Annotated in this window: 34 protein-coding genes, 2 tRNA genes and 1 other annotated feature (2 of these 37 running past the window's edge); of the genes, 18 read left to right on the top strand and 18 right to left on the bottom strand. The window is 65.0% G+C overall.

Translation table 11 applies throughout. The features are described from left to right. Positions 1-377 carry the beginning of a tyrosine--tRNA ligase gene (gene tyrS, locus BSL82_RS03040; RefSeq protein WP_072595980.1) on the bottom strand. It extends 850 nt beyond the left edge of the window, so 377 of the gene's 1,227 nt are visible here — the first part of the coding sequence; it begins with the start codon at positions 375-377; its stop codon lies beyond the left edge, outside the window. A gap of 32 nt (positions 378-409) precedes the next feature. Between tyrS and BSL82_RS03035 the strand changes: the two genes are divergently transcribed. Together BSL82_RS03035 and BSL82_RS03030 are read left to right on the top strand one after the other, a co-directional pair. Further along, entirely contained in the window at positions 410-1,534 is a 1,125-nt protein-coding gene (locus BSL82_RS03035; RefSeq protein WP_072595979.1) for an anhydro-N-acetylmuramic acid kinase, read from the top strand. Continuing rightward, positions 1,531-1,881 (top strand): hypothetical protein, encoded by a 351-nt coding sequence (locus BSL82_RS03030; RefSeq protein WP_072595978.1) that lies wholly within the window; start codon positions 1,531-1,533, stop codon positions 1,879-1,881. The genes BSL82_RS03035 and BSL82_RS03030 overlap by 4 nt, the downstream gene beginning before the upstream one ends. Here the strand turns inward: BSL82_RS03030 and cobA are convergent. The 5 genes from cobA to BSL82_RS03005 are packed head-to-tail and all read right to left on the bottom strand — an operon-like array spanning position 1,866 to position 9,313. Then, the gene (cobA, locus tag BSL82_RS03025; RefSeq protein WP_072595977.1) at positions 1,866-2,648 is read right to left on the bottom strand and encodes a uroporphyrinogen-III C-methyltransferase; all 783 of its coding nucleotides are present in this window, start codon (positions 2,646-2,648) and stop codon (positions 1,866-1,868) included. The genes BSL82_RS03030 and cobA overlap by 16 nt on opposite strands. Further along, on the bottom strand, positions 2,638-5,241 hold the full coding sequence (locus BSL82_RS03020; protein WP_072595976.1) for a nitrate reductase: 2,604 nt from the start codon (positions 5,239-5,241) through the stop codon (positions 2,638-2,640). Before BSL82_RS03020 ends, cobA begins: the two co-directional genes overlap by 11 nt. Then, positions 5,241-5,582, bottom strand: a complete 342-nt coding sequence (gene nirD / locus BSL82_RS03015; RefSeq protein WP_072595975.1) for a nitrite reductase small subunit NirD — start codon at positions 5,580-5,582, stop codon at positions 5,241-5,243. The genes BSL82_RS03020 and nirD overlap by 1 nt, the downstream gene beginning before the upstream one ends. A 3-nt stretch (positions 5,583-5,585) precedes the next feature. Continuing rightward, on the bottom strand, positions 5,586-8,069 hold the full coding sequence (nirB, locus tag BSL82_RS03010; RefSeq protein ID WP_226998604.1) for a nitrite reductase large subunit NirB: 2,484 nt from the start codon (positions 8,067-8,069) through the stop codon (positions 5,586-5,588). A gap of 35 nt (positions 8,070-8,104) precedes the next feature. Beyond that, positions 8,105-9,313, bottom strand: a complete 1,209-nt coding sequence (locus tag BSL82_RS03005) for a nitrate/nitrite transporter (protein WP_072595973.1) — start codon at positions 9,311-9,313, stop codon at positions 8,105-8,107. A 71-nt stretch (positions 9,314-9,384) separates the two neighbouring features. Between BSL82_RS03005 and BSL82_RS03000 the strand changes: the two genes are divergently transcribed. Next, a complete protein-coding gene (locus BSL82_RS03000; protein ID WP_072595972.1) occupies positions 9,385-11,088 on the top strand; it encodes a bifunctional protein-serine/threonine kinase/phosphatase in 1,704 nt (567 codons plus the stop codon). Positions 11,089-11,394: 306 nt separating this feature from the next. Here BSL82_RS03000 and BSL82_RS02995 read toward each other — a convergent pair whose 3' ends face one another. Both BSL82_RS02995 and BSL82_RS02990 read right to left on the bottom strand, forming a co-directional pair. Continuing rightward, on the bottom strand, positions 11,395-12,618 hold the full coding sequence (locus BSL82_RS02995; RefSeq protein WP_072595971.1) for a CmpA/NrtA family ABC transporter substrate-binding protein: 1,224 nt from the start codon (positions 12,616-12,618) through the stop codon (positions 11,395-11,397). Continuing rightward, complete coding sequence (locus BSL82_RS02990; RefSeq protein ID WP_072598567.1) at positions 12,615-13,196, bottom strand: ANTAR domain-containing response regulator; 582 nt, start codon at positions 13,194-13,196, stop codon at positions 12,615-12,617. Before BSL82_RS02990 ends, BSL82_RS02995 begins: the two co-directional genes overlap by 4 nt. Before the next feature lie 346 nt (positions 13,197-13,542). On the opposite strand from BSL82_RS02990, the gene BSL82_RS02985 reads away from it, so the two are divergent. The 3 genes from BSL82_RS02985 to BSL82_RS02975 all read left to right on the top strand — a co-directional run bounded on the left by BSL82_RS02985 (position 13,543) and on the right by BSL82_RS02975 (position 17,698). Then, positions 13,543-14,415 carry a hypothetical protein gene (locus tag BSL82_RS02985; RefSeq protein WP_158010641.1) on the top strand — a complete coding sequence of 291 codons (873 nt, stop codon included), beginning with the start codon at positions 13,543-13,545 and terminating at the stop codon, positions 14,413-14,415. Next, a complete protein-coding gene (locus BSL82_RS02980) occupies positions 14,412-14,909 on the top strand; it encodes a PAS domain-containing protein (RefSeq protein ID WP_072595969.1) in 498 nt (165 codons plus the stop codon). Before BSL82_RS02985 ends, BSL82_RS02980 begins: the two co-directional genes overlap by 4 nt. 92 nt (positions 14,910-15,001) lie before the next feature. Next, on the top strand, positions 15,002-17,698 hold the full coding sequence (locus tag BSL82_RS02975; protein ID WP_072595968.1) for an EAL domain-containing protein: 2,697 nt from the start codon (positions 15,002-15,004) through the stop codon (positions 17,696-17,698). A gap of 11 nt (positions 17,699-17,709) precedes the next feature. Here the strand turns inward: BSL82_RS02975 and BSL82_RS02970 are convergent, their stop codons facing one another. From BSL82_RS02970 to BSL82_RS02950, 5 genes are all read right to left on the bottom strand, one after another. Next, positions 17,710-20,958: an error-prone DNA polymerase gene (locus tag BSL82_RS02970; RefSeq protein WP_072595967.1), complete on the bottom strand. Its 3,249-nt coding sequence runs from the start codon at positions 20,956-20,958 to the stop codon at positions 17,710-17,712. Next, a complete protein-coding gene (locus tag BSL82_RS02965) occupies positions 20,955-22,481 on the bottom strand; it encodes a Y-family DNA polymerase (protein ID WP_443081401.1) in 1,527 nt (508 codons plus the stop codon). The genes BSL82_RS02970 and BSL82_RS02965 overlap by 4 nt, the downstream gene beginning before the upstream one ends. Then, positions 22,405-23,205, bottom strand: coding sequence for an ImuA family protein (locus BSL82_RS02960; RefSeq protein WP_072595965.1), 801 nt, complete (start codon positions 23,203-23,205; stop codon positions 22,405-22,407). The genes BSL82_RS02965 and BSL82_RS02960 overlap by 77 nt, the downstream gene beginning before the upstream one ends. 82 nt (positions 23,206-23,287) lie before the next feature. After that, complete coding sequence (locus BSL82_RS02955) at positions 23,288-24,616, bottom strand: L,D-transpeptidase scaffold domain-containing protein (protein ID WP_072595964.1); 1,329 nt, start codon at positions 24,614-24,616, stop codon at positions 23,288-23,290. Positions 24,617-24,633: 17 nt separating this feature from the next. Further along, on the bottom strand, positions 24,634-24,894 hold the full coding sequence (locus BSL82_RS02950; RefSeq protein WP_072595963.1) for a hypothetical protein: 261 nt from the start codon (positions 24,892-24,894) through the stop codon (positions 24,634-24,636). 239 nt (positions 24,895-25,133) lie between these two features. Then, positions 25,134-25,186: a sequence feature (sul1 is cis-regulatory element that is thought to sense ions involved in sulfur or methionine metabolism; They are found in Alphaproteobacteria), on the top strand. Positions 25,187-25,214: 28 nt separating this feature from the next. Here BSL82_RS02950 and BSL82_RS20290 point away from each other — a divergent pair. From BSL82_RS20290 to BSL82_RS02935, 4 genes are all read left to right on the top strand, one after another. Beyond that, the gene (locus BSL82_RS20290) at positions 25,215-25,352 is read left to right on the top strand and encodes an adenine nucleotide alpha hydrolase family protein (protein WP_158010640.1); all 138 of its coding nucleotides are present in this window, start codon (positions 25,215-25,217) and stop codon (positions 25,350-25,352) included. Positions 25,353-25,514: 162 nt separating this feature from the next. Continuing rightward, positions 25,515-28,313, top strand: coding sequence for a TonB-dependent receptor (locus BSL82_RS02945; protein ID WP_226998603.1), 2,799 nt, complete (start codon positions 25,515-25,517; stop codon positions 28,311-28,313). Then, positions 28,313-28,909 carry an inorganic diphosphatase gene (locus BSL82_RS02940; RefSeq protein WP_072595961.1) on the top strand — a complete coding sequence of 199 codons (597 nt, stop codon included), beginning with the start codon at positions 28,313-28,315 and terminating at the stop codon, positions 28,907-28,909. The genes BSL82_RS02945 and BSL82_RS02940 overlap by 1 nt, the downstream gene beginning before the upstream one ends. Positions 28,910-28,926: 17 nt before the next feature. After that, positions 28,927-29,991 (top strand): phytase, encoded by a 1,065-nt coding sequence (locus tag BSL82_RS02935; protein ID WP_072595960.1) that lies wholly within the window; start codon positions 28,927-28,929, stop codon positions 29,989-29,991. A 40-nt stretch (positions 29,992-30,031) separates the two neighbouring features. Here BSL82_RS02935 and BSL82_RS02930 read toward each other — a convergent pair. After that, positions 30,032-30,107: transfer RNA gene (locus BSL82_RS02930), tRNA-Ala, on the bottom strand. A gap of 228 nt (positions 30,108-30,335) precedes the next feature. On the opposite strand from BSL82_RS02930, the gene BSL82_RS02925 reads away from it, so the two are divergent. Continuing rightward, the gene (locus BSL82_RS02925) at positions 30,336-31,202 is read left to right on the top strand and encodes a DUF2171 domain-containing protein (protein ID WP_072595959.1); all 867 of its coding nucleotides are present in this window, start codon (positions 30,336-30,338) and stop codon (positions 31,200-31,202) included. A 129-nt stretch (positions 31,203-31,331) separates the two neighbouring features. Further along, positions 31,332-31,520, top strand: a complete 189-nt coding sequence (locus BSL82_RS02920) for a hypothetical protein (RefSeq protein WP_072595958.1) — start codon at positions 31,332-31,334, stop codon at positions 31,518-31,520. A 23-nt stretch (positions 31,521-31,543) separates the two neighbouring features. Here BSL82_RS02920 and BSL82_RS02915 read toward each other — a convergent pair. Further along, positions 31,544-31,617, bottom strand: a tRNA-Gln gene (locus BSL82_RS02915). 175 nt (positions 31,618-31,792) lie between these two features. Here BSL82_RS02915 and BSL82_RS02910 point away from each other — a divergent pair. The 5 genes from BSL82_RS02910 to aguB all read left to right on the top strand — a co-directional run bounded on the left by BSL82_RS02910 (position 31,793) and on the right by aguB (position 37,139). Further along, positions 31,793-32,863 carry a Ppx/GppA phosphatase family protein gene (locus BSL82_RS02910; protein WP_072595957.1) on the top strand — a complete coding sequence of 357 codons (1,071 nt, stop codon included), beginning with the start codon at positions 31,793-31,795 and terminating at the stop codon, positions 32,861-32,863. Continuing rightward, the gene (locus BSL82_RS02905) at positions 32,863-33,540 is read left to right on the top strand and encodes an RlmE family RNA methyltransferase (RefSeq protein ID WP_072595956.1); all 678 of its coding nucleotides are present in this window, start codon (positions 32,863-32,865) and stop codon (positions 33,538-33,540) included. The genes BSL82_RS02910 and BSL82_RS02905 overlap by 1 nt, the downstream gene beginning before the upstream one ends. A 73-nt stretch (positions 33,541-33,613) precedes the next feature. After that, positions 33,614-35,275: a M28 family metallopeptidase gene (locus BSL82_RS02900; protein ID WP_072595955.1), complete on the top strand. Its 1,662-nt coding sequence runs from the start codon at positions 33,614-33,616 to the stop codon at positions 35,273-35,275. 13 nt (positions 35,276-35,288) lie between these two features. After that, positions 35,289-36,278 carry an agmatine deiminase family protein gene (locus tag BSL82_RS02895; protein WP_072598566.1) on the top strand — a complete coding sequence of 330 codons (990 nt, stop codon included), beginning with the start codon at positions 35,289-35,291 and terminating at the stop codon, positions 36,276-36,278. 9 nt (positions 36,279-36,287) lie between these two features. After that, positions 36,288-37,139, top strand: coding sequence for an N-carbamoylputrescine amidase (aguB, locus tag BSL82_RS02890; RefSeq protein WP_072595954.1), 852 nt, complete (start codon positions 36,288-36,290; stop codon positions 37,137-37,139). A 9-nt stretch (positions 37,140-37,148) separates the two neighbouring features. On the opposite strand, the gene BSL82_RS02885 is transcribed toward aguB, so the two are convergent. Continuing rightward, positions 37,149-37,862, bottom strand: coding sequence for a uracil-DNA glycosylase (locus BSL82_RS02885; protein ID WP_083579006.1), 714 nt, complete (start codon positions 37,860-37,862; stop codon positions 37,149-37,151). A gap of 23 nt (positions 37,863-37,885) precedes the next feature. On the opposite strand from BSL82_RS02885, the gene folK reads away from it, so the two are divergent. Further along, a complete protein-coding gene (folK, locus tag BSL82_RS02880; protein WP_072595953.1) occupies positions 37,886-38,392 on the top strand; it encodes a 2-amino-4-hydroxy-6-hydroxymethyldihydropteridine diphosphokinase in 507 nt (168 codons plus the stop codon). A 129-nt stretch (positions 38,393-38,521) separates the two neighbouring features. Here folK and BSL82_RS02875 read toward each other — a convergent pair whose 3' ends face one another. Continuing rightward, positions 38,522-40,294, bottom strand: coding sequence for a SulP family inorganic anion transporter (locus BSL82_RS02875; protein ID WP_072595952.1), 1,773 nt, complete (start codon positions 40,292-40,294; stop codon positions 38,522-38,524). 5 nt (positions 40,295-40,299) lie between these two features. Continuing rightward, positions 40,300-40,532: the end of a bifunctional protein tyrosine phosphatase family protein/NAD(P)/FAD-dependent oxidoreductase gene (locus tag BSL82_RS02870; protein WP_072595951.1), read on the bottom strand. The gene runs 1,345 nt beyond the window's last position; the window shows 233 of its 1,578 coding nt (coding positions 1,346-1,578); its start codon lies beyond the right edge, outside the window; its stop codon occupies positions 40,300-40,302.

The following is a 40,532-nucleotide window of genomic DNA, read 5'->3' as shown; positions in this document are numbered from 1 at the left end:
AGCATCACGGCGTCGGTCGGCCCGTCCCCAAAGCTCAGGAACTGCTCGAATATTCGCTTGATCGAGGCGATGTTGGAGGCGATCACCTCATCGCTCATCAGCCTTCGGGCTTCGTCCTTGAAGCTCGGATCGCCGATCTTGCCGGTGCCGCCGCCCATCAGTACGATCGGCTTGTGCCCGGTTTGCTGAAGCCTGCGCAGCAGCATGATCTGTACCAGGCTGCCGACATGCAGCGAGGGCGCCGTCGGATCGAAGCCGATGTAGCCCGGAACGACGGATCGTTGCGCAAGCGAGTCCAAACCGCTCGCGTCGGTCATCTGATGGATGTAACCTCTCGTGGAGAGCAGGCGCAACAGGTCGGACTTGTATACGGTCATGATGGACGGGCGGTTAGCATGAGGCGGGCGGCATGAACAGCGTGCTTGCTGTGGGCATGATGTCGGGTACGTCGATGGACGGCGTTGACGCAGCGCTTGTCGAGACGGACGGCGCGGATCATGTCCGGCCCATTGATTTCCTGAGCCTGCCCTATGGCGCTGCCGAGCGTGACGCGCTGCGTCTTGCGATGGCGCGCGCGCTCTTGATGGAGGCGCCCACGGCACGGCCTGAAATCGACGAGGCCGCACGCCTGGTCGACCGACTTCATATCGAGGCGGCAACCGCCTTGCTGGAGCGGCACGGCCTGAGCGGCAGGGACGTCCATGTTATCGGCTATCACGGGCAGACGATTGCCCATCGGCCCGATCGGGGCTGGACGTGGCAGATCGGCGACGGGCAGGCGCTCGCCGATGCGCTGGGCGTGGCCGTGGTCGACGATTTCCGCACCGCCGATGTGGCGGCTGGCGGGCAGGGCGCGCCCCTGGTCCCCGTCTATCACGCCGCCCGGCTTGGCGGTGGTTTGCTCCCCGCCGTGGTGCTCAACCTGGGCGGTGTCGGGAACATCACCTTTGTCGGGGAGGATGGCCGTCTGCTGGCCTTCGACACCGGCCCCGGAAATGCGCTGATCGATGACTGGATGCAGACCGGGGCAGGGCTCGCGCACGATATGGGTGGTGCGGTGGCGGCGCAGGGCGAGATTCGCGACGATGTGCTGGGCAAGATGCTGGGCCATCCCTGGTTCGAGGTGGTCCCGCCAAAATCGCTGGACCGCCATGATTTTTCCCTTGATCCGGTGCGCGGGCTGCCGCTTGCCGATGGCGCGGCGACACTTACTGCATTTACCGCCGCCGCCGTGGCGAAGGCGATCGCCCAATGTCCGGCGCGGCCCAATGCCGTGCATGTGGCAGGCGGCGGGCGGCACAATTCCACGCTCATGGCCATGATCGGCGATCGCTGCGGCTTGTCCGTTGCCCCTGTCGAGCAGATCGGATGGAACGGCGATGCAACGGAAGCCGAGGCTTTCGGTTATCTCGCGGTGCGTCATCTCGAAGGTTTGCCGACAAGTTTTCCGGAAACCACAGGCGTTAATGCGCCGGTCAGCGGCGGCCGGGTATCAAGGCCGACTGCTTTTGGAACAAGGGGCGTGTGCGTATGATGAAAGCTCTGATGATCGCCGGTCTGGCGATCGCGGCCTTGCCTGCTGTGGCTGCAACGCCGCAGGCCTATGAGGAGCTGGACCGCACCTCATCGCTCGCCTGCCTTCGCGCGAGCGGCTTTCGGGATGCAGCCTATGCGCCTGAGCCGCTTCGCTTCAGCGACCGCATAGGCGTTGACGCCCGGCTTGTCACGGGCACCTATGCGCAGTCCGACATGAAGGGCAAGCAGGGCATGGTCCTTTGCCTCTATGACCGTAAGTCCAAGCGGGCCGAAGTCGTGGACGCCGCGCCCTGGATGTCACGCAAGCAGGTGTGGCCCGACGACGCCCCTCAAAAAAAGCGCTGAACCGTCTTTTCGGCCAATGCGGGTGAACTGGCGGCGGCAACGGCCTTGCCGATCAGGAGCAGCGCTGGCCCCTTTCCGATCGCGGTCTTCACCGCCAGTCCAAGCAGGTCCAGCCGGGTGGAAAAGCGCCTTTCCTGCGACAGGCTGGCATTTTCCACGACCATGACCGGGGTTGCCGCGTCCAGTCCCGCCTCGATCAACCGCTCAGCGACTTCGGCAGCCGCTGCCCGGCCCATATAGACGACAAGCGTCGCATCGGGGTCGGCCAGCGCCTTCCAGTCCAGATTCAGTTCCTCTCCGGCCCTTGCGTGTGCAGTGACGAACTGAAGCCGCCGCGCCATGCCGCGCAGGGTGAGCGAAATGCCGGCAGACGCCGCCGCAGCGGACGCGGCGGTGATCCCCGGCACGACATGAACCGGGACATGATGGGCGCGCAGATGCTCAATCTCTTCGGCCGATCTGCCGAAGATGGACGGATCGCCGCCTTTCAGCCGAACGACCTTTCTGCCCGCAAGCGCGGCCCCCAGCAGCAGATCGTTGATCGTCGCCTGATCGCGCGAGTGGTGGCCTGACCGCTTGCCCACGGAAACAAGCCTTGCCCCTGGGCCTGCCAGTTCCAGTATGCCCGGCCCAACCAGCGCGTCATGGAAGATGACCTCCGCCTCGCGGACCAGCCGTTCGCCCTTGCGGGTCAGCAGTTCCGGATCGCCCGGACCGGCCCCTACCAGCCAGACTTCCCCCGGTGCGATGATGCTATCAGACGGCATTGCTGATCTCCTCGGACGGTTTCAGCAATCGGGTGATGGCGGGGCGGCACGATCCGCAGTTGGTGCCTGCCTTCAGCGAGACTCCCACCTCCTCCAATGTGGTCAGCGATTCAGATGCGATGGCGGAAATGATCGTTTTCATGCCCACGTCGAAGCAGACGCAGACGATCGGTCCACGATCGGGCGCGGGCTTTGCCGGGCGTCCGGCGAGCAGGGCCAGCGGCGATGTTTCCTCGGCCGCGTCCAGCTGTCCGATCAGCCAGTCGCGCGACGGCAAGCCGCCGGACCGGGAGAGGTAAAGGGCGGCTTTCAGCCTGCCGTCGGCGAGGACTGCGATGCGCGTCTGGCCGCGCGCGGCGTCGTTCACCTCCATCCGCTCGCCTTGGGGCAGGACGGATTCGGCAAGTTTCGCCGTGTCGCCGCTGCCCGCCAGTTCGACCAGCCAACCACCCGATACCCGGGAAGAGGTCGCATAGTCGGCGGCGATGCTTGAAGGCTCGACAGCCGATACCAGAAAGCCGGTCCATTCGGTGACGAGGGGTTCGATCCGGAGCGGGGTCGACTTGAAGCCGGGCTGGCCGGAAAACGGATCGACGAGTGGCCGTGGCAGCCGGCCGGTTCGCCCGCCGGTTGACTGCTGGTCCGTCCAGTGAATGGGGACGAACGCTTCGCCGTGCCGCTGGCCGTCGCTGAGCTGGACCCGAAAGACGCTTTCGCCCTGTGCGGTGATCAGTCGCGCAAAACCGCTGTCGGCAATGCCGAGGTCGGCGGCGTCATCGGGGTGGATTTCGACCAGAGGTTCGCGGCGATGGGCGGACAGGCGGGCGCTCAGGCCAGTGCGGGTCATGGTGTGCCACTGGTCGCGGTATCTGCCGGTGTTGAGGGTGAACGGCCATTGGACGAGGGGGTCGGCAAGCTCCATCTGCCGGACCGAAACCAGTCGCGCCCTGCCGTCCCCGGTCGGGAAGCGGCCGTCGGCAAAGGGCGTGCCGCCCCAGCAGAAAGGCTCCAGCGCGTCATAATCGGGGTTGGAGATCGCGCCGTGATGGCCGATGTCGAACAGCCTCCGGCCATTGTTGCGATAGGTCGATAGCCGGGCGTGCTCGCGATATATGTCCGCCGGACGGTCATAGGCGAAGGGGCTTTTCCACCCCATGCGCCTTGCCACCTCGCTGATGATCCACCAGTCGGGCCTTGCTTCTCCGGGGTTGGCAAAGACCGGACGCTGGCGGCTGATCCGCCGCTCCGAATTGGTGACCGTGCCGTCCTTTTCCCCCCATGCCGAAGCAGGAAGAGCGACATGCGCATAAGCGAGCGTGTCGGTCCTGACCATGCAGTCGGACACCACCACGAACGGGCAGGCCGACAGCGCGTCGCGCACCGCGCCGGCATCGGGCATGCTGACGGCCGGGTTGGTCGCCATGATCCACAGCGCCTTGATCTTGCCCCGGCCGAGTTCGCGGAACAGGTCGACCGCCTTCAGCCCCGGCTTTGCGGCCATTGCCGGTGCGCTCCAGAACTGCCGGACAAGGTCGACATTGCCGGGCGCGAAATCCATGTGCGCGGCAAGGGTGGAGGCAAGCCCGCCCACCTCCCGTCCGCCCATGGCGTTCGGTTGTCCGGTGATGGAAAAGGGTGCTGCCCCCGGCTTGCCGATGCGTCCGGTCGCAAGGTGGACATTGACGATGGCGTTGACCTGATCCGTGCCGCGAATGGATTGGTTGATGCCCTGGCTGAAGAGGGTGATCGTCCGCGGATTGGCGGCAAACAGGTCAAAGAACCGGCGGAGGTCGGCGGGAGCCACGTCGCATGTGCCTGCGGTGGACCATAGATCGCGATCGGCAAGCCCGTCCCAGAACCCGTCCGGCACGCTGACGCTTTGCCCCAGAAATGCCTCGTCGATCAGGCCCTGGTCGCGGCAGTGGGCGAGCAGTCCGTTCATCAGTGCGACGTCCGTACCGGGGCGGATCGCCAGATGCAGGTCGGCATCCTCGCAGGTTTCCGTCCGGCGGGGGTCGACGACGACGAGCTTCGTGCCGCGCTGTCGCCGCGCCGCCTGGATGCGCTGGTAGACGATCGGATGGCACCAGGCGGTGTTCGATCCGACAAGGACGATCAGGTCCGCCTCATCAAGGTCGGCATAGGTAGCGGGCACCACGTCCTCGCCAAAGGCGCGGATGTGTCCTGCGACCGCGCTCGACATGCACAGGCGGGAGTTGGTGTCGATGTTGCCGCTGCCGATGAAGCCCTTCATCAGCTTGTTCGCGACATAATAATCCTCGGTCAGCAACTGGCCCGAGACGTAGAAGGCGACGCTGTCCGGCCCGTGCTCCTTGATCGTCCGGGCAAAGGTGCGGGCGACGAGATCGAGCGCCTTATCCCAGCTTGCCCGCTTGCCGCCGATCGCCGGGTGAAGCAGGCGGCCTTCCAGCCCCACCGTTTCTCCCAGATGCGTGCCCTTGGAGCACAGCCGGCCTTCATTCGCCGGATGTGCGGCATCGCCTTCGATCGTCACGGCCCGGCCGACGCCGGGCGTCGCCTTCACTCCGCAACCGACGCCGCAATAAGGGCATGTGGTGCGGACAGGCTTCATCAGGCGGCGGCCGCTAGCGCGGATGAGCGGCAGATGAGCACGCGGCCCGCGTCCACCCTAACCGGAATGACGCGGGTGCAGCCCTTGTCCTCGCCCAGCGCTTCGCCGGTAATCAGCGAAATGCGCCAGTTGTGGAGCGGGCAGGTGACGGTCGTGTCGTGGACGATGCCCTGGCTCAGCGGGCCATGTTTGTGCGGGCATTTGTCGACCAGGGCGTGAACGTCGCCATTGGCGGTGCGGAAAATCGCGATTTGCTCGCCGCCAAGGACGGGCAGGGTGCGCGCCCCAAGCGGCGGAAGCTGGTCGACCGGGCCGATGTCGAGCCAATGAGCGTTTATCATGGGTCAACGTCCTCCAACGACCGCGAACGGCCGGATTTCAGCGATGTGCTGGTGCAGTTCCTTCTCCGCGCCCGCTGCGCGCTCCGCCCAGGGGTCTTTCTGGAGATAGCTCTGCGCAAGGAGGAAGCGGGCGTGCAGCGCCTCGCGCCCCGACGCATCCTCGACGATGCGCTTCTTGATGTAGTCGAGGCCGACCCTTTCCACCCAGGGGGCGGTGCGGTCCAGATAGCGGGCTTCCTCGCGGTAGAGCTGGATGAAGGCGGCGCAATAATCGAGCGCTTCCTGCTCCGTCTCCACCTTGCACAGCAGGTCGGTGCCGCGCAGGTGGATTCCGCCGTTGCCGCCGATGTGCAGCTCATATCCGGAATCGACGCAGATCACGCCGAAATCCTTGATCGTCGCCTCGGCGCAATTGCGGGGGCAGCCGGACACGGCGATCTTGAACTTGTGCGGCATCCACGAGCCCCAGGTCATCTGCTCGGTCTTGATGCCGAGCCCGGTCGAATCCTGCGTGCCGAAGCGGCACCATTCCGATCCGACACAGGTTTTGACCGTGCGCAGCGCCTTGCCATAGGCATGGCCCGACACCATTCCGGCGGCGTTGAGATCGCCCCAGATCGCGGGCAGGTCTTCCTTCTTGATGCCGAACAGGTCCAGCCGCTGTCCGCCCGTCACCTTCACCATGCGCGCACCATATTTCTCGGCGGCGTCCGCGATGGCGCGCAGTTCCTTCGGAGTCGTCACGCCGCCCCACATGCGCGGCACGACCGAATAGGTGCCGTCCTTCTGGATGTTGGCGTGCATGCGCTCGTTGACAAAGCGGCTCTGCGGGTCTTCGACATGCTCGGCCGGCCAGGCGCAGAGCAGATAATAGTTCAGCGCGGGGCGGCAGGAATGGCAGCCGTCGGGCGTCGACCACGACAGCTCCTGCATCACCTGCGGGATGGACTTCAGCTCCTTTTCAAGGATCAGGCGGCGAACGTCCTCATGGGTGAAGCTGGTGCACTTGCACACCGTCTTTTCCGCCCGTTCGCCCGCATATTCATCGCCCAGCGTGACCGCCAGCAGGTTTTCGACAAGGCCGGTACATGAGCCGCAACTCGCCGATGCCTTGCAGCTCGCGCGAACCGCGTCCAGCGTGACGGCGCCATTCCGGATGCAGGCGACCACGCCACCCTTGGACACGCCGTTGCAGCCACAGATCTCCGCTTCGTCGGAGAGCGCCGCAACGGCCGCTTTAGGGTCCGCGTGCGCCCCTCCACCGGACGCGAAAGCCTGGCCGAAGATCAGTGCGTCGCGGATGTCCGATATGTCCTCGCCTTTTTTCAGCAGGTCGAAATACCAGTTCCCGTCGGCGGTATCGCCATAGAGCACGGCCCCCACCAGCCGGTCGTCCTTCACGACAACGCGCTTGTAGATGCCGCGCGTTGCGTCGCGCAGCACGATGTCCTCAGCACCTTCGCCGCCCGAGAAATCCCCGGCGGAAAAAACGTCGATCCCCGACACCTTCAGCTTGGTGGACGTGACCGAGCCCTGATAACCGCTGGCGGCGCCCGTGGTCAGTCCGTCCGCCAGCGATGCGCACATTTCCCATAAAGGCGCGACGAGGCCGTAGCACAGGCCGCGATGCTCGACGCATTCGCCCACCGCCGTGATCGACGGGTCGGACGTGACCATATGGTCGTCGACATGGATGCCGCGCCCGACGGCAAGGCCCGCTTCCTTGGCGAGCGCGGTGTTGGGGCGGATGCCCACCGCCATCACCACGAGATCGGCCGGGATGAGGCGGCCGTCCTTCAGCCTCACGCCTTCCACCTTGCTTTCCCCCAGGATGCATTCGGTGTCCGCACCCGTCAGGATCGTCTGCCCGCGGCCTTCAAGTGCGGTCTTCAGCAGCCAACCGGCCGCCTCGTCGAGCTGGCGTTCCATCAGCGTCGGCATCAGGTGGATGACGGTCACGTTCATGCCCCTGAGCGACAGGCCGTGCGCGGCCTCAAGGCCCAGCAGTCCGCCCCCGATCACCACCGCGTTCCGGCTCTCGTCGGCTGCGCGAAGCATTGCCGCCACATCGTCCATATCGCGGAAGGTGACGACGCCGGGCAGCTTCGCGCCGGGCACCGGAATGATGAACGGGTCCGATCCGGTCGCCAGCATCAGCCGGTCATAGCTTTCAACGCGGCCGGACCGGGACGTGAGGGTCTTCATCTCGCGGTCGATCGCCGTGACCGGATCACCGGCGATGAGGCGAATGCCGTTTTCCTCATACCAGGCGTGGTCGTTGATGACGATGTCCTCGAACGCCTTCTCGCCCGCCAGCAACGGCGAAAGCATGATGCGGTTGTAGTTCACCCGCGGTTCCGCGCCGAAGATGGTGATGCGGTAGCGGCCGCTGTCGCGCTTCAGCACTTCTTCCACCGCGCGGCAGCCAGCCATGCCGTTGCCGACCACGACCAGATGTTCGCGGGTGTCGATTCCGCCTGAAGCCATGGCGTCACCGCTCGATATTTTAGATTGAATGCCCATCAGATACGCACTCCCTGAACAGCCGCGCCCCAGGTCATCCGCCAACGCTTCTTGATTGCCGAAAGCCCGCCGAGCGCGATCAGCGCCAGACCCGCGAAGATGAGGAACCCCGGCTGGTAGCTGCCGGTCGCCTCCTTGGATAAGCCAAGGCTGGAGGCGAGATAAAAGCCGCCGATGCCGCCCGCCATGCCGACCAGGCCGGTCATCACGCCGATCTCCTGCCGGAAACGCTGCGGCACGAGCTGGAACACCGCGCCATTGCCCATGCCGAACGCGAGCATCGCAACGACGAACAGGCCCAGCGCCGCGACCGCGCTTGCAGGCGCGCTGCTCACCAGCACGAGCGCTATGGCGGCGATCACATACATCACGCTCAGCGACTTGATTCCGCCCACCTTGTCGGCGACCGCGCCGCCCAGCGGCCGGACCAGCGACCCAGCGAAGACGCATGCGGCGGTGAAATAGCCGGCGGTCACCGCGCTCAGGCCATATTGGTCGTTGAAGTAGATGGTGAGCGAGGACGACAGGCCGACAAAGCCGCCGAAGGTCACGCCGTAGAACAGCATGAACCACCAGGCGTCGCCGCTTCCCAACGGCGACAGATAGGCCGCCAGCGGCTTTGGCGCAGGTGTACCAGGCGCATCCCTGGCCATCAGCTGATAGACGGCGAGGACGATCACCAGCGGGATCACCGCCAGGCCCAGCACATTGTTCCAGCCGAAAAGCTGGGCGAGGGTGGGGGCGAACAGCGCCGCGAACACCGTGCCCGAATTGCCCATTCCGGCGATGCCAAGCGCAGTGCCCTGATGTTCGGGCGGATACCAGCGGGAGGCGAGCGGCAACGCGACCGCAAAGGACGCGCCCGCAAAACCCAGAACCACCCCGAGCGCAAGAATGCCCGCAAAGCTGTGCACCCCGAACGCCCACGCCACCGACAGTCCGGCGATGACGATCAGCTGTCCGATCGTGCCCGTCCGCTTCGGCCCGATCCGGTCGACGAGCAGTCCGTTCACCACCCGAAGCAGCGCGCCGGCAAGCGTGGGGGTGGCAACCATCAGCCCTTTTTGCGCGGGCGACAGGCCGAGGTCCGCTGAAATGGCCACGCCCAGCGGGCCGAGCAGAACCCAGACCATGAACGCAAGGTCGAAATAGAGGAAGGCGGCGATCAGCGTCGGCCTGTGGCCCGCCTCCCAGAAACTCTTCTTCATGACATTATCCAGGGTGTTGACGAAATTGCGGGGATGTTCACCCTCGCGCGTGAGCGAGGGAGGATCGTCGAATGCGGCCCAGCGGTGGCCTTAGGATTGCGAGCGGCTGGTCCAGCGAGCGGGGCAGGCGTCCCGCGAACGAGGATTATGCGGGCATCTACCTTCCCGGCGCTGGCGAACTTGCCCGCCATGGCGCGGTGGCCGCCGTCGCCGATGGAGTGGGAAGCGCAAAGGGCGGCCGTGTCGCGGCCGAACTCACCGTCCGCACCTTCATGGACGGCTATTACGCCCAGCCCGATACCATCGGCGTGCCCGCGGCGGGTGCGCGGGCGATGAACGGGGTCAACCAGTGGCTGCGCGCGCAGGGAAAGGCCGACGCCGCGCTTCAGGGAATGGCGACGACCTTCACCGCCGCAATCCTGCGGGGCCGCAGGGCGCATGTCCTTCATGTCGGCGACAGTCGTGCCTATCACTACAGTAACGGGCGGCTCGTGCGGCTGACGAGCGACCATGTGCTGCCCCAGCCCGACCTGCGGCACGTGCTCTATCGCGCGGTGGGGATAGAGGATCTGATCCGCCTCGATCATGCGAGCGTCGAGCTTGCCGTCCACGACCGGCTGCTTCTGGTCAGCGACGGGGTTCACGGCGCGCTTGACGATCGCCAGATCGCAGCGCTGCTGGCGGCGCGCGGCAATGCCGAAACCGACGCCCGCCGCATCACCGCGGCCGCGCTTGCCGCCGGTTCGCAGGACAACGCCAGCGCCGTGCTGATCGACATTTTGGACCTGCCCGCGCCCGATCACGACATCATCACCGCCGGAATGGCGCATCTGCCGATCGAAGCGCCGCCGTCGGCAGGCGACAATGTCGACGGCTTCCGGCTGGAGCAGTTGCTGGCCGACGGCCGCTATGCGCGCGTGTTCCGCGCTGTCGACAGCCAGAACGGGAGCGATGTGGTCGTCAAGTTCCCGAAGCCCGCCGTGCTTGCCGAACCGGCCATGCGCGAGGCCTTCGTCCGCGAAGCGCTGATCGGCGTTCGCGTCGCCAGCCCCTTTGTCGGTCAGGTGCTGGCCGCGGGCGAGGAGCGGCAGGGCCGCCTCTACACGGTGATGCCCTTCTATCGCGGCGAGACGCTGGCGGACCGGTTGAAGAAAACCGGCTTCATCCCCCTTCGGCAGGGATTGAAGATCGCCGTTCAGCTCACCCGCGCGGTCGTCGCGCTGCACCGGCTGGGGATCATCCATCGCGACATAAAGCCGGAAAACGTCATCGTCACCGAGGACGGCGGGCTGCGGCTGGTCGATCTCGGCGTGGCGCGGCTGCCGCGCATCGAAGACGCGCCCGGAGCCGATATTCCAGGTACGCCGGGCTATATGGCTCCCGAGATTTATGACGGGAACAGGGGCGATGAGCAGACCGACCAGTTCGCCCTTGGCGTCACCCTCGCCAGGCTGTTCGGCGGCGGCTTTCCCTATGGCGAGGCGGAGGCGTTCAGCCGCCCCCGCTTCGGGAAGCTTCGTCCGCCATCCGCAAGCCGCGACGATCTGCCCGCGTGGCTTGACGATGTCATCGCGCGGGCGGTCGCCGTCGCGCCGGCCGACCGTTTCGGCGACGCGGTGGAGATGCTGCGCGCCCTTGAAGGCGGGCCGGCGATCGTTTCCGCCAGCCCGAGCCGCTTTCGCCCGCTGATCGAGCGCGATCCGCTGCGGTTCTGGCAGATCATGTCGCTGCTTTTGGCCATGGCGCTGATCATTTCCATCGCAAGCCACGTCTGAGGCGATTTGAGGAAGCGGGCGCAAGGGAACGCGGGTCGGCACTGCACCGCCGCCCTTCTCCTTCGCTGTCGATCCCGAACCTTGCATCCAAACCGCCCCTGCATCTGAAAGCACGAAAAAAGCCGCCCCGAACGTCCTTGCGGACGGTCGAACGGCGGCTTTGCCTTTGCCTCACACCTTGGTTGAGGCCCGGATCATCCCTTCATTGGGAGATCAGGGTTATGTGATACGAACTTCCTTGTTCGTTTCTCCATAGTGCCTTGTCGGATCGACCGGCGCAAGATGTTTGTTGCAGGTGCGAGAAATCTAGCGCGGGGGCGAGGTAAGGGACGCGAGATAGCCTTCCAGATCGTCGGGGTCGAAGCGCCTGCCGTCGAAGAAGCGATCCGGCCCCAGCATCAACCGGCCGCGGAAGGTGCCGACGCCCGTCGGCACGGCGATAGACCCTTCGACCTTCTCCATCGCCCCCGGCAAGGGCGTTCCGGTATCGATCAGGGCCCGCCGGTAGATCTGCGGCTGGAAGACCTGACGCACGATCTCCAGAGCTTGCGCGTCCCATGCGGCATGGCCCCAGCGGACCATCTGCGAATAGAGCCACAGCGCCTGGCTGACCCATGGGTAATTTGCTGCGTCGCGGTAGAACAGCAGAAAGTCGGGCCGGGGCGCGTCATGTTCGCTGTTAGCGGCAAAGGCGAGCCGCCCGCTCAGCGCCCGCTCGATCAGGGACGCAGGCTTATTGAGATAACGCTCGCCGCCGATGATCTCCGCCACCTCCTGTTGACGGTCGGGATCGCCCGCGACCCGCGCCGCACGGTCCAGCGCCCGGAGCAGTGCATCGCGCCGCCCGGGATCGCCATCCGCCACGTCCGCCCGCATCGCGAGCACTTTCTCCACCCCGCGCTGCCAGATCGTGGCAGTGGTGCCGATGATCTCGGCCGCTCCGGCGTCGACCGCAAGGCTGTTCCACGGCTCTCCCACGCAGGCGCCGTGTATCTCTCCGGAGGCCAACGCCTCGCCTGTGAATGGCGGCGGGACGACGACGATATCGACGTCCTTTTCCGGGTCTATCCCGCATGCCGCAAGCCAGTAGCGAAGCATGTAGTTGTGGCTGGAAAAACGGTGGACCACGGCAAGCCGAAGCCTTGCATAGGGACGTTCGCTGATAAGCCGCGCCAGCGCGGCCCCGGTGGCCGCGGGATCGTCAACAGCTCCACCCAGCTTGCGCAGCTTCTGGGCAAGAGGGGCAAGCAGCGTAATGGCGTTGCCGTTCAGGCCCAGGCTGAACGGCGCGACCAGCTTTACCGGCGGACGGCCGAGGCCCAGCGAGGTCGCGATGGCCAGCGGCGCAAGCAGATGGGCTGCATCGGTGTGGCCGTAGATCAGCCGGTCGCGCACCGTCGCCCAGCTCTGATCGCCGATAAGCTCCAGCTTCAGGCCCTCGTCAGACGCAAAACCCAGTTCATGCGCCAATATGGGAATGGCGGCATCCACCAGCGGCAAATAGCCGATCCGCATGGTGGATGCCGTCATTGTCCGTCTCCCAGCAGTTCCTCGGCTGCGATCAGCGCGGCGGCGACTTCGCCTATGCGGCGCCCCTGGTTCATCGCGGCCTTGCGCAGCAGCGCATAGGCGGCAGGTTCGTCGATTCCCCGCCGCCGCATCAGGAGCGCCTTCGCCTTGTCGATCGCCTTTCGATCAGCCAGCGCGTTGCGGGCCTCGTTCAGTTCGTTCTGCAGGCGCGCGAATGCGTTGAAGCGGCTGACGGCGAGGTCGAGCACCGGCTTGATCCGTTCCTTTCGGAATCCATCGACGACATAGGCCGATACGCCCGCGTCGATCGCGGCCTCGATGTCTCCCGGAATGCTCTGATCGACGAACATGGCGACCGGCCGCGCCAGTGCGCGCGACACGGTGAAATATTCTTCCAGCACGTCCCGGCTGGGGTTTGAAAGGTCGATGAGGACGACATCGGCGGCCAGTGCGGCAAGCCTGGACACAAGCCCCTGCCGTTCGCTCAAGATGTGGATGTCCGACAGTCCGGCCTCTCGCAGTCCTGCCTCGATCACGGCGGCACGCGCCTTTGTCTCGTCGATGATGACGATGCGCAGCGCCGGGGTCTCCTTGTCAGCGGGTGAAGGGATCGAACATAACGCTCCATTAGGAGCGGGGCATTGGGGGATCAACGGCAAACTAGCCCGGCGTTGCGCGGCAGACTTCTTCCGCCGCAAAGCCAAGCGCACATGGGCATGGTGTTTGCCAAATTAACGAATTGTCAGCGAATGGCCCCATAATGCGAACCATAAAAAGGCGTCGCGCATGAGGAACTGCCCAAATTGCCGCAGGGAAGTCAGTGAGGAGGCCCGCTATTGCCGGGCCTGCTACACTGTGCTTCCGGAAATCGACCCGGCTGTAGTGGCGCGGGATCGCAAACGCGCGAAATTGATATCGCGATTTGTGAAACTTTCCATCATCGCCGCAGTCGGTGGCGCGGTCTGGCTCATCAAGTCCCATCCCGATCTTTTCACCACCGCTGGAGCCGCGGCTCAGCGGCAGTGGGCGGATGTGCGATCATCCGAGGAGCCCCGCCGGACGGGCAGCGCGACTGTCGAAATGGCGTCGGCTGAAGAAGGTGAATCCCGCCCATCCCATCGGCCGGTCAACAGCCCGACCGTGGTTCATAATGGTGCGGACGGCTGCGCCATAACCCAGACGGTCAGGAATGACAGCGCCGTTCCATTGTCGCCGATCGTTCTTGAGTTCACCTTTGAGAATGCAGCGGGCGAGCAGGTCGGCCGCCGATTGCGGGCAGCTTCGGACGCCGTTCTACCCGGCAGAACCGATGGACGACTTGTTTTTCAAGTGCCTTGTCCCTTGGCCTTTAGCAATGTGCGCGTGAAACCCGCCGAACCTGCTCCGGCAACCGCCGCCCTGGCGAAACCGGCTGAGACGGCAGCCGCCGAGGCCGTGCGGACGGCAATGGTCAATGCCAATCGCATTGCAGTCGAACTGCCCGGCTGGCGGCAGGAGTGCGACGGGAACAGCCCGTGTCCGCTGACCGTGTCCTTCGGCAAGGGCATGTCAGGCACCTTCATGTTCCAGAGCGCGCCCGGCGACTCCGGCGAGCTGATATCCGACGATCCCAATCTGGTTGCGTTGATCGCGCGCGGCGAACGGCCCGTGCTGAAGGTGCCGGCGGGCTTCGCGGAGGTGGGCGAGGTCGTGCTGACCGATGAGAATCTGCAGGAAAAAGACAAGGCGGGCCGGTGGCGGCGCTTTGTCCGCTGGATCAGGAATTCCCTCGGCATGGGGGCGGAGGAAGGCGCATGAACCTGTTGCCTAAAATCATGTGGAAAAAGGGTTCGCGAAGGACCGGTGGCCTTGAACGGCGGCTGCACAGGCGCGCCCTGCTTTATTGGCACAGCATCGGCCGAGGCCGGGATTTTCCTTCGGTTGCCGATTTTGATCCGCTGGCGCTGGAGGATCGTTCCGCGCATGGCTTCATGGTGGACGTCACGAACAGCGCGAGGCCGATGCTGACCCATGTCGGGCTGGTACTGAGGGACGAAGCATCTGTGAAGTCGGTCCCGATCGCTCTCGCGGACGTGGCTCCGGACACCCTGCTCGGTCAGTTCGCGGGCCGTTGGAATGAGGTTCTGGATTCGCGCAAACCGGTGGAGGCGGAATATGTTTTCGTCACCGAAGCAGGCTATCGGGTGTTTTGCCGCGGCGTCCTGCTTCCGCTGTCCTCATCGGTTTCCGAAATCGATCACATCTATGGCGTGATCAGCTGGAAAAGCGAGAAGCTGTTCGCAAATGATTGACGACCCTTCAGGGCGTGTTGTGGCGTAGCGATTTTTAACCAGTTTCTAACCGGCGGCCTGAATAGTGCGTCGGTAATCCCGATGGAGAAACCGTGTCGGCACCACGCCTGGAATATCGTCGGCGCAAGCTGATCCTGCGGGGCGGCGGGCAGCCGACCGCCGGCCAGAACGAGTGGCAGGTTGCAGTGCCGAGCCGGTCCGTGGCCCTTCAACTGGGCCTTTACATGCTCTGCCTGTTCGGGCTTGCGCTCTGGCGTGCGATAGAACTCAGGTCCACTCCAGGCATCGTCATCGAACTCCTGCTCTACGGCGGCATCGCCGCGCTGCTCGGCTCTGTGTTGTGTGTCGCGCTCAGCCAGCGTCAGGGCGAAAGCTCCAGGCGTGACGCCGGGCAGATGCAGCTTCTTGCGGTCCTGGGGGCGGTTGGCGCGTTGCTGCTGCTCAACAGCCCCTTGTCCAGCCCGGAAATCCGCCTCTGGATCGCGCTCTGCTCGCTGACCATCGCGGGCGCGGCATGTTTTCTCCATGCGCCCTGCGCGGCCGGCAGCTATGCCGCGATCGTCCTGCTCGGAACGATCATCTCGCATGCGAGGCTCGGCTGGCCGGGAGCTGTTCTGGGCTTGGCCGCGGCGGCGATGGTGGTTGCCGTCGCGCGGGTCCAGGCCGCCGCATTCCAGCAGAGCATCAGGAAGGCGCGCGAGACGGAGGAGCGGGCGCGCACCGCCCAGGCTGTCTTGCGCAGCTTTGAGGAAAGCGGAAGCAACTGGCTGTGGGAATCGGACGAGTCAGGCTGTCTCGCCTATGTCTCGCCGCAGTTCGGCGAGCTTTTGGGGCAGGATCATCAGAGCCTGGTCGGAAAGAAGCTGGTCGACCTGTTCCGTCCCCATATGGGGTCCGGCGATCATAAATCGGGCTTGCCCATCCTTGAGTTCAACCTTGCCGCCCGGCTGGTCTTTCGGGAAGTGATTCTGCCGGTGAGGGTGGACGGGAACCAGCGCTGGCTTTCTCTGTCAGGCGGTCCGCTCTTTGACGCGCGCAATCAGTTCGTCGGCTACAGCGGTATCGGCGCGGACCTGACCGACGCCCGGCGGTCGGAGAACCAGGCCCGGCAGCTTGCACTTTTCGACACGCTCACCGGGCTCGCGAACAGGGCGCATTTCCACGATACGCTTGACGATCTGCTGGAGCGTTCAAAGAAGCGGCTTTCCCCCTGCGTGCTGCTCTTCATCGATCTCGACCGGTTCAAGCTGGTGAACGACACGCTTGGTCATCCCGTGGGGGACGAGTTGTTGCGCGCGGTCGCCGGCAGGATCGAAAACGTCATCAAGGACAAGGGGCGGGCAGGCCGGCTGGGCGGCGACGAGTTCGTCGTGGTCATCACCGAAACGGCGAACCGGACAGCCATATCCAATCTTGCCGCCCGGCTGATCTCTGATCTGTCGGCGCCTTATATGGTGGGCGATTCACAGATCATCATCGGCGCTTCCATCGGCATCGCGACCGGCCCGCACGAAGGTGCGACCAGCGATGACCTGCTCCGGCATGCGGACCTTGCGCTTTATGCCGCCAAACAGGCGGGGAGGGGCGCCTATCGCTTTTATGAAGCGTCGATGCGGACTGCAGCGGAAACCCGCCGGTCACTGGAAATGGACCTGCGCGGGGCATTGGCGAGCGATCAACTGCAGGTGGTCTATCAGCCGATATTCGACGTGCAGCAAGACCGGCTTGCGGGCTTTGAAGCGCTGCTGCGCTGGAGTCATCCGGTGCGCGGCATGGTTTCGCCCGAACAGTTCATTCCTATCGCCGAGGAATCCGGCCTGATCTCGTCGCTTGGCGAATGGGTGCTGCGGACGGCCTGCATGGAGGCGGGACAATGGCCGGAGCATATCCGGATCGCGGTCAATCTTTCGCCAGTGCAATTCTATAATACCGGCCTTTCAAGCACGGTGATGAGCGCGCTTGCGAGCAGCCAGATCACGCCTGACCGGGTGGAGCTTGAGATTACCGAAGGCGTGTTCCTTCAGGAGACCAACACCACCCGGCTGACCTTGCAGCAGCTGCACGAAATGGGCGTTCGGCTCGCGCTCGACGATTTCGGCACCGGCTATTCCTCGCTGGGCTATCTGCGCAAGGCGTCGTTCAGCAAGATCAAGATCGACCGGTCTTTCATCCGGGGCATCGACAGCCCGGACGGGGAGAATGTACCGATCGTGCGGGCGGTGGTTGCGCTGGCGGACAGTCTTGGCATGATCACCACTGCCGAAGGCGCTGAAACGCCGGAGGAGATCCACGCCTTGCGCAACATCGGCTGCACGCAGGTTCAGGGCTTCGCCTATGGCAAGCCGATGAGCTATGAGGCGGCAAGCGCCCTGGTGGCGTCGATGGAAAGCGGAACCGGCCATGCCATTCTCAAGCCGCGCGAGACCCGCGTTTCGATGTTCCGCGCCGCGCGCCTGATTGCGGACGACATCGAATATCCCGCGGTCATTCGCAATCTGTCTGCCGGCGGCGTGATGGCGGAGGCCGAAGCCCCGCTGAAGCTGGGCATGGAAGTGAGGCTTGCCATTCCCAATTTCGGCGAACTGGAGGGTGCTGTCCGATGGATACAGGGCGCGCGGGCGGGCATTCTTTTCAACGAAAAGATCGAGTTCGAGGCCGTGAAGAACTTCACCAGGAAAAAGAAGAGGCCGGCCACGGCAGAGGGTGCACCCGCCAAGCCGCCACTCCCGGCGGCCCAGCAGATGGCGGCTGAGCAACCACGGCGGCGCAGGAAATCCGCCTCCCGCTGAGGCGGTTCACATCAGTGAAAATCGCGCGATTTCGGCAGAATGCGGACATCTCGCGGATGGCGTGCGTGGACCGGATGCGCGAACACATCGGCCGGTAACGGGGGAAGAGGCGGCGCTGCGTCCCCCAGCCGGTCGAGCAGGTGGGTGAAATCGTGCACCCGGCTTGCGATCAGGTGAACCACATTCTCGGGGCTGCGCTGCACCTCACCTTCCACCATCATCAGCCGTGCGGCCATCACGGGGCGGCGGTAAAGCTCGAACAGCCGCGCCCAGACCAGGACATTGGTGATACCGGTCTCGTCTTCCAGCGTGACGAAAATCGCATTGCCCTTGCCGGGACGCTGGCGGATGAGGACGACACCGGCGGACCGCACCTTCGCGCCTGACTTCGCTTCCTGCGTTTCCGCGCAGCTCAAAATACCCTGTTCCCGCAGATGATCGCGAAGAAAGGTCATCGGATGATCCTTCAACGACAGCCGCACGGTCTGGTAATCGGCGACCACTTCCTCTGACGGGAGCATGGCGGGCAGCGCCATATCGGGCTCGACGCCAAGCTCGCGGGCGCGCGCGGCGGCGAACAGGGGCAGTTCGGAACCGGGCGTGCGGCGCGCCTCCCACAGCGCCTCCCGCCGCGACAGCGCAAGCGAGCCGAATGCGTCGGCGTCCGCCAGCAGGCGAAGCGCGCGCTGCGGCGGGTTCGCGCGGCGTGCCAGCGCTTCCACGCTGTCGAACCGGCCATGGGCTTCCCGCTCCAGCGCCAGCGTGTCGGCCCAGTCCTGCCGAAAGCCGTCGATCTGCCGAAAGCCCAGGCGCAGCGCGAGCCGGCCTCTGTCATCCCGTTCAAGGCTGTTGTCCCAGATGCTTGCGTTGATGTCGGCGGGGCGCGCCTCGACGCCGTGATTCCGGACATCGCGGACGATCTGGGCAGGCGCGTAAAAGCCCATCGGCTGGGAATTGAGGAGCGCGCAGGCGAAAACCGCCGGATGGTGGCATTTTATCCATGACGAGACATAGACCAGCCGTGCGAACGACAGCGCGTGGCTTTCGGGAAAGCCATAGGAGCCGAAGCCCTCGATCTGATTGAAGCAGCGCGCGGCGAATTCGGCGTCATAACCGCGCGAGACCATGCCGGTGACCATCTTCTCGCGAAACTGGTGGATGGTGCCTGCGTTGCGGAATGTCGCCATCGCCCGCCTGAGTTGGTTGGCTTCGGCCGGGGTGAAGCCGGCGGCGACGATCGCCAGCTTCATCGCCTGTTCCTGAAACAGCGGCACGCCGAAGGTCTCGCCCAGCAGGGTCTTCAGCTCATCGGGGTCATGGGGCGGGGCGGGTGAGGGATACTCCACCTTTTCCAGCCCGTTCCGCCGCCTCAGATAGGGGTGGACCATATCCCCTTCGATCGGGCCGGGCCGGACGATCGCAACCTGGATCGTCAGGTCATAGAGCGAACGCGGCTTGAGCCGGGGCAGCATGTTGATCTGCGCCCGGCTTTCCACCTGAAACACGCCGATGCTGTCGCCCTTGCACAGCATGTCGTAGACCGCCGGATCGCCGGCATCGATGTCAACGCCGAGATCATGGTCGCCAAGGCCGTGCGCGCGCATCAGCTCGAAGGACTTGCGGATGCAGGTGAGCATGCCCAGCGCCAGCACATCCACCTTCATCAGCCCCAGCGCGTCGATATCGTCCTTGTCCCATTCGATGAAGGTTCGGTCCTTCATTGCTCCATTGTGAATCGGTACCGTCTCGTCGAGCCGGTGTTCCGTCAGGACGAAGCCGCCGACATGCTGCGAGAGGTGGCGTGGAAAGGTGAGTATCTCGCCCACGAAGCGCTTCAATTGCGCGATCCGGGGGTTGTCGGGATCGAACCCCGCTTCGGCATAGCGGCGTTCCTCCATGTCGTTGCCATGGTTGCCCCAGACCGTGCTCGCAAGCCGCGCGGTCACATCCTCCGAAAGGCCCAGCGCCTTGCCGATCTCGCGAAGCGCGCTGCGGGGGCGGTAATGGATGACGGTGGCTGCAATGCCCGCGCGGTTGCGGCCATAGCGTGCATAGACATATTGCATCACCTCCTCGCGCCGTTCGTGCTCGAAATCGACGTCGATGTCGGGCGGCTCGCCCCGATCCTCGGACACGAAGCGGGAAAAGAGCAGGTCGTGCTGCAACGGGTCGACCGATGTGACGCCAAGCAGGAAGCAGACGATAGAATTGGCGGCCGATCCGCGTCCCTGGCACAGGATCGGCGGCTCCCGCGACCGCGCGAAGCGCACCAGATCATGCACGGTCAGGAAATAACAGGCATAGTTCTGCCTGGCGATGAGGGTGAACTCCTCATCCAGCATCCGCTTCACCTTGTCGGGCAGTTCGGCCCCATAGCGGGCACGGGCGGCCTGCGTCACGATATGCTCCAGCCAGCTCTGCGGCTCCCAGCCTTCGGGCACCGGCTCATGCGGATATTCATAGCGCAGATCGTCAAGCGTGAAGCCGATGCGGGAGAGGAAGCCGGTGGTTTCGGCAACCGCCTGAGGGCAGTCGCGGAACAGGCGGGCCATCTCGGCGGGTGGTTTCAGGTGGCGTTCGGCATTGGCGGCCAGCCTTCGCCCCGCCTGCGCGATACTGGTCTTTTCACGGATGCAGGTGAGGATGTCGTGCAGCGGCCGCTGGGCAGGCGTTGCGTAAAGCACGTCGTTGGTCGCGATCAGCGGCACGCGCATTTCAGCGCCCAATCGCATCAGTCGGGCAAGCCTGCGACGATCGTCTCCTCGCCGGAGCATGGAGGCGCCAAGCCATAGTCGGCCGGGACAGGCGGCGCGCAGCCGGTCGATTGCCCCCGCGTCGTCATCCCCGGCCATCACGATCAGCAGCAGGTCTTCGCAATGGCCGAGCAGGTCATCCAGATGCAGAATGCATTCGCCCTTTTTGGCTCTCAGGTTTCCGGTCGTCAGAAGCCGGGTGAGCCTGCCCCATCCAAAGCGCGTGGCCGGATAGGCGATGATGTCGGGCGTGCCGTCGGCGAACGCCAGCCGGGCGCCCGTCGCAAGGCGAAAGTCGAAATCGGGCAGGCCGTCTTCCTTCGCCTGCTCGCGCGCTTTCCTCAACGCCACATGCGCCCGCACCACGCCTGCCACCGTGTTGCGGTCGGCGATGCCGATGCCCTGCAATCCAAGGGAAATCGCCTGCGCCACCATGTCCGCCGGTTGCGACGCCCCCCCCAGGAAGGAGAAATTGGTGGCGGCCGCCAGTTCGGCGAAACCGGTCATGCGAACAGCCCATGCACATACCAGCGCGGATGCTCTCTCTCCCGGTCTTGCAGGCCATTGCGGAACACCCAGAAACGGCGGCCGCGCACATCCTCCAAACGATAATAATCGCGGGTCGGCCGCTCGTCCTGACCCGGCCGCCACCATTCCGGCGCGATCCGCTCCGGCCCTTCGAAGCGGGCGATGTCATGCATGCTCCGCCGCCACCGGAAGCGGCGGGGCGGGCCGTCGGGCGCTTCGGCGATCACTTCGATCGGCTGGGGCGGATCGAACAGGTGAATGGGGCGAAGCGGAGGCTCGCCGGGTTGTGGGGTCGTCCAGCCCGAGGGTGAAGGCGCAGGCGCTTCGACCGCGGGAAGGGCAAGCGCGGCCTGTTCGGGAATATGGGTGTCGCGCGGTACGAGGCGGCGCAATCGTCCACGTCCCAGCCGCGTGCTGAGCTTGTCGACAAGATTGGCCATCGCTTCTTCGTTCAGCGAGCCGCCTTCAAGCTGGAGCTGGCTGGGAGCGAGCGGTTCCACCATCGGCACCGACAGGCGGATCATGTCGAAGCCGAAACCGGGGTCGAGCGGGTCGGCAAGCGTTTCCACCCGCTCGCGGAACAGGCGCGCCAGCAGGGCGGGGTCGCGGCAGGGCAGGCCCGTTTCCACCGCCAGGTCGCGCATGTCCCCATCGCTGCGGAACAGCCGGGCAATGAAGCGGCGGCCGCCCTTGCGCCTCTCCTCCAGCGCCTGCGCGGCTTCTTCCGTCAGTTCGTCGATTGCGCGAAGCGCATCGCCGGTTCGGCCGATCGGCTCGGCGAAGCGGCGTTCAAAGAACAGGGCGGGCAGGGGGCGTCTCGGGGTGATGCGGCTGTCCGTCAGCCCCAGCACAAGCGCCAGCATGTTGGTCGCATCCTCCCCGAAACGGGCGGCCAGCGGCGTTGCGGGCCGGGCGGCGAGATCGCCGATGCTTTTCAGCCCCGCCCGGCGCAAGGCCATTTCCGTCTCGGGCTCCAGCCGCAGCGCCGCCACCGGCAGACGGCGCAGGGCCGCATCCTCGCTTGCGGCGGGCGCGGACTGGAAACGGGCAAGCGCCTGCGCGCCTTCGGGCGTCGCGGCAATGGCGTGGCGCAGATGAGAGGCCCGGCGCTGCATCCGCGCCTCGATATCTGCCGCCAGACCAGCTTCCCCGCCGAACAGATGCGCGCAGCCGGTGATGTCCAGCGTCAGCCCATCGGGCGGGTCGATCGCCACCATCGGGGTATAGCGGTCGCAATCGTCGGAAAGCCGCTCCAGAAAGCTCTGGTCGGCGCCGGGATCGGCGTCGAACACTTGCAATTCCGGCACCCGGGCGCGGGCATCGGCCAGGGCAAGGCCGGGCGTCAGTCCAAGTGCCAGCGCATCGGGGCAAGGTTGGGCAATGCGGATCGCGCCGCGCACTTTCTCGACCAGCGCAAAGGGTGCGTCACCCGGTACGGCGGAACGGAATGACTTCGTCCGCACCAGCCGGTCCACGGACAGGAAGGAGAACCACAGCGCCAGATAGCGCCGGCCTGTCCCTGTTCCTGTCGCGGAAGATTGTCTGTTCACGATCCCACTCCACTTGCCAGACACCGCCCGCAGGCCGGCCGCGCTGACGCAGCAGTTCCACCTCCATCGCCGGATGGCCGGGCGCATTGGCCTCCAGCGGCAGTGACGGCGCGGACCGCACCGCCCAGCGGGTGTGGGCCGTGCTCGGCGCTGGCAGGGCCGAAACCCTGAGCAGCAGGACGGTGACGCCCGATGTTTCCGCCGCCAGCGCCAGCCGCCTGCTTGCCGTCAGGTCCAGTTGTCGGGGATTGCGCCACAGCTCGACCACGGCGACGCCCGCTTCCGGGCAGCGCACGACATCTGCCGCGGCGCGCAGCACCGCCAGCGGATCGGGCAGCAGACCCAGGATCAGCCGCGCGGGGTCGATTCCGATTTCACGCAATCCCGGCGCATGGAGGCCGCCCGCCTGCCGTTCCACCCGTTCCTCGCGCAGCCAGATGATCCCGCCGCCCAGCATCTGCGCCAGCATGGAGGCAAAGCCCGCCGCGCTGCCTGCGTCGTCGGGCTCGGCCGCGAACACTTCATGCAGCCGCCCGCGCGGCAGCCCGCCTCCCAGCGCCCGGTCGATGCCCGGATGGCCGGTGGCGGCGACAGCTATCCCTTTCTTCGGAAGCGGACGCTCGATGGCGGCGATCTGCCTGCGAAGCCGATGAAGGGGATGGGCCGAATCCAACATTCGTTCACTATATGTTCTTTTTGGGCCAATGCCAATCCGTCAGGCAAGCCTCCACGGCTCCTGCGAGCAATGCGTCCGAACCCTAAAGGTCGCGGTTATATACGTCGTTGAGGAAGCCGATTCCCTTTTCCGTCGGGGTGGCCGTGACATAGGTGAGATAGACCGGCACGCCGACCGGAAGCGCCACCACCTGTTCAGGCTCCTTCGACGCGGCCTTGATCGGCCTGCCGAGCAGCCACTTGCCCAGCCTGCGCGCATCCTCCAGCCGGATGCAGCCATTGCTCAAGTGCCTGTCCCGCTTGGCCATCAGGTCCTTGTCGGGCGTATCGTGCAGGTAGATGCCTTCGTCATTGGGGAAGAGGAACTTTGCCCGCCCCATAGAATTGTCTCGGCCGGGAAGCTGGCGCAGCCGCACCTGCTGCGTTCCGGCCGCGACCGCGGCCCAATCCACCGATGAGGGAGGCAGAACGCGCGGCGACGCGCTCCAGTCAGACAGCACTTCCATGCCCATCGCCTTCAACGACCGTCCGGAAAGGACCTTTTTGGCGATGCTTTTCTGCGCGAGGCTGACCGGCACGTTCCAATAGGGGTTGAGGATGGCGTAGTGCAGCGTCCCCGCCAGCATCGGCGTCTGCGTTTCCGGCGTGCCGACGACGACCTTCATCATCCCCTGCTGCTTGCCCGCCTGATAATACCACAGCCGACCCGATGCCGAATCGACCACGACATGGCGGGTCCAGGGTCCGGGCAGCACGCGCGTGCGCTCCAGGTTGAGCCGAAGCCGCCGCCGCTCCTCTTCGGAGCCGCCGCGTTCCACCGACTGCGCAAGCAGCTTGCGCACGCGCAGATAATGGGGGCTCATCCATTCCATCGACGCCACATAATCCTTGAAGGATTTGGGCAGTGCGGCTGCCCGCAGCACCTCGTCGTCGCGCAGCTTCTTGGGTTTCAGGTCCTCGTCGCCATAGGCCATTTCGACCTTGGGCGAGCGGCGCATGTCGCTCGCATAGCGGGCAAACGCCTTCGACAGCTTCAGTTCGGCCCGCGCGATCTGGCGAGGGTCGCCGCCACGGGCGCTCTCCATCGCTTCGCGCAGATCGTCGACCTTGTAGGTTGATGATTTCAGCCCATCGAGTTCGGCCGTCTCCAGAAACCCGATCAGCGACTGGGCTTCGGAGCCGATCTTTCCGGCAGAGGCCCAGAGCGGCCAGAATCCCCGGCTCGCGTAGAATTTCTTCAATCGTCCGCGCGCCTGGGCGCGGATTTCTATGGCGACGCTTCCTGCCCTTGCCTCATCGGCTGCCTCATCGGCGGAGGCCTCAGCGCGCGGCGCGGCGGGCGCGGAATGAGGCCATGCCGCGGCGATTGCAAACAGCAGGAAGAGGAAAAGGGGAATGCGGGCGTGCCGCATTCCCCGTGATCCGGCGATCAGCCCCGTTCACCCATGGTTGTCGGCGCGGGCGGCGGCGGAGGAGGCGGCGGAGCGACGTTGGGATGATAGATCCCGTCCGCCGTGTAATAGCCGTCAATGATTCCGTCGCCGTCACGATCGGCGGCAACCGACCCGGCAACCGCGCCCGGCGGGGGCGGAGGCGGCGCGGCGGCCGCCGGCGGCAGTTCTTCGGGTTGAGAGCAGGCGGCGAGCATCAGTCCGCCTGCCGCTGCCAGTAAGAAGGATCGAATCTGCATGGCATCTTTTCCCAAAACCACGCGCCAACCTGCTTGGCAGGAGCAAGGACATCCCATTGCGGGCGCGTTACGTCGCTAACTCTGGTTAACGGCCGATGGAATGCACCTGAACGATTTCTGTCGCCAGACGGTGCCTCATACACGGCGATGTGCGCTTTGTCGCTCTGCCCACCGTCACAAAACGTACATCCTGCCCTTGTTGCAACCGCGAAGGCTTTGGGGTAGCAGCCATCCAGCTCACCGGACCCGGCTTGCCGGGTGGCTCGGCCCGGCGCCTATCCCCGGGATAACCTGGGCATCCGATTGATGCATGCTGTCCAGTGTCGCCGGGGGCGATCCTGCTGATGGGCGCCTATGGCCACTCGCCGCTCCGGACGTTGATCGTCGGAAGCACGACGACCGCGATGATCCGCACCGTCCATGCCGGTGCTGTTGATGCGCTGATCGCCACCGCCTGATCCCGCGCTTCCCGCTCGGGCGGTAGTCATTCTGTAATCGGCGCGTCTCTCCAATGTCATCTGCCGTGCCTAGCAGCCCCCCAACACATCGACTTGTGTGCAAATTGGGGGAAAGCAATGTTTCAGGCGAATTGGCGTGCATCCAGGCTTTCCGCTGTCCTCATGGCTGCGACTTGTCTTTCGGCCCCGGCGTTTGCCGGGACGCTGACCGGCATCGTGCTTGACGGCAGCGGCACAAGCGGCCTTCAGGGGGCGGAGTTGGAGATTCAGGAGCTGAAGCGCCGCGCCTCGGCCGACATCGACGGCAGCTTTCGCTTCACCGACGTTCCTGCCGGCCGCTACACGCTGCGGGCCAGCTATGCGGGCGCCGAGACCAAGACCACCAGCGTCAATGTGACCGAAACCGGCACCACCAAAGTCGGCATAGCGCTCAGCGCCAACGGGGACGAGGAAGCCACCATCCTGGTCATCGGCCAGCAGGCGAGCCTCGGTAGCTCGATTTCCCGGCAGCGTGCCGCTGATGGCGTGGAGACGGTGCTGACCCGCGACGCGATCGGCCAGTTTCCCGACCAGAACGTCGCCGAGGCGCTTCGCCGTGCGCCGGGCGTCAATATCCTGAACGATCAGGGCGAGGGACGCTTCGTTTCCGTGCGCGGCCTCGATCCTAACCTCAATGCGGCGTCCATCAACGGCAGCCGCGTGCCGGCCCCGGAATCGGACGTGCGCTCGGTCGCGCTCGACGTCATTCCGTCGGAATTGATCGAATCGATCGAGATCAAGAAGTCGCTGACTCCGGACATGGACGCCGACACCATCGGCGCATCGATCGAGATCAATACGACGAGCGCCTTTGATCGGAAGAAGCCCTTTGTGTCGGTCACGGCCGAGGGCTCCTACAACGACCTCACCGAAAAGCTCTCTCCCAAGGGCAGCGTGGATTTCGCGACACGGCTGGGCGAGGATTTCGGCGTCGCCGGCGGCATCTCCTATTACCGGCGCAAGTTTGCGACCGACAATATCGAGGCCGAAGGCTGGAAGGAGGAGGACGGCGTTCCCTTCTTCGAAAAGCTCGAATATCGCGATTATGACGTAACGCGCGAGCGGATCGGCGCATCCCTGTCGTTCGACTGGCGGGCAAGCGACACCACCGAGCTGTACGCGCGCGGCCTGTACAGCCGGTTCGAGGACCAGGAATACCGCCGCCGCCTGATCTTCGATCTGGGCGATGCGGAGCCGGTTGGCGGCACTGCGGACAGCGCGCAGTTCGTCTCCGCCGACGACGATGGCGAGATCAAGGTGGAGCGCGACCTGAAGGACCGCAACGAAGTCCAGACCATCCGTTCCTTCGCGCTTGGCGGCAAGACCGAAACCGGCCCCTGGACGCTGAAGTATGAAGGGTCCTACGCCAAATCGGGCGAGACGGAGCGCGGTTCGATCGATCCGGTCGCATTCGCCCGCGATTTCGACGGCAGCGACGTGCTTGGCGTGGATTTCGATTTCAGCGACTATGCCAAGCCCGGCTACAGCATCACCCAGGGCGAGGATATCTTCCTTGATCCCGAGGGCTATGAGTTCGACAAGCTTGAGCGGACCACGCTCAGCAAGGCTCGCGACCGCGAGTATATGGTGCGTGCCGATATCACCCGCAGCTTCGCGCTGGCCAAGGGCGAGTTCGATGTCCAGTTCGGCGGCAAGGCGCGGTTCCGGAAAAAGAGCTATGACCTCCAGCTCGACGTGTTCGACGGCCATGACGACGATCTGACGCTCGCCGATTTCGTGGGGTCGCAGGATTATGCGCTGGCGGTGATCGATCCGGTTCCGGGCAAAACGTCGGTGCGCAATTTTGTGGGCGATTATTCCGGCTTCGAGCTGAACACGCTGGACTCCCAGTTTGAATCGAGCGTCGCCGATTTCCTGGTGAAGGAAGACATCTACGCGGGCTATCTGCTCGGCCGTTATGAAGACACGGCTCTACGAGTGATCGGCGGCGTCCGTGTCGAGCATACGAAGAACGACATCCGCGCCAGCCTGGTCGAGCTGGTCGAGGAAGGCGGCATCCGCGACGGCGTGGTGCTTGACGAGGATACCGTGTTCGTCACCCCCAACGCCTTCAAGCGCAGCTACACCGATCTGCTGCCCAGCGTGAACGTCCGCTACGAGCCCGCCCGCGACATTGTCCTGCGCGCGGGCGCGTTCAAGAGCGTCGTCCGTCCCAACATCTCCAAGCTGGCGCCGCGCTTCGTGGTGGAAGAGAATGACGACGGCGAGCGCGAAGGCGAGTTCGGCAATCCGGCCCTGAAGCCCTACAAGGCCTGGAATGTCGATCTGTCGGCCGAATGGTATTTCGGCAAGAACGCCGTGGTACAGGGCGGCTTCTTCTGGAAACGGATCAAGGATTTCATCGTCGACCGCGAGGTCGATGCCGACGAAGCGCCCTATAACGGCGTGTTCAACGGCGTGCCGTTCACCGAGGCGCTGATCCCGCTGAACGGCGACAAGGCGACCGTAAAGGGGCTGGAGTTCAGCTATCAGCAGGCGCTCACCTTCCTGCCAGCCCCGCTTGACGGCTTCCTTATCAACTTCAACTACACCTACACCGATGCGGAGGGCGACATCGGCGATCGCACGATACCGCTGCCCGCGGCATCGAAGCACACGTTCAACGCGATCCTCGGCTATGAAAAAGGCCCGGTCAGCATCCGCCTGGCAGGGGCCTATCGTTCGGGCTATCTGGACGAGCTTGGCGGCAGCGCCGAGGAAGACCGCTATGTCCGCAAGCACTTCCAGTTCGACGTCAGCGGCAAGTATCGAATCACGCGCAACCTGCAGGTCTTCGCCGAACTCGTGAATGGCTTTGATGAACCCTATATCGCCTATCAGAAAGGCCCCGGCAGCCGCCGTCTGCTGCAGTATGAAGAATATAGCTGGACCGGCAAGTTCGGCGTGAAGGCGAACTTCTGATGGCCCGGCACCTGCTTTCCATCGCCGCCGCCGTCGCCGGGCTGACCTTGACCGGCCCCGCCGTCGCGGCCGGACTCCACGATGTTCCCGCCCCGTCGGATGCTCCCGAAACGCTGACCGCGATCATCGAGATTCCGGCCGGAACGGATGTGAAGTACGAGATCGACGCTGACGGCCGGATCTTCGTGGACCGCTTCATGGCGTTGCCCGTCGTCTATCCCGCCAACTATGGCTCGATCGCGGGAACCAGGGCCGAGGATGGCGATCCGCTCGACATCCTCGTCTTTTCCCGAAGGGCGATTGCGCCGGGCGCGCTCATCCGGGTGCGGCCGATCGGGGTTTTGCGGATGAAGGACGGGCCGGACACCGACGACAAGGTCATCGCGGTTCCGGTCTCGAAGGTCGACAAGAGCTATGAGCCTGTGAAATCGGTGGCCGATCTTCCCCCGGGCGACCGGGATCGGCTGCTGGCCTTCTTCCGCATCTACAAGCAGGATGCGTCCGGCAAGACGCCGATCCTGCTGTCCGGCTTCGGCGACGCGGACGAGGCAAAGGCCCTGCTGCGCGGCGGCTTCAAGCCTGCGTTCGGCAAATAGCTTCGGGGAACCAGACCATGACCGGACCCAATCGCCTGCTCGCAGCGTCCATGCTTGCGTTGCTCTCGGCCTGTTCCCCTGCCGAAGAGGAGATTCCGCAGGGAACCGCCGCGCGCGGCGATCCGGCGCGGGCAGTGCCCGCCGCAGTCGAGACGCTGGTGACGACAGACCCGAAAGTCGACGCCGACGATCCCGCGCTCTGGGCCGATCCGAGCAACCCCGCCCGCGCGGTGATGTTCGGCACGGACAAGTCCGATGGGCTTTATGTGCACGACATGCATGGCAAGGTGCGGCAGTTCCTTGCCGACGGGCCGCTCAACAACGTCGATCTGCGCTCCGGTTTCGTCGTCGGCGGCAAGGAATATGTTCTCGTCGCCGCGACCGAGCGGAAGCGTTTTGGCATCATGACCTATCTGTTCGATCCCGAAACGCTGGATACGAAGCCCTATGGCTTCATCCCGACGGGCGAGGAGTTCGGGGAGCCCTATGGCTTCTGCATGGGCAAATGGGGAGACGCCTTTCATCTTGTCCCCAACAACAAGGCCGGCGTGATCCGCCGCTATCGCGTGACCGCCGGGGCATCGGGCCCGCAAGTGGCGATGACCGGAGCGTTCAAGGTCGGCGGCCAGCCCGAAGGCTGTGTCGTCGATGACGAGACGGGGCGTCTCTATGTGGGGGAGGAGGATGTCGCGATCTGGCGGTTCCCCTTGGACGCGTCCGAGGGGACCAGGCCCGTGCAGGTCGCCGCGATCGACGGGACACGGCTGACCGCCGATGTCGAAGGCCTGGCTGTGATGCGCGATCGCGGCAAGACCTATCTGATCGCCTCCAGCCAGGGCGATGCGACCTATCCGGTCTGGCAGGTCGAGGGCGACAGTTACGCCTACAAGGGCCGCTTCGCCGTGGAGGGCGGGGCGATCGATCCCGTCACCGGCACCGATGGCCTCACTGCCTGGAGCGGCCCCATCGGCCCGTTCCCCGAAGGCGCGCTCGCCATGCACGACACGGACGACGGCGCCGGACAGCAGAACTTCAAGCTGGTGGATTGGCGCGAGGTGCGCCGCGCGCTGGCTCTGCAATAGCCGGTGTCGGGAGTCAGGTTTTTGGCGCCTTGGGGAACCCTGGTGGAGCCGAGGGGAATCGAACCCCTGACCTCTGCAGTGCGATTGCAGCGCTCTCCCATCTGAGCTACGGCCCCGTCCCGGGTGGCGCTCCGTATAAGGAGCGCGCATGGCCGATGCAACGGGATTTCAACATCGCGCCGCCGTCCGGACCCGGCTCATATTCTTTCGCGCACGATCCGGCGAAATGCCGGAACCACGGCAGGCCGATCCCGTTTCCCTAACGTGCTGCGGATATGGCGCGCCCCCCGCTGGATGGCGCGCATGCAGCCCGCACTACCCTAGGATGAAGAGGAGGACCTGACATGGCTTATGACCGATATGGCCGCGACCGTTATTCCACCCGCGAAAGTAGCTATGGCCGCTCGACGGAAGACTATGACTATGACGATCGCGGCTTTTTCGACCGTGCCGGCGACGAGGTGAGATCGTGGTTCGGCGACGATGAGGCCGAACGCCGCCGCCGCCGGGACGCCCGGTATGACGAGCAGGGCAGCGACGATCAGGGCCGCACCTCCGGCGGCGGAGGCTATCGCCCGGCCTATGGCGGAGACCGTGATCGCGAGGGGTCAAGCCGCTATGCCTCCAGCGCGCGCAGCGGTTACGGATATGACAATGACTATGGCATGGGGTCCTATGGCGAGCGCCAGGAATATTATGGCCAGCGCTCAACCCCGCGCCAATATGCGGGCAGCGGATTTTCCGAGCGCGGCGGCCGGGGTGGCGGGCGTGGTCGCGGAGGCGGCGGCCGTATGTCCCATCAGGGCGACAGCGACTATCACCAGTGGCGGAACCGCCAGATAGAAGCGCTGGACCGCGAGTATGACGATTATCGCCGTGAGCGCCAAAGCCGTTTCGAAAGCGACTTCGGCGGCTGGAGGCAGCAACGCGCCACCCAGAGGCAGCATCTGACCCAGGCGCGCGAGAACATGGAGGTCGTCGGTTCCGACGGCGAACATGTGGGTAAGGTGGACAAGGTGCGCGGCGACCGCATCAAGCTGGCCAAGAATGACGAGGATGCCGGCGGACGCCATCATTATGTGCCCTGCTCATGGATCCAGTCGGTCGAGAGCAACAAGGTGACGCTCAACCGAACTGCGGATCAGGCGCATAGGGAGTGGCAGGCCGAGCGGGAAGACAGCTCCGGCAATCTCACCTCCTCGTCCTTTTGAGCGCAGGCGCGAACAGCGCAGAAAGGCCGGTCGCGCGCGCGGCCGGCTTTTTTGCGGGGTGCGCTCACGCTCAAGGGAACGAAACGGTCCCGCCGGCGATCATCCCTTGCTCAATGCAGAGGAACGCAAATGCTGAAGAACATCCTTGGCGCAGCCGCCGGATATGCGGCTTCGAAGAATCTAAGATCAATCGACGGTGCGGCAGGTGCGACGCTGGGCGCGGTCGCCGCTTCGGTCATCGCGCGGATGAGCCTGATCGGACTCGCCGGCGTGCTGGCGGGCGGGTATCTGGTGAAAAACTATCTGGAGCGGCCATAGCGTTCGCCGTGCGGCGGAAAGGCTGGATGCCCCGCGTGGATTCGAACCACGATTAACGGAGTCAGAGTCCGGAGTCTTACCATTAGACGACGGGGCATCGGGCCGGGCGGGTAGATAGGCACCTGCCGGGCCGCTGTCAACGTGGCGACGGGCTCATTTTGCGCCGCCATATGACCTCACCGTTTCAGTTGCGCGTCAGCCGGAGCCGGTGTTACACCTTTCGGCAAGTGCCCGTTCAGTCCGGATGGGTGAAATGACGTTGAAAGGGCGGCATGTCGACGAGCGCCGTCAATATCCCTGCGCCGGCGCAGGGCGGTTTGGTTATTGATCATGGCGCTTTGGTCCCGGAGCGCGGAGCGGAAGCCGATCGCGGACGCGCCCGCCGGACCTATGCCGCAATCGACCTTGGCACCAACAACTGCCGTCTGCTTGTCGCTCGTCCCGCGCGCGACGGCTTTGTCATCGTCGACGCCTTTTCCCGGATCGTGCGGCTCGGTGAGGGCATGGGTGCAACGGGCATCATCTCTCCCGATGCGCAGAACCGGGCGATGGATGCGCTGGCGCAATGCGCTGAGAAGCTCAATCGCAGAAATGTATCCGTCGCGCGCTCGGTGGCGACCGAGGCATGTCGCCGCGCCACCAACGGGCCGGATTTCGTCGCCCGCGTGTTCGAGGAGACGGGCATCGCGCTGGACGTGATCTCGCCCGCCGAGGAAGCGCGGCTGGCGGTGCTCGGCTGCCAGTCGTTGCTGGACGATGACGATCGGCCGGCGCTGATCTTCGACATCGGCGGCGGTTCGACCGAGCTTGTGCTTCTGAACCGGCGCATTGGCCGCAAGGTGGAAATCATCAATTGGGTCAGCGTCCCCTGGGGTGTGGTTTCGCTTGCCGAAACGGAACCCCGCGAGCATGCCCGCGCCGATGGCCGTCGCGCGGCCTATCTGCGCATGCAGGAACGGATCAGGGATGTGGTTGCCGATTTCGCGGCGTCGGCGAAGGTCGATTTTTCCGGCGGCCAGTTGCTTGGCACCAGCGGCACGGTGACGACGCTCGCCAGCCTTCATCTCGATCTTCCGGCCTATGACCGGCGCAAGGTGGACGGCTGCATCGTCCCCGCCACGGCAATGCGGGACATCAGCGAGCGTCTGTCTTCCCAATCGGTGAGCGAGCGGGCGGCCAGGGCATGCATCGGGCTGGAGCGCGCGGATCTTGTCGTCGCGGGCTGCGCCATATTGGAAGCGATATTGGACGCCTGGCCCGCCAATGAACTGAAGGTTGCGGACCGGGGCATCCGGGAAGGCATATTGCGCGCGATGATGGTGCGCGACGGGCACATCTTCTGATGGCGGTCGATCGGATGAAGCAGCGCGTCAAGACCGCGCGCCGTCGCAGCGCCGCCTCCACCCGTTGGCTGGAGCGGCAGTTGAACGATCCCTATGTGCACAAGGCGAGGGCGGAGGGCTATCGGTCGCGCGCGGCCTACAAGCTTATCGAGCTTGATGAGCGGTTCGGCTTCCTGAAAGGGGTGAGGAACGTGGTCGACCTGGGTGCCGCCCCGGGGGGCTGGTGCCAGGTCGTGGTTAATAAACACCCTAAGGCGCAAATTGTTGCCATTGATCTTTTGGATATGGACGAACTGCCGAACACCACTATCCTGAAGATGGACTTCCTGTCCGATGAGGCACCCCAGGCGTTGATCGGCGCACTTGGCGCAAAGGCCGACATCGTCCTTTCGGATATGGCCGCCAATACGGTCGGCCACCAGCAGACCGACCATTTGCGCACCATGGCGCTTGTCGAGGCGGGGCTTGATTTCGCCACCGGGATATTGGCCGATGGCGGGACCTATGTCGCAAAGGTGCTTGCGGGCGGGGCGGACAAGGATCTGGTTGCCGCGCTGAAGCGCAACTTCCAGAGCGTCAAGCATGCCAAGCCGCCGGCCAGCCGCAAGGATTCTTCGGAATGGTATGTCATCGCGCAGGGTTTCAAGGCCGCGAAAGCATCCGAGCCGGGAACATGAACCGGCCTTCCGGTGTTGCGCCTGAAGGTGCGCTTTGCCAAGCATGAGCCTGCCCACTGCCGGGAGGTGTATAATGCGTTCCATTGTTCTTGCCGCCGCATTCGGACTTTGCGCGTGCACGGCGGCAAATACGTCGGCTCCGGCGGCTGCGCCCGTCCCAGCGTTTCCGGCGATTTCCGTCGCCACGCTGAAGACGGTCACCCAAACGCTTTCGTCGGACGCATTTGAAGGGCGCGCGCCCGCGACACCGGCTGAGGATAAGACGGTCAGCTACATCGCTGCGCAGTTCGAAGCGGCGGGGCTGAAGCCGGGCAATGGCGAAAGCTGGTATCAGGACGTGCCGCTGGTTGAAATCACGGCGACGAGCAAGCCGGCCCTCACCGTCACCGGCGGCGACCAGCGCCTTACCTTTGCCTATCAGACCGACATGATGGCGGGCACCCGCCACGCCGTGCCGAAGGTAGAGGTGTCGCAATCCGACATCGTCTTGGCGGGCTATGGCATAAATGCACCGGAACGGGGCTGGAACGATTATGCGAATGTCGACGTAAAGGGAAAGACCGTCGTCGTCCTCGTCAACGATCCGGACTGGCAGCAGCCGCTGGGGCAGGGCGATTTCGAGGGCCGGGCGATGACCTATTACGGCCGCTGGACCTACAAGTTCGAAGAGGCGGCCCGGCAGGGCGCCGCCGCCGTGTTCATCGTCCACGATACCGAGCCCGCGTCCTATGGCTGGAATGTGGTGCAATCCTCCTGGGGCGGGCCGCTTCTCGACATGCAGAGCGCGGACGACGGCCGCAGCAATGTGCCGGTGCAGGGCTGGCTCAGCAACGATGCGGCGCGGCGTCTGCTTGCCGCCGCCGGGCAGGATCTGGATGCGCTGACCGCTGCGGCCAAGCAGAAGGGCTTTCGTCCTGTCGCGCTTGGCCTGAAGGCGTCGGTCAGCCTTCAGAACAGCATCCGCAAGCAGATGTCGAAGAATGTCATCGGCGTGCTGCCGGGCGCGACCCGACCCGACGAAACGGTGCTTTACACCGCGCATTGGGATCATCTGGGCCGGTGCGGGGCAGACCGGACCGGCGACGACATCTGCAACGGCGCGCTGGACAACGCCAGCGGCATCGCGGCGCTGGTCGCGCTCGCCAAGGCGCATGTCGACGAAGGCGCGCCCGCGCGCTCGCTCGTATTCCTTGCAGTGACGGCGGAGGAATCCGGGCTGATCGGATCGGACTATTACGCGACACATCCGGTCTATCCGCTGGGCAAGACGGTGGGCGGCATCAACATCGACGTGCTGAACGTGGCAGGCCGCGCGCGCGACATGGTCGTCGTCGGGCGGGGCAAGTCGGAGCTTGAAGCCATTTTGGAACGCTGGTCCGCCCGGCAGGACCGCGTCGTGCTTGCCGAGCCCACGCCCGAGCGCGGCTATTTCTATCGCTCCGACCATTTCAGCCTCGCAAAACAGGGCGTACCGATGCTCTATGCCGAGGCGGGCGAGGATCTGCGCGACGGCGGCGTCGCCGCGGGCAAGGCCGCGGCGGATGATTACACCGCCAACCGCTATCACGGACCCAAGGACGAATATGACGCGAACTGGGACTGGTCGGGCGCTGTCGAAGATCTGCAACTTTATTATGCCATCGGCCGCGAGCTTGCCGCTGGCAATCAGTGGCCGAACTGGTATCCGGCGGCGGAGTTTCGTGCCGCGCGCGACAGATCGCGCGCCGGACAGTGATGAGGGAATTGTCTTGAAGAACCGCCAGCCCGCCGAATGGTCGCCGCACCAGAGCGTCTGGACCGCCTGGCCGTCCGCCACCGACCTCTGGCTGGACGATCTTGCGCCCGCGCGGGAGGAGGTCGGCGCGCTCATCAGGGCGATCGACGACGGCGGCAGCGGGGAAATCGTCGAGGTGCTTGCGGCGAACGAGAGCGCCGTCGCCGATGCGGAAGCGGCGCTTCGGGGCACCCGCGCGCACGTTCATCACGCGCCGTTCGGCGACATCTGGCTGCGCGACACCGGGCCGATCTTCGTCAGGGGCGAAGGGGGGCTGACCGCCGTCGATTTCGGATTCAACGGCTGGGGCGGTAAATATGACCTGCCCAATGACGACACCGTCGCCGCCTCCATCGCACGGCTGACCCATACGCCGCTCAGGTCGTCCGACTGGATTTTCGAGGGCGGGGCGATCGACGTCGACGGCACCGGCCTGGCGGTCACGACCGAACAATGCCTGCTCAACCCCAATCGCAATCCCGGCATGTCGAAAGGGGAGATCGAGGCCCGGCTTTCCGACGATCTGGGCATCGAACGGCTGCTGTGGCTGGGTGACGGATTGCTCAACGACCACACCGACGGCCATGTCGACAATCTCGCCCGCTTCGCGGCCCCCGGCGTTCTGCTGCTGCCCGAGGCCGCGAGCTTCGACGATCCCAACGCGGGCGTCTTCGCAGATGCGCGCGCCCGCGCCGAGGCATTCGGCCTGAAAGTGATCGGCGTTCCGTCGCCGGGCAGGGTCATATGCGATGGCGATGTGGTTCCGGCGTCCTATATGAACTTCTATATCGGCAACAGCGTGGTGGTGGTGCCGCTTTACGGCGCGCCTAACGACGATGCCGCCGTGGAGGTGATCGGCAGCCTCTTCCCCGAGCGAAAGGCGGTGGGGCTCCGAGCAGATCATATCCTGACGGGCGGCGGCAGCTTCCACTGCATCACCCAGCAGATGCCTGCGATTGATTGAGGGCTGAAAATGACTACGGATGTGACGGTCGCCGCGCTGCAACTCGCCTTCTCGGACGACATCCAGGCCAATATCGAGGCCGTTTCAGCTCTTGTGCGCGAGGCGGCGGGCAAGGGGGCAAAGATCATCCTCCCGCCGGAACTGTTCGAGGGACATTATTTCTGCCGGGTGGAGGACGAGGGCCTGTTTGCTCGCGCCCGCCCGGTGGAGGAGCATCCCGCCGTGCTTGCGATGCAAAAGCTCGCGGCGGAGCTGAAGGTCTACATCCCCACCAGCTTCTTCGAGGCGGACGGCCCGCATCATTACAACAGCCTCGCCATGATCGACGACGAGGGCGAGGTGATGGGCGTCTATCGCAAGTCCCATATTCCCGATGGTCCGGGCTATGAGGAGAAATTCTATTTCAGGCCCGGCAATACCGGCTTCAAGGTATGGAAGACACGCTACGGGACGATCGGCGTCGGCATCTGCTGGGATCAATGGTATCCCGAAACCGCGCGCGCGATGATGCTGATGGGGGCGGATATCCTGTTCTTCCCCACCGCGATCGGCAACGAGCCGCACGACCCCGACCTCGACACCAGCCGCATGTGGCAGCGCGCGATGGTGGGCCACAGCGTGTCCAATGTCGTGCCCGTGGTCGCCGCCAACCGCATCGGCACCGAGGACTGGCAGACCTTCTACGGCCACAGCTTCATCGCCGACGAGCGGGGTGACTATGTCCAGAACTTCGGCCGCGAGGAGACGGGCGTTCTGGTCGCGACGATCGATCTTGATCGGGTGCGCCGCCACCGCGCCGCCTTCGGCTTCTTCCGTGATCGCAGGCCGGAGCTTTACGGGCGGCTGGTGCAGGACATCTGACGCGCCGCTTCAGGGCTTCAGGGCCATCGCCTCTGCAAAGACGGCCTCGAACATTTTCGGCGTCAGCCTGCCCGTGTTCTGATTGTAACTGGAGCAGTGATAGCTGTCGAAAACCAGAACGCCCGACGGCATGCGGTGCCGCGCGCCATGACCAAACGGGCATTTGGGCAGCTTGCCGCCCAGCGCCTTGACGGCGGATTGATGCGCGATCTGCCCCAGCGCCACCACCGCCTTCAGATTCGGCAGCGCGCCGAGCCCGGCCTCCAGGAAGGGGCGGCAGTTCCGCACCTCCTCGGGAGTCGGCTTGTTCTGCGGCGGCACGCACCTGACCGCGTTGATGATGATCGCGCCGTTCAGTTCCAGCCCGTCGTCCGCGCGCTGCTGAAACTCCCCGGTCGCAAGGCCGACCTTCAGCAGCGTGTTGTAGAAAAGCGGGCCGGACCTGTCGCCGGTGAAGGGGCGGCCGGTACGGTTTGCGCCCTGGAGGCCAGGGGCAAGCCCCACGATGGCGAGCCAGGCGTCGGGGTCGCCGAAGCTCTGGACCGGGGCGTTCCACCAGTCCGGAAAGGCCGTGCGCTGCTGATGGCGGAAATCCACCAGGCGCGGGCACAAGGGGCAGTCATGATCCGGCTCGCTGTCGCCAAGCGGGCTGGGCAGGGGCCTGTGGCGCGATGGCAGATGTGCGCCATAAGCCCCGGTGATTTCGTTTCTGGTCGTTGTCATGCACTTCGTCTAGGCGGTAGCCTATGAGCCGATCAACCTATCTCATCGCGCTTGGGTCCAACCGCCGCCATGTCCGCCACGGCGGGCCGGATGCGGTTGTTCGCGCCGCCGTCCGCGCGATGGCGAAAAAGGGCATGAAGCTGAAGCGTCTTTCCGGCACACATCATACGCGCGCGCTCGGCCCGGCGGGGCGGGATTTCGCGAATGCCGCGGCGCTGGTGAAATCGCACCTCAGCCCGCCCGAACTGCTGCGCAAGCTGAAGAAGATCGAGCGCAAGTTCGGGCGTCGCTCCGTCCGCCGCTGGGGGCCAAGGGTGCTCGATCTCGACATCATCCTCTGGTCCGGCGGGGCCTGGCCGAGCCGCCTGCGCTGGAAGGCGACGCGGCATCTGGCGGTGCCCCATCGCGCCATGGCGGCGCGCGCGTTCGTCCTTGCCCCCGCCGCAGAAATCGCGCCGCGATGGCGCCATCCACTGAACGGGCTGAGCGTTCGCCAGATGCTCGCGCGGCTCGGCAAATCCAGAGATTGACCCGGCCGGATCGCCTGCCGAGAAGCCCCACATTCCGCCACAAGGCGCGGGCCCATAGCTCAGTCGGTCGAGCAACTGACTTTTAAGCTGCTATTCGGTCGCGATTTTATCGTGGAAAACCGTCCCCGGTCAGATCAACCCTCGCGCGAGCCAGAGATCAGGCGGGCGCTGCGCATCCTCGAGGCGATCGGCGCTGGCGACAGCAGCATCGAAAGCAGCGTTTTGCGAAAGCCAGACCTTGCCCCCGAGGTTTTCAAGGAGATGGGACCGCTCGAGCGCGTCCATGACCGGACCCTTCACCTCCGAAAGGTGCAGGCTCACTCCGGCGTCGGCAAGCCGGTGGTTGATCGCCTCAAGGCTCTCGAGAGCCGAGGCATCGATGGCATTCACGGCCGAGCACATCAGGACGAGGTGCTTCAACTGCTCATGTTCCGCCACCTGCTCGAGCACGAACTCCTCCAGCCAGCGCGCGTTCAAATAGGTCAGGCTCTCGTCGATGCGGATGGTCAGCACCCTGGGATCGGTGAAGACCTTGTGTCGCCTGACGTTGCGGAAATGCTCGGTCTCCGGCACCCGGCCCACGATCGCCGCATGGGGCCGCGACGCGCGCCACAGAAACAGCGCGAGGCTGAGGCCGACACCGGCGATCACCCCGGATTCTACCCCGGCAATCAGGGTGATGAAAATGGTCGCCATCATCGCCGCGAAGTCCGTTCGCGAATAGCGCCAGATCTCGGCCGGACTTTTCAAGTCGACGAGGCTGAGCACCGCAACGATGATCGTTGCCGCAAGCGTTGCGACAGGAAGAGAGGCAAGCAGCGGTGTCAGGAACAGCGCGGCCACCAGGATGCCGCCGGCGGTGAATACGCCGGCCGCTGGCGTCTCCGCTCCGGCATCGAAGTTGACGACAGAACGGGCAAAGCCACCAGTGACGGGATAGCCGCCGGTGAAGGCGGCGGCGACATTGGCGGAACCCAGCCCGATCAGTTCCTGGTCCGGGTCGATCCTCTGCCGCTTCTTCGCGGCGAGTGTCTGGGCTACGGAGACGCTTTCGACAAAACCTATCACCGACAGCAGAAGCGCCGGGATCGCCAATCGTCCCCACAGCTCGGCATCGAACAGCGGCACAGTGAAGGGTGGGAGGCTTTGCGGGATCTCCCCGACGACCTTCACGCCCGCTTCCTCCAGCCCCAGCGCAACCACGGCCAGGGTGGAAGCCGCCACCGCGGCGATCGGTCCGGTCTTGGCGAGAAGGTCTGCCGGCCTTGGAGCCATCCCTGCGCGCACCAGCAGCGGCTTCAGCCCCTTGCGCACCCAGAACAGGAAGGCCGTCGCAGCGACGCCGATTGCCAGGGTGGGCAGATGCGTTGCAGGCAGGTTGCCAACCAGCGTATCGATCAGTTCGGGCAAGGTCTCGCCCGAGGCGGACACACCTAGGATCGACTTGAACTGACTGAACGCAATGATGATGCCGCTCGCTGTGATGAAACCCGACACGACGGGATGCGAGAGCAGATTGGCAAGAAAGCCGAGCCGCAGCACACCCATCAGCAGCAGAATCAAGCCGGATAGCAGCGCAAGCACGAGCGCGGCAGCAACGAACTCCGCCGTGCCGGGCGACGCGACGCTCCCGGCCGCGGCCAGGGTCATAAGCGAGATCACCGCGACCGGGCCCACAGCAAGGGCCCGGCTGGTGCCGAAAATGGCGTACGCGATCAGCGGAGCGATCGAGGCATAGAGACCTACCTCGGGTGGAAGTCCGGCGAGCATCGCGTAGGCGAGGCTCTGCGGTATCAGCATGACGGTGACAATCGCAGCCGCCACGAGATCGCTGGTCAGCGTCGAGCGATCATAGGCGCGCGCCCAGCCCAGCATCGGCAGGTAGCGAGCCACACCAGTCATCTATCTCAGCCGCCAATCATGTGCGGCTTGACCATCCACTCGCGGCCCTTGAGCATCGCATGCCAGTAAACCGGCGGCAGGATCGTTTTCTTGAGGAGCCAGGAAAGGCGCGACGGCCGCGCTCCGTCGATCAACCAGGTGGGGAAGCTCGGCAGCGGCTTGCCGCCGTACCCGAACTCCGCCAGCACGATTTTCCCCTGCTCGACGGTGAGCGGGCAGCTGCCATAGCCGTCGTAAT

This window comes from Tardibacter chloracetimidivorans (assembly GCF_001890385.1).
Classification (GTDB): domain Bacteria; phylum Pseudomonadota; class Alphaproteobacteria; order Sphingomonadales; family Sphingomonadaceae; genus Tardibacter; species Tardibacter chloracetimidivorans.
This window is presented reverse-complemented; position numbering and strand designations above follow the sequence as displayed.

Bases quoted from the DNA above. Each gene is read 5' to 3' on its own strand.
- cobA (WP_072595977.1), bottom strand. From the start codon at position 2,648: ATGCCGTCTGATAGCATCATCGCACCGGGGGAAGTCTGGCTGGTAGGG.
- BSL82_RS03005 (WP_072595973.1), bottom strand. From the start codon at position 9,313: ATGAAGAAGAGTTTCTGGGAGGCGGGCCACAGGCCGACGCTGATCGCC.
- BSL82_RS02955 (WP_072595964.1), bottom strand. From the start codon at position 24,616: ATGCGGCACGCCCGCATTCCCCTTTTCCTCTTCCTGCTGTTTGCAATC.
- BSL82_RS02960 (WP_072595965.1), bottom strand. From the start codon at position 23,205: ATGTTGGATTCGGCCCATCCCCTTCATCGGCTTCGCAGGCAGATCGCC.
- BSL82_RS02935 (WP_072595960.1), top strand. From the start codon at position 28,927: ATGACCGGACCCAATCGCCTGCTCGCAGCGTCCATGCTTGCGTTGCTC.
- BSL82_RS03000 (WP_072595972.1), top strand. From the start codon at position 9,385: ATGCGGCCCAGCGGTGGCCTTAGGATTGCGAGCGGCTGGTCCAGCGAG.
- BSL82_RS02980 (WP_072595969.1), top strand. From the start codon at position 14,412: ATGAACCTGTTGCCTAAAATCATGTGGAAAAAGGGTTCGCGAAGGACC.
- BSL82_RS02970 (WP_072595967.1), bottom strand. From the start codon at position 20,958: ATGACCGGTTTCGCCGAACTGGCGGCCGCCACCAATTTCTCCTTCCTG.
- BSL82_RS02925 (WP_072595959.1), top strand. From the start codon at position 30,336: ATGGCTTATGACCGATATGGCCGCGACCGTTATTCCACCCGCGAAAGT.
- BSL82_RS02900 (WP_072595955.1), top strand. From the start codon at position 33,614: ATGCGTTCCATTGTTCTTGCCGCCGCATTCGGACTTTGCGCGTGCACG.
- BSL82_RS02945 (WP_226998603.1), top strand. From the start codon at position 25,515: ATGGCTGCGACTTGTCTTTCGGCCCCGGCGTTTGCCGGGACGCTGACC.
- aguB (WP_072595954.1), top strand. From the start codon at position 36,288: ATGACTACGGATGTGACGGTCGCCGCGCTGCAACTCGCCTTCTCGGAC.
- BSL82_RS02875 (WP_072595952.1), bottom strand. From the start codon at position 40,294: ATGACTGGTGTGGCTCGCTACCTGCCGATGCTGGGCTGGGCGCGCGCC.
- folK (WP_072595953.1), top strand. From the start codon at position 37,886: ATGAGCCGATCAACCTATCTCATCGCGCTTGGGTCCAACCGCCGCCAT.
- BSL82_RS02910 (WP_072595957.1), top strand. From the start codon at position 31,793: ATGTCGACGAGCGCCGTCAATATCCCTGCGCCGGCGCAGGGCGGTTTG.
- BSL82_RS02885 (WP_083579006.1), bottom strand. From the start codon at position 37,862: ATGACAACGACCAGAAACGAAATCACCGGGGCTTATGGCGCACATCTG.
- nirB (WP_226998604.1), bottom strand. From the start codon at position 8,069: ATGGCTTCAGGCGGAATCGACACCCGCGAACATCTGGTCGTGGTCGGC.
- BSL82_RS02905 (WP_072595956.1), top strand. From the start codon at position 32,863: ATGGCGGTCGATCGGATGAAGCAGCGCGTCAAGACCGCGCGCCGTCGC.
- BSL82_RS02940 (WP_072595961.1), top strand. From the start codon at position 28,313: ATGGCCCGGCACCTGCTTTCCATCGCCGCCGCCGTCGCCGGGCTGACC.
- BSL82_RS03020 (WP_072595976.1), bottom strand. From the start codon at position 5,241: ATGAAGCCTGTCCGCACCACATGCCCTTATTGCGGCGTCGGTTGCGGA.
- BSL82_RS03035 (WP_072595979.1), top strand. From the start codon at position 410: ATGAACAGCGTGCTTGCTGTGGGCATGATGTCGGGTACGTCGATGGAC.
- BSL82_RS02995 (WP_072595971.1), bottom strand. From the start codon at position 12,618: ATGACGGCATCCACCATGCGGATCGGCTATTTGCCGCTGGTGGATGCC.
- BSL82_RS02920 (WP_072595958.1), top strand. From the start codon at position 31,332: ATGCTGAAGAACATCCTTGGCGCAGCCGCCGGATATGCGGCTTCGAAG.
- nirD (WP_072595975.1), bottom strand. From the start codon at position 5,582: ATGATAAACGCTCATTGGCTCGACATCGGCCCGGTCGACCAGCTTCCG.
- BSL82_RS03030 (WP_072595978.1), top strand. From the start codon at position 1,531: ATGATGAAAGCTCTGATGATCGCCGGTCTGGCGATCGCGGCCTTGCCT.
- BSL82_RS02950 (WP_072595963.1), bottom strand. From the start codon at position 24,894: ATGCAGATTCGATCCTTCTTACTGGCAGCGGCAGGCGGACTGATGCTC.